General features: G+C 35.4%; 56 protein-coding genes and 1 pseudogene (1 of these 57 running past the window's edge). 36 read left to right on the top strand and 21 right to left on the bottom strand.

Annotated elements, in window-relative coordinates:
* From AZF04_RS17825 to AZF04_RS17770, 12 genes are all read left to right on the top strand, one after another.
* Nucleotides 1-413, top strand: the 3' portion of a protein-coding gene (locus AZF04_RS17825; RefSeq protein WP_082795250.1) for a carbohydrate ABC transporter permease. 394 nt of this gene lie to the left of the window's left edge; 413 of the gene's 807 nt are visible here — the last part of the coding sequence; the start codon falls outside the window, past its left edge; it ends in the stop codon at nucleotides 411-413.
* A 23-nt stretch (nucleotides 414-436) separates the two neighbouring features.
* The gene (locus tag AZF04_RS17820) at nucleotides 437-1,885 is read left to right on the top strand and encodes an NHL repeat-containing protein (RefSeq protein WP_235600022.1); all 1,449 of its coding nucleotides are present in this window, start codon (nucleotides 437-439) and stop codon (nucleotides 1,883-1,885) included.
* Nucleotides 1,878-2,504 (top strand): YIP1 family protein, encoded by a 627-nt coding sequence (locus AZF04_RS17815; RefSeq protein ID WP_045487927.1) that lies wholly within the window; start codon nucleotides 1,878-1,880, stop codon nucleotides 2,502-2,504. The genes AZF04_RS17820 and AZF04_RS17815 overlap by 8 nt, the downstream gene beginning before the upstream one ends.
* A 20-nt stretch (nucleotides 2,505-2,524) precedes the next feature.
* Nucleotides 2,525-5,077, top strand: coding sequence for a DUF5696 domain-containing protein (locus tag AZF04_RS17810; RefSeq protein ID WP_061949928.1), 2,553 nt, complete (start codon nucleotides 2,525-2,527; stop codon nucleotides 5,075-5,077).
* A complete protein-coding gene (locus tag AZF04_RS17805) occupies nucleotides 5,074-5,988 on the top strand; it encodes a carbohydrate ABC transporter permease (protein WP_045487923.1) in 915 nt (304 codons plus the stop codon). Before AZF04_RS17810 ends, AZF04_RS17805 begins: the two co-directional genes overlap by 4 nt.
* A 41-nt stretch (nucleotides 5,989-6,029) precedes the next feature.
* The gene (locus AZF04_RS17800) at nucleotides 6,030-6,977 is read left to right on the top strand and encodes a carbohydrate ABC transporter permease (protein WP_045487914.1); all 948 of its coding nucleotides are present in this window, start codon (nucleotides 6,030-6,032) and stop codon (nucleotides 6,975-6,977) included.
* Nucleotides 6,978-7,034: 57 nt separating this feature from the next.
* Complete coding sequence (locus AZF04_RS17795) at nucleotides 7,035-8,243, top strand: endo-1,4-beta-xylanase (RefSeq protein ID WP_061950022.1); 1,209 nt, start codon at nucleotides 7,035-7,037, stop codon at nucleotides 8,241-8,243.
* A 65-nt stretch (nucleotides 8,244-8,308) separates the two neighbouring features.
* On the top strand, nucleotides 8,309-9,307 hold the full coding sequence (locus tag AZF04_RS17790; protein WP_412459217.1) for an endo-1,4-beta-xylanase: 999 nt from the start codon (nucleotides 8,309-8,311) through the stop codon (nucleotides 9,305-9,307).
* Nucleotides 9,308-9,333: 26 nt separating this feature from the next.
* On the top strand, nucleotides 9,334-10,839 hold the full coding sequence (locus AZF04_RS17785; protein WP_061949926.1) for a glycoside hydrolase family 43 protein: 1,506 nt from the start codon (nucleotides 9,334-9,336) through the stop codon (nucleotides 10,837-10,839).
* A gap of 122 nt (nucleotides 10,840-10,961) precedes the next feature.
* Nucleotides 10,962-12,644: an extracellular solute-binding protein gene (locus tag AZF04_RS17780; RefSeq protein ID WP_235600032.1), complete on the top strand. Its 1,683-nt coding sequence runs from the start codon at nucleotides 10,962-10,964 to the stop codon at nucleotides 12,642-12,644.
* 27 nt (nucleotides 12,645-12,671) lie between these two features.
* On the top strand, nucleotides 12,672-14,426 hold the full coding sequence (locus AZF04_RS17775) for a sensor histidine kinase (protein ID WP_061950020.1): 1,755 nt from the start codon (nucleotides 12,672-12,674) through the stop codon (nucleotides 14,424-14,426).
* Nucleotides 14,419-16,044 (top strand): response regulator transcription factor, encoded by a 1,626-nt coding sequence (locus AZF04_RS17770; RefSeq protein WP_061949925.1) that lies wholly within the window; start codon nucleotides 14,419-14,421, stop codon nucleotides 16,042-16,044. The genes AZF04_RS17775 and AZF04_RS17770 overlap by 8 nt, the downstream gene beginning before the upstream one ends.
* A 2-nt stretch (nucleotides 16,045-16,046) precedes the next feature.
* Here AZF04_RS17770 and AZF04_RS17765 read toward each other — a convergent pair whose 3' ends face one another.
* Both AZF04_RS17765 and AZF04_RS17760 read right to left on the bottom strand, forming a co-directional pair.
* Nucleotides 16,047-17,264, bottom strand: coding sequence for an MFS transporter (locus tag AZF04_RS17765; RefSeq protein WP_061949924.1), 1,218 nt, complete (start codon nucleotides 17,262-17,264; stop codon nucleotides 16,047-16,049).
* 65 nt (nucleotides 17,265-17,329) lie between these two features.
* Complete coding sequence (locus tag AZF04_RS17760; RefSeq protein ID WP_045487905.1) at nucleotides 17,330-17,899, bottom strand: DUF2087 domain-containing protein; 570 nt, start codon at nucleotides 17,897-17,899, stop codon at nucleotides 17,330-17,332.
* Nucleotides 17,900-18,361: 462 nt separating this feature from the next.
* Here AZF04_RS17760 and AZF04_RS17755 point away from each other — a divergent pair, with 462 nt between their 5' ends.
* Nucleotides 18,362-18,868, top strand: a complete 507-nt coding sequence (locus AZF04_RS17755; protein ID WP_061949923.1) for an STM3941 family protein — start codon at nucleotides 18,362-18,364, stop codon at nucleotides 18,866-18,868.
* 414 nt (nucleotides 18,869-19,282) lie between these two features.
* On the opposite strand, the gene AZF04_RS17750 is transcribed toward AZF04_RS17755, so the two are convergent.
* The gene (locus AZF04_RS17750; protein ID WP_061949922.1) at nucleotides 19,283-20,200 is read right to left on the bottom strand and encodes a helix-turn-helix domain-containing protein; all 918 of its coding nucleotides are present in this window, start codon (nucleotides 20,198-20,200) and stop codon (nucleotides 19,283-19,285) included.
* 925 nt (nucleotides 20,201-21,125) lie between these two features.
* Between AZF04_RS17750 and AZF04_RS17745 the strand changes: the two genes are divergently transcribed.
* On the top strand, nucleotides 21,126-22,067 hold the full coding sequence (locus AZF04_RS17745) for an alpha/beta hydrolase (protein WP_061949921.1): 942 nt from the start codon (nucleotides 21,126-21,128) through the stop codon (nucleotides 22,065-22,067).
* Nucleotides 22,068-22,162: 95 nt separating this feature from the next.
* Here AZF04_RS17745 and AZF04_RS17740 read toward each other — a convergent pair whose 3' ends face one another.
* Nucleotides 22,163-22,918, bottom strand: a complete 756-nt coding sequence (locus AZF04_RS17740) for a (S)-benzoin forming benzil reductase (RefSeq protein WP_061949920.1) — start codon at nucleotides 22,916-22,918, stop codon at nucleotides 22,163-22,165.
* A 250-nt stretch (nucleotides 22,919-23,168) separates the two neighbouring features.
* Here AZF04_RS17740 and AZF04_RS17735 point away from each other — a divergent pair, with 250 nt between their 5' ends.
* Both AZF04_RS17735 and AZF04_RS17730 read left to right on the top strand, forming a co-directional pair.
* Nucleotides 23,169-23,465 carry a hypothetical protein gene (locus AZF04_RS17735; RefSeq protein WP_061949919.1) on the top strand — a complete coding sequence of 99 codons (297 nt, stop codon included), beginning with the start codon at nucleotides 23,169-23,171 and terminating at the stop codon, nucleotides 23,463-23,465.
* Nucleotides 23,466-23,603: 138 nt separating this feature from the next.
* A complete protein-coding gene (locus AZF04_RS17730; protein WP_061949918.1) occupies nucleotides 23,604-24,656 on the top strand; it encodes an LLM class flavin-dependent oxidoreductase in 1,053 nt (350 codons plus the stop codon).
* Nucleotides 24,657-24,858: 202 nt separating this feature from the next.
* On the opposite strand, the gene AZF04_RS17725 is transcribed toward AZF04_RS17730, so the two are convergent.
* From AZF04_RS17725 to AZF04_RS17705, 6 genes are all read right to left on the bottom strand, one after another.
* A complete protein-coding gene (locus AZF04_RS17725; RefSeq protein ID WP_045487887.1) occupies nucleotides 24,859-25,257 on the bottom strand; it encodes an ectoine synthase in 399 nt (132 codons plus the stop codon).
* Between the two features lie 144 nt (nucleotides 25,258-25,401).
* Nucleotides 25,402-26,685 (bottom strand): diaminobutyrate--2-oxoglutarate transaminase, encoded by a 1,284-nt coding sequence (gene ectB / locus AZF04_RS17720; RefSeq protein ID WP_061949917.1) that lies wholly within the window; start codon nucleotides 26,683-26,685, stop codon nucleotides 25,402-25,404.
* Nucleotides 26,686-26,794: 109 nt separating this feature from the next.
* Nucleotides 26,795-27,271 (bottom strand): diaminobutyrate acetyltransferase, encoded by a 477-nt coding sequence (gene ectA, locus AZF04_RS17715; protein ID WP_268753434.1) that lies wholly within the window; start codon nucleotides 27,269-27,271, stop codon nucleotides 26,795-26,797.
* A gap of 390 nt (nucleotides 27,272-27,661) precedes the next feature.
* The gene (locus AZF04_RS21055) at nucleotides 27,662-27,790 is read right to left on the bottom strand and encodes a YfhE family protein (RefSeq protein WP_161485280.1); all 129 of its coding nucleotides are present in this window, start codon (nucleotides 27,788-27,790) and stop codon (nucleotides 27,662-27,664) included.
* A 98-nt stretch (nucleotides 27,791-27,888) separates the two neighbouring features.
* Nucleotides 27,889-28,446 carry a GNAT family N-acetyltransferase gene (locus tag AZF04_RS17710; protein ID WP_061949915.1) on the bottom strand — a complete coding sequence of 186 codons (558 nt, stop codon included), beginning with the start codon at nucleotides 28,444-28,446 and terminating at the stop codon, nucleotides 27,889-27,891.
* Between the two features lie 313 nt (nucleotides 28,447-28,759).
* On the bottom strand, nucleotides 28,760-29,671 hold the full coding sequence (locus AZF04_RS17705) for a TIGR01777 family oxidoreductase (RefSeq protein ID WP_061949914.1): 912 nt from the start codon (nucleotides 29,669-29,671) through the stop codon (nucleotides 28,760-28,762).
* Nucleotides 29,672-29,779: 108 nt separating this feature from the next.
* Here AZF04_RS17705 and recX point away from each other — a divergent pair, with 108 nt between their 5' ends.
* Nucleotides 29,780-30,586: a recombination regulator RecX gene (gene recX, locus AZF04_RS17700; protein WP_061949913.1), complete on the top strand. Its 807-nt coding sequence runs from the start codon at nucleotides 29,780-29,782 to the stop codon at nucleotides 30,584-30,586.
* 17 nt (nucleotides 30,587-30,603) lie between these two features.
* A complete protein-coding gene (locus AZF04_RS17695; RefSeq protein WP_061949912.1) occupies nucleotides 30,604-30,918 on the top strand; it encodes a YfhH family protein in 315 nt (104 codons plus the stop codon).
* Nucleotides 30,919-30,989: 71 nt separating this feature from the next.
* On the opposite strand, the gene AZF04_RS20810 is transcribed toward AZF04_RS17695, so the two are convergent.
* Nucleotides 30,990-31,139, bottom strand: a complete 150-nt coding sequence (locus AZF04_RS20810) for a YpzG family protein (protein WP_081766739.1) — start codon at nucleotides 31,137-31,139, stop codon at nucleotides 30,990-30,992.
* Nucleotides 31,140-31,161: 22 nt separating this feature from the next.
* On the bottom strand, nucleotides 31,162-31,314 hold the full coding sequence (locus tag AZF04_RS17690) for a small, acid-soluble spore protein K (RefSeq protein ID WP_045487866.1): 153 nt from the start codon (nucleotides 31,312-31,314) through the stop codon (nucleotides 31,162-31,164).
* Between the two features lie 92 nt (nucleotides 31,315-31,406).
* Between AZF04_RS17690 and AZF04_RS17685 the strand changes: the two genes are divergently transcribed.
* Nucleotides 31,407-31,664: a YfhJ family protein gene (locus AZF04_RS17685; RefSeq protein WP_061949911.1), complete on the top strand. Its 258-nt coding sequence runs from the start codon at nucleotides 31,407-31,409 to the stop codon at nucleotides 31,662-31,664.
* Nucleotides 31,665-31,751: 87 nt separating this feature from the next.
* On the opposite strand, the gene AZF04_RS17680 is transcribed toward AZF04_RS17685, so the two are convergent.
* Nucleotides 31,752-32,732: a metal-dependent hydrolase gene (locus AZF04_RS17680; RefSeq protein WP_061949910.1), complete on the bottom strand. Its 981-nt coding sequence runs from the start codon at nucleotides 32,730-32,732 to the stop codon at nucleotides 31,752-31,754.
* A 241-nt stretch (nucleotides 32,733-32,973) separates the two neighbouring features.
* Between AZF04_RS17680 and AZF04_RS17675 the strand changes: the two genes are divergently transcribed.
* Genes AZF04_RS17675 through AZF04_RS17665 form a run of 3 tightly spaced genes read left to right on the top strand, consistent with a single transcriptional unit; the run spans nucleotide 32,974 to nucleotide 35,131 of the window.
* Nucleotides 32,974-33,282, top strand: a complete 309-nt coding sequence (locus AZF04_RS17675; protein ID WP_153017295.1) for an MFS transporter — start codon at nucleotides 32,974-32,976, stop codon at nucleotides 33,280-33,282.
* A gap of 4 nt (nucleotides 33,283-33,286) precedes the next feature.
* On the top strand, nucleotides 33,287-34,375 hold the full coding sequence (gene mutY, locus AZF04_RS17670; protein WP_061949908.1) for an A/G-specific adenine glycosylase: 1,089 nt from the start codon (nucleotides 33,287-33,289) through the stop codon (nucleotides 34,373-34,375).
* 6 nt (nucleotides 34,376-34,381) lie between these two features.
* Nucleotides 34,382-35,131: an SDR family NAD(P)-dependent oxidoreductase gene (locus tag AZF04_RS17665; RefSeq protein ID WP_061949907.1), complete on the top strand. Its 750-nt coding sequence runs from the start codon at nucleotides 34,382-34,384 to the stop codon at nucleotides 35,129-35,131.
* Nucleotides 35,132-35,442: 311 nt separating this feature from the next.
* Here the strand turns inward: AZF04_RS17665 and AZF04_RS17660 are convergent, their stop codons facing one another.
* The 3 genes from AZF04_RS17660 to AZF04_RS21450 form a co-directional block, all read right to left on the bottom strand.
* Nucleotides 35,443-35,778, bottom strand: coding sequence for a hypothetical protein (locus AZF04_RS17660; RefSeq protein ID WP_061949906.1), 336 nt, complete (start codon nucleotides 35,776-35,778; stop codon nucleotides 35,443-35,445).
* A gap of 75 nt (nucleotides 35,779-35,853) precedes the next feature.
* Entirely contained in the window at nucleotides 35,854-36,819 is a 966-nt protein-coding gene (locus AZF04_RS17655) for an NADPH:quinone reductase (protein WP_061949905.1), read from the bottom strand.
* A 95-nt stretch (nucleotides 36,820-36,914) separates the two neighbouring features.
* Entirely contained in the window at nucleotides 36,915-37,091 is a 177-nt protein-coding gene (locus tag AZF04_RS21450; protein ID WP_169802505.1) for a hypothetical protein, read from the bottom strand.
* A gap of 140 nt (nucleotides 37,092-37,231) precedes the next feature.
* On the opposite strand from AZF04_RS21450, the gene fabL reads away from it, so the two are divergent.
* Both fabL and AZF04_RS17645 read left to right on the top strand, forming a co-directional pair.
* Nucleotides 37,232-37,981 carry an enoyl-[acyl-carrier-protein] reductase FabL gene (fabL, locus tag AZF04_RS17650; protein ID WP_061949904.1) on the top strand — a complete coding sequence of 250 codons (750 nt, stop codon included), beginning with the start codon at nucleotides 37,232-37,234 and terminating at the stop codon, nucleotides 37,979-37,981.
* Nucleotides 37,982-38,068: 87 nt separating this feature from the next.
* Nucleotides 38,069-38,236, top strand: coding sequence for a gamma-type small acid-soluble spore protein (locus AZF04_RS17645; protein WP_045487843.1), 168 nt, complete (start codon nucleotides 38,069-38,071; stop codon nucleotides 38,234-38,236).
* Nucleotides 38,237-38,293: 57 nt separating this feature from the next.
* On the opposite strand, the gene AZF04_RS17640 is transcribed toward AZF04_RS17645, so the two are convergent.
* The gene (locus AZF04_RS17640; RefSeq protein ID WP_061949903.1) at nucleotides 38,294-39,352 is read right to left on the bottom strand and encodes an NAD(P)/FAD-dependent oxidoreductase; all 1,059 of its coding nucleotides are present in this window, start codon (nucleotides 39,350-39,352) and stop codon (nucleotides 38,294-38,296) included.
* A 172-nt stretch (nucleotides 39,353-39,524) separates the two neighbouring features.
* Here AZF04_RS17640 and AZF04_RS17635 point away from each other — a divergent pair, with 172 nt between their 5' ends.
* The 7 genes and pseudogenes from AZF04_RS17635 to AZF04_RS22160 form a co-directional block, all read left to right on the top strand.
* Entirely contained in the window at nucleotides 39,525-40,370 is an 846-nt protein-coding gene (locus AZF04_RS17635; RefSeq protein ID WP_061949902.1) for an ABC transporter ATP-binding protein, read from the top strand.
* On the top strand, nucleotides 40,321-41,241 hold the full coding sequence (locus tag AZF04_RS17630; RefSeq protein WP_061949901.1) for an iron-hydroxamate ABC transporter substrate-binding protein: 921 nt from the start codon (nucleotides 40,321-40,323) through the stop codon (nucleotides 41,239-41,241). The genes AZF04_RS17635 and AZF04_RS17630 overlap by 50 nt, the downstream gene beginning before the upstream one ends.
* Before the next feature lie 41 nt (nucleotides 41,242-41,282).
* Complete coding sequence (locus AZF04_RS17625; protein WP_061949900.1) at nucleotides 41,283-42,308, top strand: FecCD family ABC transporter permease; 1,026 nt, start codon at nucleotides 41,283-41,285, stop codon at nucleotides 42,306-42,308.
* On the top strand, nucleotides 42,298-43,305 hold the full coding sequence (locus AZF04_RS17620; protein ID WP_061949899.1) for a FecCD family ABC transporter permease: 1,008 nt from the start codon (nucleotides 42,298-42,300) through the stop codon (nucleotides 43,303-43,305). Before AZF04_RS17625 ends, AZF04_RS17620 begins: the two co-directional genes overlap by 11 nt.
* Nucleotides 43,306-43,637: 332 nt before the next feature.
* Complete coding sequence (gene ntdP, locus AZF04_RS17615) at nucleotides 43,638-44,165, top strand: nucleoside tri-diphosphate phosphatase (RefSeq protein ID WP_045487824.1); 528 nt, start codon at nucleotides 43,638-43,640, stop codon at nucleotides 44,163-44,165.
* Between the two features lie 179 nt (nucleotides 44,166-44,344).
* Nucleotides 44,345-46,093, top strand: coding sequence for an ABC transporter ATP-binding protein (locus AZF04_RS17610; RefSeq protein WP_061949898.1), 1,749 nt, complete (start codon nucleotides 44,345-44,347; stop codon nucleotides 46,091-46,093).
* A gap of 655 nt (nucleotides 46,094-46,748) precedes the next feature.
* A pseudogene (locus AZF04_RS22160) lies at nucleotides 46,749-49,887 on the top strand (beta strand repeat-containing protein); the annotation flags it as partial.
* A 76-nt stretch (nucleotides 49,888-49,963) separates the two neighbouring features.
* On the opposite strand, the gene AZF04_RS17585 reads toward AZF04_RS22160, so the two are convergent.
* The 3 genes from AZF04_RS17585 to AZF04_RS20795 all read right to left on the bottom strand — a co-directional run bounded on the left by AZF04_RS17585 (nucleotide 49,964) and on the right by AZF04_RS20795 (nucleotide 53,001).
* Nucleotides 49,964-51,040, bottom strand: coding sequence for an aromatic acid exporter family protein (locus AZF04_RS17585; RefSeq protein WP_061949894.1), 1,077 nt, complete (start codon nucleotides 51,038-51,040; stop codon nucleotides 49,964-49,966).
* Nucleotides 51,041-51,372: 332 nt separating this feature from the next.
* Nucleotides 51,373-52,671, bottom strand: coding sequence for a glutamate-1-semialdehyde 2,1-aminomutase (locus tag AZF04_RS17580; protein ID WP_061949893.1), 1,299 nt, complete (start codon nucleotides 52,669-52,671; stop codon nucleotides 51,373-51,375).
* Nucleotides 52,672-52,845: 174 nt separating this feature from the next.
* Complete coding sequence (locus AZF04_RS20795; RefSeq protein WP_081766789.1) at nucleotides 52,846-53,001, bottom strand: sporulation histidine kinase inhibitor Sda; 156 nt, start codon at nucleotides 52,999-53,001, stop codon at nucleotides 52,846-52,848.
* Between the two features lie 332 nt (nucleotides 53,002-53,333).
* On the opposite strand from AZF04_RS20795, the gene bcp reads away from it, so the two are divergent.
* From bcp to perR, 4 genes are all read left to right on the top strand, one after another.
* Nucleotides 53,334-53,798, top strand: a complete 465-nt coding sequence (gene bcp / locus AZF04_RS17575) for a thioredoxin-dependent thiol peroxidase (RefSeq protein WP_061949892.1) — start codon at nucleotides 53,334-53,336, stop codon at nucleotides 53,796-53,798.
* A 38-nt stretch (nucleotides 53,799-53,836) separates the two neighbouring features.
* Complete coding sequence (locus AZF04_RS17570) at nucleotides 53,837-54,793, top strand: D-2-hydroxyacid dehydrogenase (protein ID WP_061949891.1); 957 nt, start codon at nucleotides 53,837-53,839, stop codon at nucleotides 54,791-54,793.
* Between the two features lie 33 nt (nucleotides 54,794-54,826).
* The gene (locus tag AZF04_RS17565) at nucleotides 54,827-55,129 is read left to right on the top strand and encodes a cyclic-di-AMP receptor (protein WP_061949890.1); all 303 of its coding nucleotides are present in this window, start codon (nucleotides 54,827-54,829) and stop codon (nucleotides 55,127-55,129) included.
* 417 nt (nucleotides 55,130-55,546) lie between these two features.
* On the top strand, nucleotides 55,547-55,984 hold the full coding sequence (perR, locus tag AZF04_RS17560) for a peroxide-responsive transcriptional repressor PerR (RefSeq protein ID WP_061949889.1): 438 nt from the start codon (nucleotides 55,547-55,549) through the stop codon (nucleotides 55,982-55,984).
* 48 nt (nucleotides 55,985-56,032) lie between these two features.
* Here perR and AZF04_RS17555 read toward each other — a convergent pair whose 3' ends face one another.
* Entirely contained in the window at nucleotides 56,033-56,389 is a 357-nt protein-coding gene (locus tag AZF04_RS17555) for a YgzB family protein (RefSeq protein ID WP_061949888.1), read from the bottom strand.
* Nucleotides 56,390-56,552: 163 nt separating this feature from the next.
* On the opposite strand from AZF04_RS17555, the gene AZF04_RS17550 reads away from it, so the two are divergent.
* Nucleotides 56,553-57,428: a nucleotidyltransferase-like protein gene (locus AZF04_RS17550; RefSeq protein WP_045489701.1), complete on the top strand. Its 876-nt coding sequence runs from the start codon at nucleotides 56,553-56,555 to the stop codon at nucleotides 57,426-57,428.
* The last annotated feature ends 243 nt before the right edge of the window (nucleotides 57,429-57,671 follow it).

The raw sequence follows: 57,671 nt of genomic DNA, 5'->3' as shown, positions 1-57,671 counted from the left end.
ATACACATGCTTCCTTAATTATTCCTGCTTTGGCTTTTCCGTTAGGGTTGTTTATTATGAAGCAATTTATGGAACAGCTTCCAGACTCAATGCTTGAAGCGGCAAAAATAGATGGAGCAAGTGAATATCGAATATTCTGGACGATTGTCATGCCAAATGTTAGGCCAGCATGGCTTACCTTATTAATTTTGCAATTTCCTGTTCTATGGGGAACAAATGGTGGGGATTTTGTTTATAGTGAAGAATTAAAAACGTTAAATTATGCTTTAGAGCAAATTACTTTAGGCGGAATTGCAAGAGCAGGTGTTGGAGCCGCGGTTGCTTTAATTTTAATGATTGTACCTATTACATTGTTTATCGTTTCCCAAAGTAAAGTTATTCAGACTATGTCGACTTCTGGGATGAAAGATTAAGTAGAAGGGAGATGTATTTCATTTTGAATCGATTACAGAACGTTATAATTTCTCTTCTTACCGTCATGGTCTTATGGATAAGTATGGGAGAGACTACCCATGCACAAAATCCACCTTCCTATAACTATTCGTTTTGGGAGGAGTCAGTTCCCGCGCCAGCTGCATATGAAGCCATTAATTTGATAGACGGTGAGAGTTTGGGAGTTGGAGCTCTTAATGAGCCTAACGATTTGCATATAACTAGGGACGGTCAAGTATTTATTTTAGATTCTGGTAATAATCGAATCATTCATTTAGACGAACATTATAATCTTGTTGAAGTGATGGATGCCTTTCAATTAGATGGAGTTACTCAGAATTTCTCAAATCCACAAGGAATTTTTGTAAATGATGACGGTCACATTTTTGTAGCTGATACGGGGAATAATCGTGTGATCCATTTTGACGAAACGTATCATGTTGTAAAAATGATTGATGAGCCTGAATCTGAATTATTAAATGATTCCTTTACCTTTTTGCCGGTTAAGGTCGTAGTGGATTATGCAGAAAGAGTATTTGTAATGGCTGATGGAGTCTTTGATGGGTTTATGGAATTTAGTATTGAAGGAGATTTTACGACCTTTATTGGTGCAAATAGAGTAAGGGTGGATCCGATCGAATATCTTTGGAAAAGATTCGCCACACGGGAACAAAGAAGTCAGATGGTCATGTATGTACCAACAGAATTCACAAGTTTAGATATTGATGAGAAAGGCTTTATTTATGCAACGAGTGCCGATAATTCGGATGATATGATTAAAAAATTAAATGCAAGAGGAGATGATATTTTACGGAGGGAAGGATATTTTAGCCCTAGAGGAGATATTCGTTATACACAAAGTGCTGGTCCTTCTCGAATGATAGATATTAGTGTGGCTGACCACGAAATATACTCTGTTTTAGATGCAAGAAGAGGTAGAATTTTCACCTATAATGGTGATGGTCATCTCATGTATGTATTTGGTTCTATAGGAAATAAAGTAGGACAGTTTCATACACCTATAGCTATTGAAAGAAATGCTGATCAATTTTTAGTACTTGATAGAGCTTTAGGTGAGGTAACCATCTTTTCAACGACCGAATATGGTCAAATATTAAATGAAGCAGTCAAAAGCTATGAAACAGGTAATGAGGAAAGGGCTCATCAGTTATTTGCAGAGGCAGTTAATATGAATGTTAATTTAGAGTTTGCTTATACCGGTATTGGGAAAGCTTTGCTAAGGCAAGACGAGTTTGAGGGAGCGATTGACCATTTCATCCAAAGCATGGACAGAGCTAATTATTCTAAAGCTTACCAATTACACCGGAATCAAACGTTACGAGAGCATTTTTCTACTGTGATGACTGTAGCAATCGTCACTATTGGAGGGCTTACTATTTTCTCTATTTTCAGAAAAAGACGATTAAAAAAGAGGGGTGTTTCTATTGAATAATCAACATGTTAAATACCCTTTGCATTTAACCGTACATCCATTTGAAGGATTTTGGGATTTAAAATATGAAAGAAGCGTTCGAACTAACTTAATTATTTCATTTGTCATACTGTTTTTACTTATTATGACAAACGTTTTAAGCAGTCAGTATAGTGGATTCGTTGTTAATTTATACAATCCAGAAGAAATGAATAGTTTACTAGAAGTAATATATGTTTTAATTCCAATATTATTTTGGTGTGTCGCTAACTGGTCGTTAACAACCTTAATGGATGGAGAGGGCAAATTCGTAGAGATATTTATATCTACATGTTTTTCATTAACACCATTAATCATTATTAACTTTCCGTGGATTTGGTTAAGTAATTTTATTTCTTTACAAGAAGCTACATTTTTTTATTTCTCGCAAAGCATTGCTATCATTTGGTTCTTGTTTTTACTGTTTATTGGCAATATGACTGTGCATCAATTCACACCTTCTAAAACAGTACTAACGATATTTTTAACGGTAATCGCTATCTTTTTCATGGCATTTTTATGCTTGCTCTTCTTTAGTTTAATTCAGCAAATTGTAGCTTTTATAAGCGTTATCTACCAAGAAATTGTTTTTAGGTACTAATGGAAGGAGTGTTAATTGTAATGATTAGAAAAAATTCTGTACGACTACTTCCATTCATATTGATTTGTTTCGTACTTGCAGGGTGCTCAGACACTACTTTAATAGAATCGAATGGAAGTGACCTATCAGAGATAGAGGTTTCGCATAATCAACCATTACAAGCTTCCTTTATGGATAGTCGATTAGATGAAATGAAAGGCATGGTCGAAAATGAGCAGCTTCAATTGTTTGTAGATGAAGCAACAGGTAATATAGCTGTTCACAATAAGGATAGTGGTGAAATCTGGTATAGTAATCCACCAGATCGTGAACAAGATAGTATAGCATCTGGGGTTAATTCGGATTTATTATCCTCACAAATACAGCTTCATTTCTATAATAATTTTGGTCAAGGAAGCGTCATTAACTCATATTCAGACAGTATTGTACATGAGCAGTATCAAATAGAAGAAATACCTGATGGTGTGAGAGTATTATATCAATTCGGTAAAGCGGAAAGATCGGCTGCTGATTTACCTTTAATGCTTAGCCAAGAAAGATTTGAAGAGCTTTCGAGCCAATTAGATAATACAGGTCAAAGAGCTTTAATGATCGCATATACAGAGAATAGCAGCACCGGGATTTATGAACGAAATGATAGTGCTCTGAATGGTATGCAATTAGAAAGAGCTTTTACGGCTTTTGAAGAAGCAGGATATACAGACGAAGATTTACAGCAAGACATGGCTGAATTAAATTTCACACAAGAAAATGAATCAGGGAGAGTCTTTTTAGCAGCAATAGAATATACGTTGGACGAAGATAGTCTTCTAGTGAGAGTCCCGGTTTCTAGTATTCAATATTCACCTGATTATCCGGTAAGTAGAGTTTCTATGATGAGATTTTTTGGGGCACAAGGAACAGAAGAAACTGGATCGATCTTTGTACCAGATGGTTCAGGTGCATTAATTAATTTTAACAACGGAAAAACTAAATACTCTGCTTATCAACAATCTGTTTATGGAACCGATATGTCCACTTTAACTAGAGATGAAGATAGAGAGGAAGAAACGGTGCGATTGCCTGTTTTTGGTTTAATAAAAGACGATGGTGATGCGGTGTTAGGAATTATTGAAGAAGGAGCATCTGTAGCAACGATTAGTGCCGATGTCAGTGGAAGAGTAAATAATTATAATTATGTATTTCCTACCTTTACAGTGATTAGTAAAGGAGATGTCACACTACAAGCGAACCAACAAGAAAGAACACTTCCGAGATTTCAAGAAGACCCAATGAATACAGACTTTTCTGTTCGCTATGTTTTCTTAACTGGTGAGGAAGCTTCCTATCAAGGTATGGCTCGTTATTATCAGGATTATCTTGTAAATCAAAATCAGCTTACAGCTATAAATGAAGATAATCAGCATGATGATTTACCTTTTTATTTAGAATTAGTTGGAAATATATCTAAACGTCAACATATGGTTGGTATCCCTTATGAAGCATTAGAGCCTTTGACGACCTTTGAACAAGCAACCTCTATTATGAGTCAGATGAAAGAAAATGAGATAGAAAATATAAAATTAAGCTACAGTGGCTGGTTTAACAGTGGTGTTAATCATAAGCTACCTAATTCAATAAAAGTAGATAGAGGTATTGGAGGAAAGCAAGGGTTTGAGAAGCTACTTCAATATACTCAGGAGCATAACATTGCATTTTATCCGGAGATGGCATTACTAAATGTGCATTCAGATTCTGGTTTTAGTGAAAGGAAGCAAGCGGCTAGAACATTAACGGATATACCTGCAACGGTTTATCCTTTAAATTTAGCATTAAATGCTCGTGATCGGACACAGAAACCTTCGTATGTTTTATCACCTAGTTTAGTCGAATCTTATACAGAAGAAATGTTAGCTGATTTTCTTAAACTAGAAGCAACTGGTATTTCGCTACGAGACTTGGCGGATACATTAAATAGTGACTTCAGAAGAAATGAGCAAGTAGATCGTGTTGATTCAGAAAGAATTTCAATAAATGCACTCAATAGTATTTATGAAGAAGATTTAGATTTGTTGGCAGTAGGTGGAAATTCTTATGCGTTTCCTTATCTATCGGATATTGTGAATATGCCAATGGATAGCAGTGGATTTAAACTACAGGATGAAAGTATACCATTCTTTCAAATGGTCGTAAGAGGGTTTATCGAATATACAGGTACACCTTACAATCTTTCAACCAATTTAAGTGATAAAGCTTATGTACTTAAAGCTTTGGAATATGGGGCGAATGTTCATTTTAAATGGACCTTTGAAGATAATGAGAGCTTGAAAGATACAAGGTTTAATCATTTGTATGCGGTGAATTACGAACAGTGGTTGGAAAAGGGAACTGAGCTATATCATCAAGTTAATGATGTTTTAAAGCAAGTAGCTTATGAACCAATAACAGCTCACCAAAAGCTTGAAGAAAACGTTTATCAGACAGAGTATAGTAACGGATTATATGTAATGGTTAACTACAATGATTTTGCTGTAACTATTGATGGAAAAACAATAGAAGCTGAGAGCTATATAACAGGTGGTGGAGTACAATGAGTACCCTAAAAAGATTTGGCGCAACGTTTCGGACATATGAAGGACAAAAGGTGTTCTGGGGAATCCTTTTTGTTACTCCTTGGCTACTAGGCTTCGTATTCTTTTTTCTAGTACCATTATTAACCTCTCTTCAATACAGCTTTAGTAATATAGAGGCAAGTGCAGAAGGGATTAAGGTTACGTTTATAGGTTTTTCAAATTTTATAGAGGCGCTAACCGTTAATACGAATTTTAATAGACAATTAATCGAATCTATAATGAACATTGTCATAAATGTCCCTTTAATTATAATATTCAGCTTGTTTATTGCTGTGTTATTAAATCAAAAATTTTTTGGTCGAAGCTTAGCTCGTTCTATTTTTTTCTTACCCGTTATTCTAGCATCTGGCGTAATTTTGAGTCTAGAATCAACTAGTTTAGTACAAGAAATTAATCAGCAAAATGCAAACTCTGGAGGACTAGCTAATGCTTTAGGGGCCTTTGAATTGCAAAGGCTAATGCTAAGGGCTGGGATGAATGAATATATTGTGCTCTATTTGACAGGTGCAGTTGAGAGAATCTATGAAATCGTTAGTCAATCAGGAGTGCAAATTTTAATATTTCTAGCAGGCATTCAAACCATATCTCCACAATTGTATGAAGCTTCAAAAATTGAAGGAGCAACGGGGTATGAGGCATTTTGGAAAATCACTCTACCGATGGTAAGTCCATTGATACTCGTTAATTTAATTTATACGATTATTGATTCGTTTTCGCGAAGTCCTGTAACAGAACTCATTATGTCAACAGGATTTGATAGCTTTAACTTTGGTTTAAGCTCAGCGATGGCTTGGCTATATTTTGTATCGATTATGCTCATTTTAACCATAAGTACTTATTTAATCTCAAAGAAAGTGTTTTATCAAGAATAATAAAAGCTTCAAACTATACTCATTTAGAAGGAGTGAGTGCTTTGCCGCTAGCTCGTTTATTTACATTTGAAAATTTGAAGCGTTGGACGTGGAACTTTGTGCGTTTTGTATTGATAGCTGGATTATCGTTCGTAATCCTATATCCAATTCTTCAGAAGGTTTCAACAGCAATTAAGCATAAAAGTGACTTATATTCACCAATTGTTGTATGGATCCCGCAGAACTTAACACTAGATAATTTTCGTGATGCTATTGCTATAATGAATTATTGGGAAACGTTATTAAATACCTTTGCACTTTCAGGAATGACCACTATTTTGACAACAGCTTCATGTGCATTAGCAGGTTATGCTTTTGCTAGATTAAAATTTAAAGGGAGTAAAATTCTTTTTGCGGGAGTTATTCTTACTATTTTGGTGCCACCCACAACAATTCTTATACCGATGTTTATGAATTTAAGAGAATTTAGTATGTTAGGTATTATTCCTTTACTAACTGGAGATACCATTAATTTGCTAGATTCATATTGGCCCTTTATTCTGACTTCCATCACAGCGAACTCATTGAAATCGGGGTTGTATATTTTCATTTTTACGCAATTTTTTAGAGGCATACCAAAGGCAATAGAAGAAGCTGCCTATATTGATGGAGCAGGAGTCGGTACTACTTTCTTTAGAATAATGCTACCTAATGCATTCCCTGCGATAGTAACGGTTGTTTTATTTTCTTTTGTATGGCAATGGAATGATAGCTTTTATACGACAACCTATTTAACTTCAAGTAATGTTATGTCTACTCAATTATCTTCGCTACCATATAATTTGGCGATGTTTCTAGATAGTGGTGACGCTGCACAAGCGGATCCTTTCTATTTAAGCATGGTTCAAGATACAGGGATACTTTTAGCCATAATGCCTTTAATTATCATTTATCTTTTTGTTCAAAGATATTTTGTGCAAAGTGTAGAGCGTACGGGAATAGTAGGTTAAGAGTAGGGTGTCAAAAATCGATTAAATCCTTTAGAGGGGAGGATTTCTGTGAGAAAAATGGTTTCATTAAACATGTATCGTTATGTACTGCTAATCTTTATCCTTATGATTCTTGGGGGCTGTCAGACACCTTCTATAAACGAAGATGTGAAAAATGTTAAACAAACCTCTATTAATGAAGATGAAAGTGAAAAAGACGAGCAAGAATTGGAAGCCAATAGCGACCTTACTATTCCGTCATTATCAGAGACCTTTTATGACTATTTTCCGATAGGAGCAGCGATTGAACCTCATCAAATTTCTAATGAAACTTCAGAGCTTTTAATCAAGCATGTAAATATGTTAGTGGCTGAAAATGTCATGAAACCAGATGCTATACAGCCAACTGAAGGGAATTTTAATTGGGAACCAACAGATCGAATCATAGAATTTGCTAAGGAGCATAACATGGAGGTTCGGTTTCATACGTTAGTTTGGCATAGCCAGGTTGGGGATTGGTTTTTTAAGGATGAAGATGGGTATCCAATGATAGATGAAGAAAACGCTGAAAAAAGGGAGCAGAATAAACAATTATTACTAGAAAGGTTAAAAACACATGTAACAACCATCGTAGAAAGGTATAAAGATGATATCTCATCATGGGATGTAGTGAATGAGGTTGTAGAGCCACAGGACGAGGATGGCATGAGAGCGAGCGAGTGGTATCAGATAACAGGGACGGAATATATTGAGACCGCTTTCTATGCTGCAAGAGAAGCTGGTGGGCCGGACATTAAGCTATATTTAAATGACTATGGAACGGATCATCCTAAAAAAAGAAATATAATCTATGATTTAGTAAGTGAGTTATTAGAAAAAGGAGTACCTATTGATGGAATTGGACATCAAACACATATTGACATTCATGGACCAACAATCGCTTCTATTATGGAATCAATTAATAAGTTTAATGAACTAGGTTTAGACAATATTATCACAGAACTAGATATGAGTATTTACGCATGGGATGACCACCAAGATTTTGGAAACGAAATTCCCCTGGAAATATTAAATAAACAAGCAGAGCGATATGAAGCATTATTTCATGAGTTTGTTGAAAATCAAGATAAAATTAGTGAAGTTGTTTTTTGGGGAATGGCCGATGATCATACTTGGTTGCACAGCTTTCCAGTAGAGCGGACTAATGCTCCTCTACTATTTGATTTCAACCATCAACCAAAACCAGCATTTTGGTCAGTTGTAAATATAGTACGGGATGAAGAATGAACAGACGAAGAGAGAATTCTTAATAGTTCTATATAAAATCCAAAATAAATTTGAGGTGAATGAGGATGACTAGAAAATTAAAGGAGCTTAAATCATTATTTAAGGATGATTTTTTAATAGGGGCGGCAGTTACGCCTAAAACAATTGATTCACAAAAAGAGTTAATCGTTCAGCATTTTAATAGTATTACAGCAGAAAATGAAATGAAATTTGAACGAGTTCATCCATTAGAAAATCAATATAGCTTTGAAGAGGCTGATAAGCTAATTGAATTTGCCAATAATCATAAGCTCCAAATGAGAGGTCACACATTAGTATGGCATAATCAAACACCTCCATGGATGTTCGAGCAGTCTGATGGAAGTGAATTGGAGCGTGAAGCTCTATTATCGAGAATGAAGGCTCATATAGACACTGTGTTAAATCGCTATTATGGGAAAATTTATGCTTGGGATGTGGTAAATGAAGCCATTTCTGATAGCGATGGTCAATTCCTAAGGGATTCGAAATGGCGTGATATTATAGGAGATGACTTTATAGAAAAAGCTTTTACGTATGCAAGAGCAGCTGATCCGAATGCACTATTATTTTATAATGATTATAATGAATTTGTTCCTGAAAAAAGAGATAAAATTTATCAATTAATGAAATCGATGATAGATAAAGGAGTACCAATTGATGGTATTGGTCTACAGGGCCATTGGAATTTAGAATATCCTTCGATTGATTTAATGAAGGAGGGAATTGAAAAATATGCAAGCTTAGGGTTGCAACTTCATATTACAGAATTGGACGTATCGATGTTTTTACATGAAGATAAGCGGACCGATTTGCAAGCACCCACTAAAGAAATGCTAGAATTACAGGCTATAAGATATAAAGAGATTTTTTCGTTACTAAAAGAATATCGAAAACATATTACTTCTGTAACTTTTTGGGGAGTTGCCGATGATTATACCTGGCTCGACAACTTTCCAGTTAGAGGAAGGAAGAATTGGCCATTTCTATTTGATCAATTCCATAAACCTAAACAATCTTATCATGAGCTGTTAAAGTTAAACTAAAAGGAGATTAGCGGAGGTTACTCTTAATGAGTCAAATTTTAATTCAAAATCCTATCATTTGGGCAGATGTCCCTGATCCTTGTATAATTCGTGTTCATGATACTTACTATATGACGAGTACGAGTATGCATTCAATGCCGGGCTGTCCGATTATGAAATCTATTAATCTTCGGGACTGGGAGATTTGTAGCTATGTATTTAATACATTTGAGACCAATGAACATCACGAACTATTAAATGGCAAAGATATTTATGGGCGCGGAGCGTGGGCAACAAGCTTGCGTTATCATGAAGGAACCTATTATGTATGTTTTTCAAGCAATGATACCCAACAATTTTATATTTATCAAACAGAGGATATTGAAGGTGGCTCATGGGAAAGGCATGTATTGCAGGGGCTACACCATGATCCTTCTCTCCTTTTTGATGAAGATAGAACCTATGTCATTTATGGAAATGGAAAAATTATGATTGCTGAATTAACGAAGGATGCTTCTTCACATAAAGAAGATGGAATTAATGAAGTTTTGTTTGAAACTGAAACAGACGGAATCGGACTTCGGTGTGAGGGGTGTCATGCTTATAAGCTAAATGGCTTTTACTATTTATTTTTTATTGAATGGCCTCAATTTGGAAATAAAAGAAGAAGGCAAGTATGCTATCGATCCAAAAATTTATTTGGACCCTATGAATCTAAAATCATTCTAGATGATGACCTAGGTTATTTGAACCAAGGAGTTGCACAGGGAGGAATTGTTGATACTTTAGAAGGAGAATGGTTTTCCTTACTTTTCCAAGATCATGGTGCCGTTGGCAGAGTTCCGATTTTACTGCCTTTAACATGGTCAAATAATTGGCCGGTTCTTGACAGAAGTGGTAAAGCTCCTTTATCCTTTTTGGCGAGTTTTCCAGATAGTGAAAATAAACCAATAGTGGTAGCAGATGATTTTAACTATCTTGAAAATAAATTAGCTCTACAATGGCAATGGAATCATAATCCTGACCCACGGCTATGGTCACTTACTGAAAAACCGGGTTGTTTGCGATTAAGGACAGGCTATTTATCCCCAAGTGTTGAATTCGCAAAAAATACACTAACACAGCGTACAGAAGGACCAGCATGTAAAGTAACGACTTCTCTGCATTTTAAAAATATGAAGGTAGGAGATCGAGCTGGATTAGTAGCACTACAGCATTATTACGCCACAGTTGCTATTACTAAAGAGTCCGAAGGCTTTACGATTGTGATGGGTAAAAGAGGAGAAAATGGTTATGAGGACGAAGTGGAGTCTCTTCCCTTTGATAAAGAGCTCATTTATTTAAGAATGGACTTTCATTTTGTTAACAATCAAGATACAGTTAAATGTTATTATTCGGAGGATGAAATCAACTGGATTTCAATAGGAGAAACTCATCAATTGCGTTATACACTCGACCATTTTATGGGGTGTCGAATCGGTTTATTTAATTATGCCTCTAAGGATATAGGTGGTTTTGTTGATTTTAACTATTTTCGTTATGAAAAACTGTAAAGTATGTTTAAAAGGTGATTGAATGTTCATCACCTTTTTTATATAAAAAAATGAACATTATACATTATAATTAAAATAGTTAATTTTATAGTATTAATGATGAGGTGAATAGCTTGTATAAAATGAATCAATGTCCTATTTTCTTTTGGTTTGCATTGTTTGTTTGCTTTCCCTTTGTACAAGGGTGTCAAAATACTGAAATAGTTGATGACAAGGAGAATTCTCCAGTTATGATTGATGGAATAGACAGTGGTTATCAACATTCTGGACTTAGTAAATACGAATCAACTATTGACCTCAATTTAGTAAGAAATACAAGTAAGAATTTAACCAATTTATTAAAGGAATTTCCCGGTGATACGTTAAGTGATAATCGGTGGACGAGATTATATAAGGATACGTTAGGAATAAATATTCAATATAATTGGATTGCTGAAGATAATCTCTATCATCAAAAATTGGGAGTAGATATTGTCTCAAGAAATTTCCCGGATGTCATGAAGGTAAATACTCAGCAACTACGAGAATTAGCGAACGCAGGGTTAATTCAAGATTTAAATGATGTGTATGAGACTTATATGACCCCATTTACAAAAGAAGTGATGTATCAAGAGGGAATAGATCCTTTTGAAGTAGTGAGAATGGACCAAAAATTGATGGGAATCCCTGTCCTTGAATCGTCTGTTGAAGCCGTTCAATATATTTGGATTCGAACAGATTGGTTGGAACAGTTAGGGATGTCACCACCGGAAACAATGGATGATTTACTGGAAATATCGAAAGCGTTTACATTTGAAGATCCTGATCAAAATGGCGTAGATGATACGTACGGTCTAGCAGTAACTCAGTATATTTGGGATCCTGCTATGGGACTGAGCGGTTTTATGGCTGGGTTTAATTCTTATCCTAATCTATGGCTAGAAAATGAAGAGGGGAAATTGGTATATGGTGGGATCCAATCAGAGGTTAAGGATGCTCTTTTAGCTTTACAAACTATGTATCAATCTGGAGAAATTGATGAAGAATTTATGTTCAAAGATGGAAATCAAGTGAGTGAGCAAATAAAAGACGGTACAATCGGTCTTCTATATGGAGAACAATGGGCATCATTTCTTGTCGCAGACAGTGTAAAAAATAACAACAAAGCTGAATGGGGAGTCTTTCCCATTGTTACAAATGAGGAAGATAAGTTGGCAAGAGTCCCTATACAAAGAAAAATGAATGAGTATTGGGTAGTTAGAAAGGGATATGAACATCCAGAAGCAATTATGAAAATGATTAACTTACATTTGGAGATGAATTGGGGAGAAAGTGCTGAGTATGAAAATTATTACAGTACTCCTTATCCTGTTTGGCAATTATCACCTGTTACTCCATTTCCTCCACTAAAAAATCTCGACGCATATTTACAAATTGATAATGCTGTAGCGAATAACCAAATATCTAATTTGAAGGGTGAAGCTAAAGCAATTTATGAAAAAATGGATAGCTATCATTCTCAAAATGATTTTAATGGATGGGGCTGGGCGTTAACATATGGAAGTGACGGCGCTTTTTCGGTATTAAACGAATATATAGAAAATGAACAAATTCTACTAGATAAATATGTAGGTATATTATCAGATTCAATGGGAGAAAGGAAAACGATTTTAGAACATAAAAAACTTGATACTTATATTAATATTATATTGGGAAGTCCGATAGAAACTTTTGATGATTTCGTTCAAGATTGGGAAAAAATGGGCGGCGAAGAAATAACAAAAGAAATCAATGATTTTTATCAGCAGCTAAATAGTAGTTACTAAGGGAATCTAACATTGCAAGATGGGGGAATGACCTTGCGAAAAACAATCTATTCAACAAGAAAACAGTTATTTGTGCGCTTGTTAATTATGTATCATGTAATTATATTGCCTATTATATTATTAGGGTTATATCTTTACTTGTGGAGTTATGATAATGCAAGTAATGAAATGTCAAAACATACGTCTATACAGCTTCATTCTTATTTGAAAAATCTTGAGAGAGAAATAGAGTGGATGGAAGGTCAACAATATACTCTTTTACAAGAAGACGATTTAAAAAGATTAGCTTTGATATGGGATGATATGGATAGTGTAGATAAAAAGAAAAATGTTAATTATATGATTCACCGATTAATTACTATTAAGAATACAAGCTCTTATATTAATAATATCTCTATACACATTCAAACAATCGAAAAGTCAATATCAGCCTTACATGGAGTAAAAGAACTCGATAAAGAGCAATATAAAACACTCCATTCAAATATTACAAACCACCACCCTTTTATTATGTTGAATGAATCGGTCTATCTAATCGCATCCATTATGACAAAAAGTGAGACAGGAGAGCCATTATATTTAATTCAGATCGAGTTGGATAAAGAAAAATTAGATGAGTCGTTAGAATCTATTAATGTATATGATGAGAGTGGGATTTTCCTCGTATCTGAAGATAAAAAGGTAATCAGTTCTTCAAACGGTGCATCTGATAAAATAGTTGAATCCTATTTAAACTCGATGGAAAACGAAGATGATCAAAACCATAACTTTTTAAAGGTTGAAGACCAACCGTATTATTTTGATCATGCTTTTACAGCTAAAAGCGGTTTATTCGCAATAAGCTACCTTCCAGAGGAAATGGTAAAAAGACCGTTAAGTATATTTCGAAATTGGGTTTGGTTTTTTAGTATTTTTTCTATAGTAGCCATTATTATTTATACTTACTCCACTTATAACCTAGTTCATCGTCCTTTACTAGTATTGGTAGAGAGTTTTAAAAGAATGGAAAAAGGAAGTTTGAATGTTCCTATTAAGCATAAGAAAAAAGATGAATTTGGCTTTATATACAATCGATACAACCTAATGCAGGAACGGTTAAAAGCGTTAATAGATCGTAACTATAAGCAAACATTAATGGTTCAAAAAGCAGAGCTAAAACAGCTTCAATCTCAAATAAATCCTCATTTTCTATATAATAGCTTTTTCATTCTTAATTCTTTGGCTAAAACAGAGGATACGGAGAGGATTGAGTTATTTACAAATATGTTAGGTGAATACTTTAAATTTATTACTAGAAATGAGAAAAATCTCGTTACGCTAGATGAGGAAATTAAGCATGCTAGATTATATACAGAAATTCAAAATATGAGATTTTCAAGAAGAATTACAGTCCAATTCGATGATTTACCTCATAATCTGGAAAAAATAATGGTCCCTAAATTAATTGTTCAACCAATTATAGAAAATGCTTATAAATATTCCTTAGAGAAATTAACACAGCACGGATTTCTGAGAATCACTTTTAAAGAAATGAATTCTAATGAAATCGCCATTGTTGTGGAAGACAATGGGGATATACTTACAGGTGATGAAATTATTCGATTACAGCAGAGGTTAGAAAATAAAGAGGAGCAGGGAGAGCTTACAGGGTTAGCTAATATTCATCGAAGGCTAGTATTAACCTATGAAAATGGCAGCGGACTTTATTTATCTAAAAGCTCTTTGTTAGGTTTACAAGTTGAGCTGAGGATTAAACAGAAGGAGGGAAATCTGGATGTATAGGTTACTGATTGTAGATGATGAGGAAATTATTACTGACAGTTTATATGATGTTTTTAGTTCGTTATTACCTGATGAGCTTGATGTATGTAAAGCTTATTCCGGTATAGAAGCGATCGAGTGGATGATAAGAACTCGAATAGATATTGTGCTAACGGATATCGCTATGCCAGGATTAAATGGATTAGAGCTCATTAAAAAAATTCAAGATTATTGGCCACGGTGTAAAGTAATCTTTTTAACTGGACACAATAATTTTGATTACATTTATAAAGCCTTTCAAATGAATGATGTTCGATATTTATTAAAAACGGAGGGCTATGATAAAGTCACAGAAACGGTAAAGGAGGTACTTGATGAAATTAAGAAAAGTCATCGAGATAATTTATTAATTGAACAAACAAAAGAACAAAAATATGCTTATGAAATGATGGCACAGGGAGATTTTATGAGACACCTCATCCATAAAAGTCAAAGTGTGTGTGCAAATCGAACGTTGTTAAAAAGTGAGTTTGAGCAATTGAATATCTCATTAGAGCCAAATTACCCTATTTACTTTGTACTCGGGAGATTAGATTATCCAAAGGAAAAATCATATACACAAAGAAGTACAATTCTTTCTTCGGTTCGAAGTATTTGGGAGCGACAGCTCTCTATGCAAGTTAAACACATAGGAGTTGTCGATAGGTATGGTGATATTTTGTGGTTTATTCAGCCACAAAAAAAGCCAATAACTGGTCAACAAGATTTAATTAAATATTTAGAGGGAACACTTGAGTTAATTCAAGAGGAATGCTTAGATTCTATAGGCGTACATTTGCAATTTACTATAAGCAAAGTGATAGAGAATTGGAAATCTATTTCTTTCCATTATGATAAATTAAGACAGCTTCAACAATTAAAAATGGGTACAGGATTTCCTGGGATTATGAAGGAGATTGAAGATACGATTTCTTCTGCCAAAAAGTCAGTGAATGCAAAACAAAAAGTAGATATTCTGACTGCACATCTTGAGGCAAATCGAGTTGAGGAGTTTTTTGAGGAATTTCATGAAATTAGAACGGCTGCACTAAATGGAGATTATCATCAAATGGTTGAGTCCTATTATGCAGTAGCTTTAGTTTTATACTCCTACATTAGCCATTATGGTTGGTATGAAAAAATCCTTCATCAAGACAAATTATTTAGAATCGATGAGCATTTGTCCCTTAATAAAGGATTTCAGTATTTAGAACAAATCTCTTACGATTTGTTTCAGATTAAAAAGACGGAGGAGCGTAATAGAGCAACAAGAGTTATTGATAATATTTGTGAGTATATTGAGAAGCATCTAAATGAGGATTTGTCATTAGTAAGGTTAGCAGAGGTTCATTATTTTAATCCCTCTTATTTATCTTATTTTTTTAAGCAAGAAAGAGGGATTAATATATCTGAATATATTGATTCTTGTAGAATTACAAAAGCTAAAGAGCTATTAATGGAAGGAGATTTGAAGGTTCGTGAAGTTAGCATTCAAGTAGGCTATCAATCCGCTCATTCCTTTACTAGATTCTTTAAGAAGATGACAGGGTTTACACCTAAAGAATATCGAGAAAATTTACAACAAGCAAGCTCTAGCTAATGTTAGCTCATTTTTTTTCTTAAAACAAACATCGATTTTTTAATAGAAAGCCTTTTAAAGATTAAACCATAAAGTAGCGCAAAAAATAGATAAAGTAAACCAATATAAAAAGCACTCTGTAAAGGAGATATTACCTCTGTTATAAAACCAGCAATAATCATAGCAATACCCATAGAGCTATTTTGAAACATTGACAAAATTCCAAAGAGACTCCCTCTTTTGGATGCAGGAAGAATCTTCATTAAAACGGTGTCAAAGCAAATATTACTAATACCACCAACAAAGGTGATAAAGATAGCAAGAAATAAAGCATGGATAAATAATAAAGATTGACTAAGAAATAAATGACCTATTCCTTCAAGTGCAATCATGCCAATTCCTATTGTCAAGAATTGGCTTCGTATCCATTTGGTCATGAAAGAGCTTAAAACAAAACCAAGGCCAAGAGAAGCATAGATTAACCCAACTCCAAGGTCACCCTTTTCAAAAACCTCTAAAGCTATCAAGTTAAAAATAACGTTATCTATACCATTTGCAAGAGGCATTGTTAGCATCACGAATAAAAAAGCACGTAGAATAGATACGTTAAAGATAAGTTTTAAATGGTCAATTAAAGGTTCTTTGCTTTGTTTATTGATAGAAGGAAGCTTTATCGAAAGTAATGGTTTTATCAGTGATGCCGTTAGGATTAGTAATAAAGTGTGAGTGACAAATAAAATTTCTGTATTGAATAAAAAAGCTATCACACCGCCAAGAAGTGACCCAAATATAAGGGTTATTCCTACAATATTTTGTTCAAGGCCATTTATTTTGATAAGGTGTTTTCGTTGGACGATATCCGGAATTAAAGCATATCTAACAGGTGTTTTAATAGCATCTCCACTTGCTACAATAAATGTACTGATATAGAGAAACAAGCTTTGCTCCCAAAAAGCAGCAGCAATAGGGAGGCAAACAAAGGGGGCTTGTATTATATGCGTCCTGTAAAGAATGTTTGCTCGATGAAAACGATCGGCTAAATAACCACTTAACGGAGCAAATACAATAGTCGGCATTACTCGTAAAGCGAGTAGAATCCCTAAAGCAATCCCTGATTCAGTTAACTGATAAAGAAGGGCGAAAGAACCTACTTGAGAAAAACGACTTCCGATACCGTAAGAGAAATCACTCCAAAATAAGAGCTTGTAGTTTTTTTCTTTTTTTAACATTTCATACCCCATGTTTTCACCTCTTCTCAATTCTAATTAGATGATCATCTAATTAGTTGTGTTAAGAAAGGGCCTGGTTACACAGGCCACATTTCTCTAGGATTTAATTCATACTTTCCTTCTTTGCGATACATAAAATTAGACATAATGAACTCACGACGAATTGTTGCGTAATCTTCGTGATATTTTTGTATGTGCTCATTCATTTCTTTTTCCAAATAGACTTCTCCTTGCTTTAGACCTCTGAGCATATACTCTAGAAGAATAAGCTTTTTTTTCCGCTGAGCCGGTATACTTTTTAACTTGTCATTGTGGTCTATAAAGTTTTTAATCACTTTTATTTTTTCTTCTTCACTAATGTTAAAAGGTTTCATTTCTTCCTCTCCTTTTTGAATAATGCTAGTAGCTAAGAATTCAAGTTTACGTTCATTTAAATAAAAGTAAATCGTGTTTTTTTCACGCCTTTGATAAACGATATCAATTTCTTTTAGCTTTGATAAATGATGTGAGATCGTCGGAGCTGTTAATCCTAACTTTCCTGCAATTGCCTGACCATGGAGAGGACCAGTTTTTAACAAGAATATAATACGGAGCCTTGTTTTATCTCCGACGGTTTTATGGAAATTGACCAATCTGTTTAATTGCAAATGTATCACCTAATTTCATAATTATCTAATTAGACTATACACTAATTAGATGAGTGTGAAAATAGTTATTTGATTTTTTGTTAAAAAGCTCCCTTTACTAAATGCAATAGGTCACTTTACGAAAGAAAGAAAATTTAATAGTATATTGTAGGATATTTATCCATTTTATACTAATTGAATTTATTTCATCATTCATATCTTATAATGAAATCGAACGATTAGGTTTTGATTTTCACTTTCAGTAGATGCTTTCCCAAGGGCTTGTCTTCAGCTAACTCTGACTACGCGGAGCGTCGTCAGAGTGGATCTTCACACTGCGCTGATCCTTCGGGAGTCACTACCTACCGTTTCAATCAACGTGTGAATTTACAAGCATTCAAGGCTTTTTTATAATAAATGTTTAGTTTCGTTCACTTATAGAGAAATGATGAAATTCACTCAATTAAAGAAGGAGGAGAAATAATGAAAGAACGTCGTTTTTATTTTTCACAATCGAGAATGAGAATGTTTATGCTTTTAACATTAGGGTTAAGTATTTTTCTATTCGCTATTATTTATTATGAATATACAGAAACCGGTTCAATCGATTTTTTTATACTTGCTGTATCTGTTTTATTATTATTTTTATCTGTTGTTTTTCGAAAAAAGATGAATGCTGGTCCTGTAGTAGTAATGAATGGCAATGGAATTGATTTTCTAGGAACTGCTCCTAAATTTGGTTTTGTTTCATGGGATGAAATAAAAGGGGCTGTGTTATTTAAAACAGAAAAGCAAATATTTGTAGGTTTTTTATTGGAAAATGAAGATGAATTTATGGAAAAATATAATGGAATTAGTTTAGAGTTGATGAAATTAAACCAAAGAATGGGTAATCCTGTTGTGAATATTTCTTATAATAACTTGAAAGATAAAGAAGAATTTATCGTGGTCTTACAGGAGTTTAATGTGGACATATATGAAGCTAGTTAAATTTGAAATGATCGATTTATGAAGGGGGAGAAAGGTAGAGAGAAATGAAGTTATCAATTATTTCAATTTGTTTGCTTAGACAAAACCTGGTTTAAAATCATTACATTTGAGAAACTTGAAATGATGTGTGTAAAGGATGCAAACATCAATAACGAACAATGAACCCTCCTTCTTGAAAAAAGGAGGGTTTTTAAAAAGGGTAGATTCCCTATGAAAGACATAAGCAGGACTCCAGAGGGAGGAAATGGCCATGCCGAAATCCACTTTTTAAAAAAGTTAGTTCGGCAGCTCCCAACCAAACGTAAAGTGTCTTGGAGGAGCGAACAGCAGTTACCTAATAAGTGTGGAGTCATTCATTCGTGAGTATTGCCACAGTCTTTTTACATGTAATCATTTTTAAAATGAAGGTGTAATTTAATGGATTTCTTTCCATTTGGAGAATGTATTAATCTCTAACAGTGATTCACCTTTTAAGAATTGTTTATATTTATTTTCGGCATAATTTAACAAAGGGCTTTCCTTAAGTTTAAAAATATAGATGCTCTTCTCTAATGAATACAGAGCTTCTTGTGGTTCTTTCATTTCAATATAGGTTAAACCCGCTTGATAGTACATTTCCCCTAATAAATACATCGATTCGTGCTTGATAGAATAATTAATGCCTTTAAGTATATTATGAATGGACTTTTTATAATCTTTAGCTTTGTAAAAGTTGGCCGAACTATTGTAATAAAGCCTCGATAAAATCTTAAAGTCAATTCTCATTGGATGTTTATTAAAAAGCTCAATCGCTTTTTCATATAATTCTGTCGCTTCCATCCAGCGATCTAAATCAGTTAACATAACCGCTTTACTCGTTAAAATTTCAATGTTTAAGGAGGTGACTGAAGTTCTCGCAGTAATTTCTATCTGATAGGCAATATCAATGAGCTCAAGAGCTTCTTCAGTATTCTGTAAATAAAAATGACAAATACTCTGCTGCCATAAGAGAAATTTCTTTAATTCTACTTTTTTAAATAACGGATTTTTATATTCTTTTTTTATAATTTGAAGGGTTTCCTTAAATTTATACTCTCTAATTCCTTGCCTGATTAATTCACAAGTATCTTGTACATAGTTTGAACGAGGAGCTTCATAATCATCAAAGAAATAATTAATGGTAACACCTAACTTTTTCGCTAATTTGAAGAGAATTTCTGCGTTAGGTATGTTTCCCCCATTTTCTATGTGGGCGATATTACTTTGATTACATATTCCTTCAGCTAGGTCTTTTTGACTGACATTATAATAATGTCTTAATTCTTGAAGTTTTTTACCAATATGTCTGTCCATAACGATCCCTCACTAAACATATTAAAATTTTAATATAAGGAGAAGAAAATGCCCGAAATTGTCAAAAAAGTAAAGAAAAAGTAGGGGTTAATCGTAATTCTTCTCGTTTTGCTGAATTAAGACGAGTTATGTAAAATATAGACTAAGGAGGTGAAGGAATATGAAAAAGTATCACTTATTAAGGTTCGTTGCTTCAGTAGGAATTATTGTACCTTTCATGCTACCATTAGCTCATACGTGATTTTTTAGAAGATATTCCTTGCCAAACATACAACTAGCGTAGTTAATAATTTAATTTTACATGACTTAAATAAAGTTTAATAGAGCATTTTTTATGAATCTATCATTCGATAGACCCAAGGGAATTTAATAGCCTTTGGGTTTTTGTTTTTTTTTGTATTTATAGTAAGTCCAGTTTTATCTTTGTTTTTAAGTGGACGAAACCGATGACCGTAGTGACTCTCAAAGGGTGAGCGCCGTTTGAAGACCCACTCTTACGGCGCTCTAAGTAGTCGGAGTTAGCTGACAAGCCCTTGGGAAAGCATCTACCTAAAGTGAAAATCAAAAATCTCTATCATTCGTTTTTCAATAAAAGATAAGAATGGTGAAATGGGTTCATAGTGAGAAAAAATTAAACTAGCTATAATAGAGTATGTTCTTTCCTTTTTATAGTTTAAATATACCATATTATGTTTATTAAATAGGATATTTATTACAATTCTAATCGTACCAATGTATATTTTCGAAATATTAGGCCTTTAAGGAGGGAAATCCCTTTCTTAGAGGCTTTTTTGTCGTTAAATGTTCCATCGTGATTAGTAGTTTGTATATTTTCTTACTAAAAAAACAAAATAATTACGAAAAGAGCATTTAAATTCTCTCATAGAGGGAATATAAACAAGAATGAACAATAGGAGTGGGTTAAATGGATAAAGAAATACTTGATACACTTAATAAGATTAAGAAAGAACAAGTGCCTTTTTCCCTACAACAAACGAAACTGAATCGGACTTCTATAGACCAATATTTACGATTTTATCATTTTCAATTAAAAAATATATCTGTTCGACATAATTATGGTTATTTAAAAGTAAGACAGGAGCAAATATTCGTTCAATCCTTTTTACCAGACAACCCTAAAGGCACTGTTTTTTTATTACATGGGTATTTGGATCACCTTGGTAGTTTAAGTTCATTTATCATGTTTTTATTGAAAAAAAATTATCAGGTAATTGGCTTCGATATGCCAGGACATGGATTATCATCAGGAGAGAAAGTTAGTATTCAAGACTTTCATGATTATGTTACAGTACTTGATACGATTATAGAAAAAGTACAGAAGGAGATTTCTACCCCTTTATTTTTGGTCGCACATAGTACTGGGGCCGCTGTTAGCTTTAGTTTTCTTTCAGAAAAAAATCATCTCTTTAAAAAAATTGTTCTTGTTGCTCCATTAATACGTTCAGCCTCTTTTCATATCTCACATATTTTATATAACGTTACAAGACCATTCATACGAAGTATTCCTCGAGTGTATCGTTCTAATTCAAGTGAGAAGGCATTTATTCATTTTATAAAAAAAGACCCTTTACAAAGTAAACAGCTTTCAATGAACTGGTTTGGGGCAAAGTTAAAGTGGTTTAATCAATTAAAAAAGGGGGCGGTTATTTGCAAAGAGCGTGTACTTATCTTTCAAGGTAACAAAGATAAAACAGTGGATTGGCGGTATAACCTACACTTTTTAAAAAAGGCTTTACCAGAAAATCAAATCTATTTAATAAAAGGTGGTAAGCATCACCTTTTAAATGAGCAAATGAATATTAGACAGAAAGTATTTGAACAAATTTATCAATATTTTTCAAATTAGGAGATGTACGTGTTAGAGCATAGGTGGGGAATTACTTAATCAACATGAGAACATAAACATTCAATGGGGGGAGCCCCCACTGAACGTTTATAAAGTTACACATAATCATTGATGCTCACAATTTTTCCGTTAGGAAATTGTTCACTATATAGCAAATTAGAAATAACGGTTGCAACCGTATCGGCCGATAGAAGATTTCCTTCTGCTTTATATGCTTGAAATCTTGCTAGCTCTGTGAAATCTGATTTATCCGTAGAACGAATTTCGGCTTGCATATCAGTATCAAGTACCCCAGGAGCAAAAGCGCAAATTTTAGTAGGGTGTTTTAATTGTTTTTGTTCAATCGCAACAGTTTGGCTAAAGAGATTAATACCAGCCTTTGAACTTCCATAGCTACTCCATCCATACACAGGATTTTGAGCTGAACCAGAAGAGATATTAATGATACGCTTATCGATGGCATATTTTTCTGTATGATAAATAAAGCTTGAAGTAATAAGTAAAGGCGCTATTAAATTAATAGCAATATTATCGCTAATTTCCATTGGGTCTGCTAGGTGCAGTGCCTTTATGGGTGTAACTACTCCAGCATTATTGATAAGAAAGATTTTTTCGGCTCGTTTTAAACTGATCTTTTCAAATATTTCCTTCATAACAGAGGGTATTTCCTCCGTTAAACTTAAATCAAAAGGAATCGTTTCAAATGAACCTCCGTTTGCTTCGGCTAGCGTTTTTAGTTCTTCATTTTCATTACGAGAAATTGATATAATGTGAATGTTCTCTAATAAAAGCTCTTTACTTATAGCTGCTCCTAAGCCTCTAGAACCACCAGTAATTATTGCATAATTCATTACCTTGATGCACCCCTTTTTACAATAGTGGAAAGAACCAATAAAGTATTTCTACAAAATGAGATATGTACCATTATTTCTTCCGGACATTTAGACATGTTATAGTACACTAAATAGTCTATCATATTGCTTTTGATTACTACTAGATTTATTTTAAGAGGAAATAAATGGACCATTTTCTTGATTCATTATGAAAATCCCATATGATAAATAATAGAAAAATAAAGAAAGTTTAGGGAGTTGGAATTTAATGAATTTATTTAAAGCCCATACGGTCCATCCAGAGACCGATATTCCTCTAGTCATTTATTTTAATAAAAGAGATGGATATATGGTATTTGAGAGAGATGAGGAAGTCATTACTATTTTAAAAAGTGTTAGATTGGACCTCTGGGAAAATGATTCTTTTTTACAAAACTTAGAAAATATTACGAAGCTATGTAAAACACAATTTCCAGTGCAAAATTTTGACGATGTCTATGAAATCCTTTCATTAATGGGAATTTCGAAATCCGATGTACAATTTAAGCAGATGATTCTGCATTAACTAATTAAATTCATTTAAGCCTCTCGTTTAAAAGACATCTTATCGAACAAAGTTCTACTGTTTATTCAAAAAAGTTTATTTATGATAAAAATAGTGTTAATATAAAAAAGTAAGTAAAAATTAATAGGGGGATTTATAATGGAATTAGGGCTCAGTACCTTCGTTGAAACAACACCGACCATTGGTAATGGAGAAAAGGTTACTCATGCAGAAAGAATTAGAGAAGTGGTTGAGGAGATTATATTAGCTGATCGGGTAGGTCTTGATGTATTTGGAGTAGGGGAGCATCACAGAGAAGATTATGCGGCCTCATCTCCAGCACCTATATTGGCGGCGGCGGCTGCACAAACGAAGAATATTCGCCTAACAAGTGCTGTTACTGTCCTTTCTTCTGCTGATCCTGTTAGGGTTTTTCAGGATTTTGCTACTGTAGATGCAATTTCAAATGGTAGAGCTGAAATTATGGCTGGTAGAGGTTCATTTATAGAATCATTCCCTCTATTTGGATATGATTTACAGGATTATGATCAACTTTTTGAAGAAAAATTAGATTTGCTTTTAAAAATTACGGCTTCTGAGAAGGTAACTTGGCAAGGGAATTTTAGACCGGCCATTCATGATTTAGGAATTTATCCGAGACCTGTACAAGATCCTCTTCCTGTATGGATAGGGAGTGGTGGGAATTCAGAGTCCATTGCTAGAGCTGGGCTATTAGGACTTCCACTTGTATTAGCGATTATCGGTGGGAATCCAAAACAATTCGCACCATTAGTTCAACTATATAAGCGAGCAGCTGAGCATGCAGGTCATAACCCAAATGCTCTAACGGTTGCCTCCCACTCACATGGTTTTGTGGCTGATACTACAGAGGAAGCAGCTGAACAATTCTTTCCTTCTACTCAATATGCGATGAATAAAATTGGAAGAGAAAGAGGATGGGGACCATATACTAGAGCTGCTTTTGATTCGGCAAGGTCCTCAGAAGGAGCTTTATATGTAGGTGACCCACAAACGGTTGCAGATAAAATTATTGATTTAAGAAAAAATGTTGGGATCACACGGTTTATGCTACATGTTCCCGTTGGCTCTATGCCTCATAAACAAGTTATGAAAGCCATTCAATTGCTTGGTGAAGAAGTGGCTCCTATCGTTCGAGAAGAGGTAGCAAAGTGGGAAGAAGAGAATAAGTAATCATATTAAAGAGGTTGGATAAAAGTATATATTGGAAAAGCCCGATGACTATTTAAATGTTAAATGGTCATCATTTTTTCTATAAAGTTTTGAAAAAATGCTTTTTGATAGCGTTCATACCCCAATAATGAAAACAGCGGGTAAATCACCAGTTGATGATTTTACCCGCTGTTCTTATTTAATTGGAAATAAATGACCTATTTTATTCATCTGAATCGTCTACTGGATAAACTCCATTTTCATCGTGCACTTCTTTTCCAGAAACAGGGGGGTTAAAAACACAAACCATTCTCATATCCGTTTTAGCTCGTAAAAGATGCTCATCATGTTTATCTAAAACATAAATCTCATCCTTTTTTATAGGCCAAACTTTACCATCTGCTATTGTTTCGACCTCGCCTTCACCTTCAATGCAATAGACTGATTCAAGGTGATTTTGATACCAAATATGTGTTTCTGTTCCTGCGTAAATAATTGTATCGTGTACGGAATACCCCATTCCATCTTTTTTTAATACGAGACGTCGGCTATTCCATGTATTATCTTCATTTTTTACATCATGTTCTGTTCCAATTACATCAGCGAGTTTGACGACTTTCATTTTACATACCTCCATCGTTAGTTACATGTAGCATACAGGACTAATCATTCTTTTTTTGTCACTTACATAGAGAATGTTTGTCTCTGCTAACTGCTAAATTCTGAATCATTCAAAATTGTTTTGATGTTTATTCTGATAAATTAATTAGTTTGCAATCGCTTCTTTTTGTCCAACGACCGCTTTTACACTTTCCTCTATTATGGAAAATCCTTTTTCTAGTAACTCATCTTCAATTGTTAAAGCAGGGAAGAGCTTAAAGACTTCATCTTCTGGACCAGATGTTTCCATAATTAATCCACGCTCAAATGCTTCTGCTGCTACTTTTGAGGCGAATCCTTCAACCTCTGAGCACACACCTACCATTAATCCGCGTCCTCGGAAATGTCCTTTTATTTCAGGATAATCAGCTATTAATTTTTCTAAAAAAGCCTTTGTTTTCTCTGATTTTTTTGAAATACTTGCTTCGAACTTTGGATTCTCCCAATAAGATAGTGCAGCCGTAGCTGTGACAAATGCATGGTTATTCCCTCGGAATGTACCATTATGTTCACCAGGCGCCCAAATATCGAGCTCAGGTTGGATTAAAGTTAAAGCTAATGGTAATCCATAACCTCCGATTGATTTTGAAATACACACAATATCAGGTGTAATTCCTGCTTTTTCAAAACTAAAGAAAGTTCCTGTTCGTCCTACACCTGCCTGAACATCATCAATAATTAATAAGATACCCCATCGTTTACATATTCTTTCGATTCTTTGTAACCACTCGTAGCTTGCGGCATTTATACCACCTTCACCTTGGACTGTCTCGAGGATCATAGCAGCTGGGATCGCTACTCCACTTCCACGATCTTCTAAAAAGCGTTCGAGATACTCCAGAGTGTCGAGTTTATCATGTACAAAACTATCATAAGGCATCGTAACTACATTATGGAGAGGAATACCTGCTCCTTTTCGTTTAAATGAATTACCAGTAACAGATAAAGCGCCGATAGTCATACCATGAAATCCATTAGTAAAACTGATAATATCAGTACGACCTGTTGCTTTACGTGCTAATTTAAGTGCACTTTCTACCGTATTTGTTCCTGTTGGACCTGGGAACATGATTTTATAATTAAGATTTCTTGGCTTCAAAATGGTTTCGTTGAAGGTCTCTAAAAATTGTCCTTTTGCTGTCGAAGCCATGTCTAATGAGTGAGTAATTCCATCATCTAAAATATAGTCCACTAATTTTGATTTCATGATAGGGTCATTATGCCCATAATTTAATGCTCCTGCTCCGGCAAAGAAATCAATATATTCCTTCCCAGATTCATCCCACATTTTTGATCCTATTGCTTTTGAAAAGACAGTAGGAAAGCTTCTACAATAACTACGAACCTCTGATTCTAGTTTTTCAAAAACGTTCATATCGGTAGGTTTCATTATTTATAATCTCCTCCTATTTATAATCAATATACTAATACTGTGTATGAGTATATTAGTAGATGTACAAAAACATACATAATAATAAAACATTTGATTTTTACTTATTCTAACGGGCAACCGGTCCTATTCGAAACATCAACTCTTCTTCATGATGATCTCCTGGGAAAAGCCCTTCGTTAAAATACGGTTCTATTTTACATTCGGTTTTTTTATCTCGCGCTAAGCTTTTAAATAATGCTTGAGAGGCTTGGTTAGAAGGAGTTATAGTGGCTTCTATAAATCTAATTTCTGGTGAAAATTCAGTCTTTAATAAATTTTTCAATAATTTAGATGCGATACCTTGTCCTTGAGCACTTGGTTTTACTCCAATTTGCCAGATAAATAAAGTATTTTCTTGATTAGGCTGGCGAAAGGCTGTTACAAAACCAATCAGTTCGTCATTCTGCTTGGCAACTAAACAAGTGTCTGCAAAAAAATCGGCCATCATAATATATTTATAGGCTGAATTTTGGTCTAATGAAGTTTCATTAACAATTTGCCACATCGCGGCACCATCTTCTTTATTGGGATGAGAAAAATGTATAAGTTCTTTGTCTTTTACTGGCGTAATCGTTTGTTGACTACTAATGATGGACTCCTCCTTTAATCTGTTTTATTTCACTTCAACCTTTTAATACCCGTGTATAAGTTTTTCAAACCACATATTATATCTTAAGTGTAAGCGTTCAATGGTGCAAATGAGCTATAAGCGTATAACAGAGCTAATACATGGATTAGGATATCTTAATCACTCTAAGGAGTAGTATCGTATAATATCCTCCTATTTTGTTAGAGATTCTTACAAATTGAAAAAAGACTTATTAAAAATACATTCATTCGCTAATATCCGACGTTATCATTTGAATAAAACGTACCAATTATTTAAAAAAAGAATGAAATATAAAAAAAAGCCCTATATAGGACTTTTTAAAAATTAGTCATTTTGATTTTTATTCTTTGATTGAGCTGCTCGGTCGGCAGCACGAAATTCCGATTGATATTGGACGGACAGGGCTTTCCGTAGATTCCATTTTTCGTCATAGTTGCTTTTCTTTTTTGACATGTGATAATCTCCCTTCTCGCTTTTTTTAGTCATTACCAAAAGCAAGAGATTTCATACAAAAAATAAAGGAGACTTTAATTTAAAACTTAGCAACCAAACTATGCTTCAATCGCATCTTGCTCTAGCTCGTTTTCTGTACGGATTTTGTGGAAATAATAATGATCTTTTTCAATTTGAAACAAATCATAAATATCGCCAGCTGTGTTGAGCTGTCTGTATAAATCCGGTCTAATTTCATTCGCTAGTGTACTGTAAGGTAGTTTTTTAGCGGCTAAAATAGAACGAATATTTTCTTTGCGAATTCTCATATAGACTGTCTGAATATCACAACGATAAAATAGCTCATCAAAAAAGACATCCTTAGCTAGCTTATTATATCCTTTACCAAAGAAGGGCTTTCCAATCCATGTTCCTAAAAAACCTGCATGCTCTGATATATCAAACAGATTTATAGTTCCTATTGGGGAACCCCATTCATCACAAATGGTTCTAGATATTAATTCACCACGTTCTTCTTGTTCAATGGTCTGTTTAGTTAAAAAAATAAATTCATCGTATGAAAATGCTTTTTGTCGCACATACGGAAATACAGCCGGGTCGACTAAATAATGATAAAGATCGTGGCAATCTGTAACATCACGTTTTTTTAAGATCATAAAAAGCCCTCCTTGTAAGACGAGGGCAAAAAAAGGATCCACCCTCGAATTTAATAGTCTTTCATTATCAAATTCGGGGTGGGAATCGAACCCACTAGAACCAGCTTGACTGATGGCGCACCAATTGCCTTCCCAATTGCTATATGGTTGAAAATATTGAGATATTTAGCTAAATATAAGGTTTAAACTGAATTAACTACTACTATCTATATATATTTCGTTAAAATACTCTTGTTTCCTTCTATATATTAATGTTTTTTTGTTAAAAAAGATACATTTTTTTTAAAATTTTTTGTAAAAAAATTTACCATTGTTACTGTTTTGTTAACAAATCATTTAAGGCTTCGCTAACCGTTGTGTATTTATAAGAAAAATCGGAGGAAAATGCCTTATTAGCCATCACCTTTTGACCATCTAATACTAGGGTGCTCATTTCACCTAATGCTATTTTTAATGCAAATGATGGAGCGGGTAACCAAAAGGGGCGATTTAATATTTGGGCTATTTCCTTTCCGAAAGTCTTCATTTTTACAGGCTCGGGTGCTGTAAAATTAATAGGGCCACTAATGGTTAGATCTTTTAAAACAAATACAAATAATCGAATAACATCTTCTATATGAATCCATGACATCCATTGGGTCCCTTTTCCAAGTGGTCCTCCAATAAAAAAGCGAATAGGTAGAAGTATTTTCTTTAAAGCGCCTTCTTCTGGGTGTAGAACAATTCCTAAACGGCATGATACAACCCGAATCCCCAACTCTTCAGCTCTCTGAGTTGATTCTTCCCATTGTTTAACGACGGTTGTTAAAAAGTTTTCCTGACTCGGAGTAGATTCCTCTGTAAAAACTTCATGATCGGAATGACCATAATAGCCTATAGCGGAAGCACAAATAAGAGCAGATGGTTTTTTCTCTAACTCAGTGAGAATGCGGATGACCTCATTGGTTGTGGAAAGACGACTTTCAAGTATTTTTTCTTTTTGTTCCTCAGTCCATCGTTTTGCTCCGATAGATTCTCCAGCGAGGTGATAAAAGGCATCAATGCCCTCTAATTCTTTTTCAGGATATGAGTGGTTTTGTAACCATTGAATATAATGTAAATTTCCTTGACTATCATTAGAACGATCGGATCTTGTTAAGACATAAACAGAATGTCCCTCATCAAGTAAAGCTTGAACTAGTTTTTTTCCTATAAAGCCGGTCCCACCAGTTATGGCAATTTTCATCATAATCCCTCTTTTCATTAGTTGCTAAGCCTTTCGCCTATTCTATAATGATTGACGATTTCCTGCAATTAATGGAATACTTAAGGAGTAAGAAACTGAGGTGAAAGCATGGAAATTACTATAACAAAAATTACCAATCATAAAAGATACAAACAGCGTTATCATTTATTTATAGATAAAGGTAATGGTGAGGAGTACGGATTTAGTGTTGATGAAGATGTTCTCATTAAAAAGGGAATTAGAAAAGGTCTTAAAATAACTCATGCTGAATTAGAGAAAATTATAGATGAAGACGAAATGAAAAAAACTTATCACCTTGCCATTCATTATTTATCGTACAGAATACGTTCCATTGAAGAAATGAGAAAATATTTAAATGAAAAAGGAAGAATGGTCAAACATATAGAGTTAGTTATAAAAAAACTAATCGAAGAACATTTATTAGATGATCGAGATTTTGCTGAACGTTATATATCTACAAAGAAGAATACACAGTTAAAAGGGCCGAACAAAGTAAAGCAAGAGCTAGTACAAAAAGGAGTTAACTCTTCGATTATAGAGCAAGCATTGTTAAATTATTCATTTTCCGAACAAGTTGAAAAAGTTAAGAATTGGCTTGAAAAGCAAAAATATACACCAAGAGAATCACTTCAAGCAACAAAAACTAAATGGTTTCAACGATTATTAACTAAAGGTTTTTCCCAAGAGGTCATTAATGAGGCCTTTTCTTTGCATGTATTTGATGGTGAACATCATTTAGAAGAGAATGCTTTATATTATCAAGCAGAAAAGCTCAAAAAAAAGTACAGCTTGAAGTATAATAGCTTTGAATATGAACAAAAAATGAAACAAGCTCTTTATCGAAAAGGTTTTTCTCTAGAGCTTATACAGTCCTATCTTGAACAAGATAAATAAATGCGGTGGAGGAAAAGATGGAAGAGAAACGATTTAGTCAAATGAACGAGTATGAGCTTCATATCATGATACGAGAATGGAATGAAAAAGCTAAAAAAGCAGAACAGCTTGGTATGATGAATGAATTTGCAGTTTATGAACGAAAAGTGATTATGGCAAAAGCTTATTTACTAAAACCAAGTGATTTTGAACCTGGGCGTACCTATCAAATGACGGATGGAGAATCGACCTTTTTAATTTCATATTTAAATGGACATTTTGCTTGGGGCTATCGAAATAGTGAGTCTCACTTAGATGCAGTACCTATTTCAATGCTTGTTTTAGACAATTAACTTATATAAGAAAAGAAGACATATATCAATATGTCTTCTAAAAAAACAGAGCTTGTGCTAGGCCATAATGTTTATGAACGCTTTCTTGTTTCAATAGCAAGAACATAATTATGGTAACTTTGCTGAGTCTCGCCGTTGACTTGTTGGAATGCATGCTTAGGGTTTGCTCTTGGTGATTGAAATGGATCTTGATAGTGCTTTATATTTTTCTCCTTACCCATAGTAAAAGTCCTCCTATCCACGTTAACGGTTTTTCGATTGATTAGCAGAATGCATTCTTTCTCTAGGTTGAGTATTGATTGAACCATCAGCTCGTTTAGAGGAATGTAAATCCTTCTCCAATGTTGAACCGGAAAACTTAATGTGTTGAGGAAAGCCTTTTGCTTTATTGCGCATCGGTGAGACTCCTTTCTCGAAGCTCTGTTCATAGTATAAGAAAAATTTAGTCAATTTATTAGCGTAACATTTTGTAAATGGAGGTAATGATAATGGAAAATATGTTTGATGCATTAACTGAAAAACTAATGAACAAAAACGCAGAATTAAGCTATAATCAAGCTCGAACATGGGTAGAGAATCTTTGGGAGGATTTTGAATCGACTCGTGCAAAAGCGGGGAGAACATATAAGGGACAAGAATTGACCGAACAAATTGTGCTCAAATGGATAGAACAATATGGCCCCTTTCTTCATCGTTATCAACCGGAAAAAGAAAAATTTTCTCACTTAAACCAAACTGAACAATAAAAAGACTGTAGTCTTCGTCCTTAGCTTTGAACGAATGATTTAGCTCGTTCAATACTTAAAAGGATTAGACTGCAGTCTGATTGTTTTTTAATCGGGAAGAATATCTAGTTTCTTTTTTAGCTTATCCTCATTGAAAATCCATCCAGTATAAGAATTTTTAATCGATAACCTAGCATCTAATTGAACGATGGCTACGAAAGGATAATGACCTTTACTGCGGTAGCGTAAATCAATAAACCGAACTTCCGTATAATGATCAAGCTCTTCGATTTCCCAACGATAGGTTGGAGAAAAAGAAAGAAAGGCTGATAAATTATCATCTTTTCTCGCAGCATTCATAATTGTTGTATTTGGAATCGGTTCGAATGGATAGCTTTCAAAGTAATTGATTTCATTATGAATTGATTCAGCAACATATAACATTTCCTTTGTTCGAATAACCAGGTGCCATTGATACCATCGAAGTGATGGAGATACAAACACATGAGTAGCTTCAGGGTGAAGAGCTCGAGCATGAAGAACGACTTTTCTTTTTTCTAACACTCGCCAAATATAATAGAGGAGCATTACTGAATATAATCCTACAAAGGTTATGACCGGTGGACTACCTAATACCCACATGATTACAGCCCCTAAATGAGTAAAAAAGATATAAGGATCAAATGTATTTATGACACCTAATGCTACCCATTTTTTGGAAAAAGGGCGTAAAGCCTGTGTTCCATAAGCGTTAAAAATATCAACAAAGACGTGAAAAAATACGGCAATAAAGGACCAAAGTAATATAGTTTGCCATGCTACTGCTGGTACAAAGATGGAAATGGCTCCTGTTATAAGAATCGGCCAAAAAAGTATGGCAGGAATAGAATGGGTAATACCACGATGATTTCGGATATAAACGGCATTATTTCTTAATTTCAATATTGTATCAAAGTCAGGTGCTTGAGAACCAATTAATGTGGCAGCGAGCACGGTTGTTTGCATAAGAGGGTCAGTGGCGACAACTGGGTCAACCATTGCTAATCCACCAAGGGCAAATCCCATTACTACATGTGTTCCAGTATCCATTTGGATGCCTCCTTCTTGGTGAATACTTTGATTTTTTTATTCTTTATCATAAAGGATTTTCCAATCATACCAAAACTATTGAGTTATGGCTATAGTCGAAATTGATTAGGGAAAGCTCTTCAATTTCATATAAATGAAATGACACACATAACAGAAATAAGTAATTGCTTATGAAACATTGATTTAGGATTTATTTTATTTATACCCTGATTTAATGAATTTAAAAAGGAGTTTACTAAAAGTGAAAAATTTTTTACAAGTTTTTATGGAGTATAAAATTAAAGAAGAATGTAAGTTAGAATATGAAAAGTGGATGCCAGAAGTGAAAAGTAAGGTTATCCAATCTGGAGGAAATGATTACGAGTGGTTTCAATCAATCGAGCAAGGAAGCTTGTATGTAGAAATGTTTAAAGTGCCGTCTTATGAAAAGTATTTAGAAATAAAAAAGACTAGACAATCTGAATCAGAGCCTATTTTCAAAAGTATTATACCGTTTATAGAGGGTGGAAGTAAAAAAATTCATTGCTGGGCCTTTGAACGTAAGGAGTAAAAAAATGAAAGAAGCGATATTAAAAGAATTTAATACGAATGCTTTTCAAAAGGATTTAGTTACTTGGTTTATTGAAAATCAGAGAGAACTACCATGGAGAGAAAATAAAGATCCTTATCGAGTTTGGGTGTCTGAAATTATGCTACAGCAGACAAGAGTCGATACAGTTATTCCTTATTACACGAATTTTATGAGGGAATTTCCGAAGTTAGAAGATCTCGCTTATGCGAATGAAGAGCAAATTTTAAAAGCTTGGGAAGGGCTAGGCTATTATTCTAGAGTACGCAATTTACAAAGTGCGGTCAGAGAAGTAGTGGAGAACTATCAAGGACAAGTACCAGAGACAAGAGGGGAGATTTCACAATTAAAAGGTGTTGGACCTTATACAGCTGGAGCCATCCTTAGTATTGCCTTTGGTAAAGTGGAGCCTGCGGTTGATGGAAATGTAATGCGAGTGTTATCAAGAGCATTAGACATAGAGGAGGATATTGCTAAGCCGAAAACAAGAAAAATATTTGAGGATGCTCTTTATGAATTAATTCCTCAAGCAGATCCTTCATCTTTTAATCAAGGTCTAATGGAGCTTGGAGCCTTGGTTTGTACACCAACATCACCAGGATGCTTGCTATGTCCGGTAAGAGAGCATTGTCGTGCTTATGAAAGAGGAAAGCAAAGTCAGCTCCCTGTAAAAACAAAAAAGAAATCACAAAAGATTAAAAAAATGAATGTTCTTATGGTTTGGAATGATCAATCTGAATTAATCATTGAAAAACGCCCTGAAAAAGGCTTGCTTGCTGGTCTTTGGCAATTTCCGTATCTTGAGACAAGCACTCTAGAAAACGAAGTTGACCTAGTACGAAAAGAAGTAGAAAGTTTTTTAGAGACGGAGCTTTCCTCATTTGAGGGTCCTATTGATGTTATAGATCATGTTTTTTCTCACCTTAAATGGGAAATACATGTATATCAAGCTAAGATTTCTGACCAAATGAAATTAAGGCAAAATCAAATTTGGGTATCAGAAAAGGATATTGAGAGGTATGCATTTCCTGTTTCATTTCAAAAGATTATATCAAATCAATTAATGAAAGGATAGAATCCAATGAATTTACATTTGACCAATAAAAATGTAATTGTAACAGGAGGCTCAAAAGGTATAGGAGCTTCTATTAGTAAGGCTTTTGCTAATGAAGGAGCAAATGTCATTATTGTTGCTAGAGAAAATCCAAGCTGGCTAGATGAGTTTGAAACGATTACTTTTGTAAAGGGTGATCTATCTATTACTAAGGAACGTAATCGTGTCATGAAGGAAATACTAGATAAATACCGTGCTATTCATATTTTAGTTAATAATGTTGGTGGTAGTAATGGAGCTAGCATTGAAGAAACATCTCTTCAGTTGTTTGAGGACGCCTTTCAGCTTAATTATTTCTCAGCGGTGCATATGAGTCAATTAGTTCTTCCTGTCATGAAAAAGACCGGCCAAGGTAGTATTATTAACATTTCTTCTATTTTTGGAAGGGAATCGGGAGGGAAGCCCACCTATAACAATGCCAAAGCTGCCATGATTAGCTTTACAAAAGCATTGGCAGATGAAGTCATCCCATTTGGAATTCGGGTTAATGGAGTAGCACCTGGCTCCATTCTTCATCCTACTGGAAATTGGCAAAAGCGTATAGATGAAAATCCAGAGAAGATGAAAGATTTTGTTAAAAAGGAAATACCGGCTGGTAGGTTTGGTACACCTGAAGAAGTCAGTCAAGTGGTCTTATTTTTAAGTTCAGAGAAAGCAAGCTGGGTAGTTGGAGCGACTTTGAATGTTGATGGTGGACAATCCTACAGTCATTTTTAGATTAGTGAAAGATGGGATAATACCTGTTTTAAATGATCACATATAGCGAAACTTGAAATACTGGATGCAAACACAAATATTGAGTAAGAACCCTCCTTTTTAAGAAGGGTTCTTTTGAACGTTTCTCTATAAAAGACGGAAATTAGTGGACACAAGACACGGAGACTTCAGTGGGAGAAAGTTGCCATGCCGAAATCCAATTTCTAAAAAAAGTTTTTTCGGCGACACCCCAACGTGAAGTGTCTTGGTGGAGCGAACAGCCGGTCACCTAACATGTGTGTCATATATGATTAATGAGCATGGTCACAGCCTTATAAGTCATCATTGACTAAATGAATTTCTTCGAGCTTTCTTTTGGTTTCTGCAGTCCCCAGTCTGTATATAGCTTCATAAATATCGTCTAAACCATTTTGATATTCTGATTGATCGAGGTCGCTTTTAAACGTATCGAAATGTTTAAAACTAAATAAATTCCCTAGTTCTACATCATGAGATTGAACTTCATGTAAGAGATTTTCTAAGTCACTTTTTTCCGTTTCGGTAGCTTCAATTTCATATTCGATTAATTGACCATCATCAACTTTTGTCGGACTTATTGTATCCATACTTATAGGGTTTAAATTAATGTAATACTTTTGCTTTTCCAAAATTAACACTCCTTCCATGGACCTTTTTTTAGGTTATCCAGATAGAAGGAGTGTATGAGAGAAAATTAATGGATTTTAAGAATGAACCAGGATGGCTCGGCCAAGAATTTGATGTGCTTCTAAAGCTTGATGGGCTGTCGACGCTTCTGCAAGCTTAAATACTTCCATTTGATGTGCTTCGATAAGTCCTTCAGAGATGGATTCACTAATTTCTTTACCGGCTTTTATATATTCATCTTTTGGTACTGTAAATAATAACAATCCTAATAAAGCAGCGTTTTTTTGATTGAGCTGTCTCCATAATAAAGGGGGTGTGTTATTTTTAGGTGACCCTATCGTAATAATCTTTCCACCGTTTTTAATCATGTTTAAATCCGCTTCCATATTTTCACTTAGTGACATGTCTAAAATTAACGAAACACCACCTTGATTATTAGTTATTTTCTTGATCTCTTCTTCAACATTACTTTGAACATAATTAATCACATAATCTGCCCCAGCGGCTTTAGCTATTTTCTCTTTTTCCTTTGTACTTACAGTAGTTATAACGGTACTACCTTTTAACTTGGCTAATTGAATAGCCGCATGTCCGACTGCACCAGAGCCACCATATATGAGAACGATATCATGCTCTTTAAGTTCTCCTCGAAAAAATAATGCCAAATGAGCGGTAAGAAAAGGCATTGCAATCGCAGCACCATGAGTAAAAGGTAGCTCATTTAAAGGAAACGCTATTGAGGAGTCTAAGGCAACATATTCACCAGAAGCTCCTTTAGCATTGGATGCCCAAATTCGGTCACCAATTTGATGAGTAGTCACTTCAGACCCCAATTCTATCACAGTTCCGGCCATATCAAAGTGAGGAATATGAGGAAAGCTTTCTACTTTTCTAATCCCTTTTCTAAAATAAGTATCTACTGGGTTAATTCCACTTGCTTCCACTTTCACTAAAATCTCATTTTCCTTTATTTGTGGTTTAGGCATTTCTGCGATTGTTAGTACACTCGGTTCTCCATATTCTTTATAAACTAATGATTTCATTTCATAACCACCTCATTCAATAATTTCACACCTTCATCATACGAAAAAATCGATAGAAAAAAAAGGAATAACTTGAAGAGGTAATATTGGTAAGACTAGATTTTCTTTCTGTTTATCATTTCTTCTACGATCTCCCGATGAATGGCTCCACCTTCTTGGTTTAAATAGGGAGTAATTTGTTGAAAGCTATGATGAAAATATTGAAGCTCCTGATCGGTCCAATTTGTTTTAGGAAGCATAGTTAATTCAGTCATATCTCTAATATCTGACATACTGTCATCTCCTGTTTTTCTTTAGTGTTTCTTTTCCGACAAGGAACTATACGATATAATAATGAAGAGAGGAAGCTGAAGAGTTAGATACCTCTAAGATGGAACAGATTTAATTTATCGTGTATTAGGAGGCGGCCAAAATGGCTCGAAAAGTAGCACTTGTAACTGGAAGTAGTAGAGGAATTGGAAAACGTATAGCTATACGTTTAGCAGAACAAGGGTATGATATTGTGGTTAATTATGCTCGTAATCAAAAGGCAGCTCAAGAAACAGCTGAAGAAATTGAGAAGCTGGGTCAAAAAGCTATTATCATCAAAGCTAATGTAGGTAAACCTGAGAAAATTAAGGAAATGTTTGAAAAAATAGACCAAGAATTTGATCGCTTAGATGTGTTCATAAATAATGCGGCTTCTGGAGTGTTAAGACCATTAATGGAATTAGAAGAAAATCATTGGGACTGGACGATGAACATTAATAGTAAGGCATTGTTATTTTGTGCACAGGAAGCAGCAAAGCGTATGGAGAAAAATGGAGGAGGCAATATTGTTAGCTTAAGCTCATTAGGTTCTATTAGATATTTAGATAATTATACAACCGTAGGTGTCTCAAAAGCAGCTGTCGAAGCATTAACCCGTTATTTAGCTGTGGAACTAGCAGGCAAAGGCATTGTAGTTAATGCAGTTTCTGGTGGTGCAGTTGATACAGATGCCTTAACACACTTTCCAAATCGAGAAGAATTACTAAGTGCTGCAGCCGAGAAAACACCTGCCGGAAGAATTGTGGAACCTGAAGATCTTGCAAACGCAGTAATGTTTTTAGTATCTGATCAATCGAAAATGATTAGGGGACAAACGATCATAGTAGATGGTGGTATTTCTTTACTAACCTAAAATAAAATGGTTTGAAAAATTTTTCTGAGAAATAACGGATAAAAAATCACCTCTAGGGCATGTTAACTTTTGTGGAGGTGATTAATAATGGATAACCAACAATCAAAAACAAACGCTCAACAAGTAAAGAAGCAAAACCAAGCTTCTGAGCAAGGATCTAGCTACAACACTGAATTTGCTAGTGAAACAGATGCGCAAGAAGTAAGACAGCAAAATGCTAAATCTGCACAAAAAAAGAACAAAAACCAACAATAATAATAGTAAAAAAAGCAGCGCCAGAGCGCTGCTTTTTTATGTATGGGAAACTTTATATTATTTTAATTGTAGTGCTTCTTTAATCAGGTTTTTATTTCGCTCCTTGAATAGTTCATTGTGAGAAGAGACCATTCCGTAGGATGTAGCTTCTGGTTGGATAAATTGCTTGGCTTGATTGACAGCGTTAGCTGCATCTTGGAAAGCGCCTGCTATTAAATGAACCTTTCCTTCATGGTTAAGAATATCACCGGCAGCATATAAACCAGGAATCGAGGATTGACTTTTCGCATTTCCTTTTATATAAAAATCATCGACTAATTCGATATCTAAAGAGCTATTTTTTAATAATTGGCTATCTCTTTCGTATCCATGATTAATAATAACTTCATCAATGTCTAAATACTCCACTTCATTTGAATCAAGATTGGTTACTTCTACTTGCTTAATTCTTTCATGGTTGTTATCGGCTAAAAGCTTTGTAATGGAGCACTGTAACAAACATTCACAACAGTGACTATTCATCACTTGATTAACTTGTGCTTCATGACCTTTAAACTGGTCTTTTCGACAAACTAAGTAAATTTGCTTAGCTATGGGTTCAAGTTCATTTGCCCAATCGATCGCCGAATTTCCACCACCTGAAATAATAATGGTTTTATCCTTAAAGCGTTCAAGGGATTTAACGGTATAGTTTAAATTCGATATTTCAAAACGCTCAGCACCCTCAATGTTTAATTTTTGAGGTGTAAGGATTCCTCCTCCAACAGCTACAATAACTGTCTTAGAGTAATGTATAGTTCCTGAAGTAGTTAATAATTCGAATACTTCGTCTTGATTGCGAGAGATCGATTCGACTTTTTCATTTAATACGACCTCAGGATTGAAAGTTAATGCCTGTGCAGTTAGTTGATTAATTAACTGTTCACCAGAAAGTGGGGTAAGTCCACCAACATCCCAAATCATCTTTTCAGGATAAACATGTATTTTACCACCTAATCTAGGTTGGAACTCTATAATTTTTGTTTTCATTTCTCTTAGGCCACTATAAAAGGTTGAATATAGACCAGCAGGTCCAGCACCAATAATCGTTACATCAAAAAGCTCCTCTGTAGTCATAGGTGGTTCACTTCCTTCTTTTAATGATAATCATTATCAATATTAACTATACAATTTCTTTGACTTTTTAGCAATAGATATTGACAATCATTATCAATGACTTTATATTAATTGTAGCTTATGTGATGATAATGGTTATCAATTGAGTTAATCTTAGTTGGGAGGAAATAAGGTGACTAGGTTTTTTACTGAAAATGTACATATAGGCTATGGAGATTCTTTAATCGTTAAAGATGTCTCATTAAAAATTCCAGATCGGCAAATAACCACTATTATTGGAGCCAATGGATGTGGCAAGTCAACTTTATTAAAAGCTATGACAAGAATTATTCCACAACAGTCTGGTTCGATTATTTTAGATGGAGAGAGTATATCTCGTGAAGGGACAAAAAAGCTTGCGAAAAAGTTAGCTATTCTTCCACAAACTCCAGAGTCGATTAGTGGATTAACCGTTTCAGAATTAGTTTCATATGGTCGTTACCCTCATCAATCAGGATTAGGAAGATTAACGAAAAGGGATTGGGATGTTATTGACCAAGCGCTTGAAATGACTGGAACAAAGGACTTTAAATATCGTACGGTTGATTCTCTTTCGGGTGGACAAAGACAACGAGTTTGGATTGCGATGGCCTTGGCACAAGAAACAGAAATGATTTTTTTAGATGAACCAACCACTTATTTAGATTTGGCACACCAATTAGAAATTTTAGAGCTTTTACAAAGGTTAAATGCTGAAGAAGGTCGAACGATTGTCATGGTATTACATGACTTAAATCAAGCTGCAAGATTTGCTGATTACTTGATTGCCATGAAAGATGGTCAAATCGTCAAGACTGGAACGGGTGAACAAGTTATATCACCTAACGTTTTAAGGGAAGTATTTGAAATCGATGCCATTATAGGCAAAGATCCAATAACAGAAAAACCTATTTGTTTGACTTATAGTTTAATTAAAGGGGATAAAAATCATGAAAAAATATATGCTACTAATCGTACTGCTACTAGCTCTTATAGCTAGCGGATGTAATACTTCAGAAAATGATGCACAAGAGGGAGAAGCTCCAGAAGAAACGGGCTCAAGTGAAACCTTCACATATGAATCAGAAAATGGACCCATTGAGGTTCCGACAAATCCAGAAAGAGTCATCGTTCTTTCTAGTTTTGCAGGAAATGTAATGGCATTAGATGTACCACTAGTCGGAGTAGATTCTTGGTCGAAAATTAATCCTCGCTATGATGAATACTTACAAGGAGTCGAAGAAGTAACGGATGAAAGCTTGGAGAAAATCCTCGAGCTAGAACCAGATTTAATTATCGGCTTGTCAAATATTAAAAATGTAGACAAACTGAATCAAATTGCTCCAACGGTTACGTACACTTATGGAAATTTAGATTATTTAACTCAGCATATAGAAATAGGCAAACTTCTTAATAAAGAAGAAGAAGCACAATCATGGGTAGATGATTTCCAACAGAGAGCTCAGGAAGCTGGTAGAGAGATAAAAGAAAAAATTGGTGAGGATGCTACCGTTTCTGTGTTTGAAACGTTTGATAAACAAATGTATGTATTTGGAGATAATTTTGCAAGAGGAACCGAGATTTTATATCAGGAAATGGAATTGAATATGCCTGAAAAAGTTCAAGAAGTTGCATTAGCAGATGGATATTTTGCTCTATCTAATGAGGTTATTGGTGACTATGCAGGTGATTATATGGTGATCAGTACAGATGGAAGTGATAATTCATACCAGGAAACAGAATCTTATCAAAATATTCCTGCGGTTCAAAATGGTCAAGTGTTTGAGGCTGACGCTAAAGAATTCTACTTTAATGATCCATTAACGTTAGAACTGCAGTTAGAGTTTTTCAAAGAGAAATTTCTTGAGTAAAGCGTTTTTTAATATTAAGCGGTAAAAAAGGATTAAAACTTATGGATAATAAAGAAGTTAATCGAAAGACAAGAATTCCATTTATGTTAAAAATAATGATGCTACTTATTCTATTTGTGGCATCTTTTTTCGCAGCCTTTTATTTCGGTGCTGCTAATGTAACATGGACGAATGTATGGCAAGCGATATTTTCTACTAATAAGAATGAAGAAATTACGCTTTTACAAGAATTAAGATACCCTAGGGTCATTGCAGCTATCTTTATCGGCGCTGCTCTAGCGGTTTCAGGTAGTATCATGCAAGGATTAACGCGAAATCCTTTAGCCGATCCAGGATTAATTGGATTAAATGCGGGAGCAAATCTAGCCCTCGCTGTGGCGATTGTCTGGTTTCCTTCCTTAAATTATTTTGGGATTATGATAGCTTGTTTTATTGGAGCAGCTATCGGTGCCTTTTTAGTATTTGGGATAGGAGCCTCCAAAAGAGGTGGTTTTACTCCTTTTAGGCTTGTATTAGCGGGAGCGGCTATATCTGCTTTTTTACTTGCTATTTCAGAAGGGATCGGATTGTATTTTAAGGTGTCTAAAGATGTATCCATGTGGACTGCTGGTGGCCTTATTGGAACGACGTGGGGTCAATTAAAATGGCTCATACCTGTTATAGTAATCACCTTAATAGTAGCGATGATTTTATCGAGACAGCTTTCTATTTTAAGCTTAAGTGATGAGGTTGCTGTAGGGTTAGGTCAAAGTACGTTCTTAATGAAAGGGATTCTTTTTTTACTAACGGTTATTTTGGCGGGAGCAGCTGTTTCATTAGCAGGGAATATCGTATTTATTGGTCTCATGATTCCGCATATCGTTCGATCGATTGTAGGGCATGATTATCGATTGATTATCCCAGCATCCATTGTCGTTGGAGCAAGTTTTATGATGATAGCAGATACCGTAGGGAGAACGATTAATGCTCCTTATGAAACTCCTGTTTCAGCAATAGTGGCGATGTTAGGACTTCCCTTCTTTCTTTATATCGTTCGAAAAGGGGGAGGAATAGCTAATGATTCATAACTCTATTTTGAAAAAGCAGCGCATAATAGTAGTGGTTTTAATGTTATTCATTATTTTTACTTTATTAATAAGCTTAGGGTTAGGCTATTCTTCTTTATCCTTTAATCGTATTCTCCCGACATTATTTGGGTTTGGGGATTTTAAAGAAGAGTTCGTTTTATTTTCGATTAGAATACCTAGAATGATTATCACTTTATTAGCAGGTATGGCACTTGCAATGTCAGGGGCCATTTTACAAGCTGTAACCAAAAATGACTTGGCAGACCCTGGGATTATTGGGATTAATGCAGGTGCCGGAGTAGCCATTGCTATTTTCTATTTATTTTTTCCAATTGATACGGGTGTCTTTATATATGTTTTACCAGCAGTTGCTTTTGTAGGAGCTTTTTTAACGGCATGCCTTATCTATTTATTTTCATATGAGAAAGGAAGGGGTATTCACCAAACCAAACTAATCTTAATCGGAGTCGGCTTCTCGATGGCCTTATCGGGCATCATGGTGGTATTAATTTCGGCTGCTGAAAGAGAAAAAGTCGATTTTATTGCTAGATGGATATCAGGAAATATTTGGGGTACTGATTGGCCTTTTATTTGGGCTATCCTGCCTTGGTTGCTCTTGTTTATTCCGATTATTTTTATAAAAGCAAACCAATTAAACGTATTGAGATTAAATGATTCTGTAACGATTGGTCTTGGAGTTTCTCTTCAAAAGGAACGCATGGTTCTTTTAACGATTGCGGTCGCATTAGCAGCCCTAGCAGTTTCTGTAACAGGTGGAATAGCCTTTATAGGTTTAATGGCGCCACATATTGCAAAAGCACTTATAGGACCAAGAAGTCAGCTATACATACCAATTGCATTATTAGGAGGAGGCTGGCTACTAGTGGTAGCTGATACAATTGGACGAAATATTTTTGAACCTGAAGGTATTCCAGCGGGAATTATGGTTGCTCTAATTGGTGCTCCTTATTTCCTTTATCTCTTATTAAAAAAATGATGCTTATAAACCTTGCTCTTATAGAACAGGGTTTATTTTAGTGGAGTCTCGTTTAATGATTGAATAAATCGCATTGTAGAAAAACTTGAGGATTGATACGGATTTTTGCCGTTATGGACTAGTCATATTACCATTTTTCTTAATACTAGGGTAGTAACCATTTCAAAAGAAGATAGAAAACGGTATAATGTAAAAGAATAATTAGATTTTCTTGAAAAGCAGTGTAGGTATGTAAATTAGAAGAAACGTAAATAACTGAGAGGTAGAGTTGTTTAACATGGAGTTAATTCTATTTACAGGCGTCCAAAAAGTTACACAGAAAGGAGCTTAAAATGAATTTTCCCAGAGTTGGTAGTAGTATTCAGATCCATAGCTATAAGCATAATGGATCACTTCATCGAATTTGGGAAGACACGATCATATTAAAAGGGACGTCAAAGGTTGTGATTGCAGGTAATGATCGAATTCTTGTTAGGGAGTCAGATGGTCGTAATTGGCGTACGAGAGAGCCAGCTATATGTTATTTTGATGCAGAGCAATGGTTTAACACGATCGCTATGATTCGTTCAGACGGAATTCATTATTATTGTAATATCGGTACCCCGTTTACATGGGATGAAGAGGCTTTAAAATATATTGATTATGACCTTGACATAAAAGTTGCCCCTGATATGACGTTTAAACTATTAGATGAGGATGAGTATGAGCTTCACCAAAAACAAATGAATTATCCCCCGGAGCTAGATGCCATTTTACAGAGAAGTGTTGAGACACTAGTTTCTTGGATTCATCAAAGAAAAGGTCCATTTGCTCCTCAATTCATTGAAAATTGGTATGAGCGTTTTTTACAATACAGATAAACAAAAAGATGTAAATATTGTGCATTTTTGCAGATTGTTTTTGAAGAGGGCCTGAATTTTTCAGGCTTTTTTTGATGTTATTCAATTCGTTTTACGATAGAATCAAGAAATGGACATTTTTATAGAGTTTATTTCTTTTACAGGCTAATACTAAAAATAGTTAGGAGGCGTTTAGTAAGTTGGGGAGTATTAAGCGTTATATGAGGTTTGTTAAGCCTTATACAAAACAGATTATCATTACGATTTCCATTGGAATATTAAAGTTTGGTATTCCGTTACTTATACCGCTTGTCGTTCAATATGTGATTGATGATATTATATTGCAAGATGGGCTAACAAGTTCTGAGAAGCAGGCAATGCTGTTTCAATTAATGGGAATTATGTTGTTTATATTTATTGTGGTTCGTCCACCCGTAGAATATTATCGTCAATATTATGCTCAATGGATTGGGAGCAAAATTTTATATGATATAAGAGACCAATTATTTAGCCATATTCAAAAGTTAAGCTTGAGATTCTATTCGAATCGTAAAGTAGGAGAAATTATTTCGAGAGTGATTCATGATGTTGAGCAAACGAAGAATTTTGTCATAACAGGTTTAATGAACATTTGGTTAGATTTATTTACTATTTTTATTGCTATTATTATTATGCTTAATATGAATGTATGGCTAACTATTGTAGCTGTTTCGATGTTTCCTTTATATGGATTATCCGTTAAATATTTTTACGGACGGCTTAGGAAAATTACAAGAGTCCGTTCTCAAGCTTTGGCAGAAGTACAAGGGCATCTTCACGAGCGTGTTCAAGGCATGAGTGTGATAAGAAGTTTTGCATTAGAAAATCACGAACAGAAACAGTTTGCAAAACGGAATGGAAACTTTTTGCAAAAAGCATTAGAGCACACTAAATGGAATGCAAAGACATTTGCCGTTGTCAATACGATTACAGATATAGCTCCTTTATTTGTCATTGCTGTTGCTGGTTATTTTGCTATAAATGATGTAGTTGAAATAGGGGTAATGACAGCGTTTGTTCTATATATGGAAAGACTATATGGCCCATTAAGACGTTTAGTTAATTCATCAACCGTTTTAACACAATCTATTGCTTCTATGGATAGAGTATTTGAGTTTGTGGATGAAAAATATGACATTAAAGATGGTCCCGAGGCAAAGACTTTAAACAAAACAGTCGGTGAATTAGAATTTCAAAATGTAGGATTTTATTATGAAGATGAGAAAGTACCGGCTTTAAAGAATTTAAATCTTAAGGTCGAAAGTGGAGAAACGGTTGCTTTTGTTGGAATGAGTGGAGGCGGAAAGAGTACGTTAATCAGCTTAATTCCACGTTTTTATGATGTAACATCAGGGGCAATAAAATTAGATGGAATGGATATTAGAAAATTCAAGATCAGATCATTAAGAGATCAAATCGGAATGGTTTTGCAAGATAATATTTTATTCAGTGAATCGGTAAAACAAAATATTTTGATGGGGAACCCTAATGCAACCGATGAAGAAGTAGTTAGAGCCGCAAAAGCCGCAAATGCTCATGATTTTATCATCAATTTACCTGATGGGTATGAGACCGAAGTAGGCGAAAGAGGTGTGAAGCTTTCAGGTGGACAAAAGCAAAGAATAGCAATCGCACGAGTTTTCCTAAAAAATCCACCAATACTAATATTTGATGAAGCGACGTCAGCACTGGATTTAGAAAGTGAGCATTATATTCAAGAAGCATTAGAGGAGTTAGCCAAGGAGCGAACAACCTTTATTGTCGCACATCGTTTATCAACAATCACTCACGCAGATAAAATTGTCTTAATAGAAAATGGAGAAATAAAAGAAGTTGGAACACATGAAGAGTTAATGTCTCAACAGAGAAGTGGCTATAAACGATTATTTGATGTACAACAATTACAATAGAACACAAAAAACCTGCTTTTTTTAGCAGGTTTTTTTGATAGGAAAAAGATAGGTAATAAACCTTGTTCTTATAGATTTTTGCTGTGATAGGCAAAAGTTTAATAGACCGCTTAGAAGAAAACTGAAATAGGCGACTAAAAAGATTTCCTTTTTATTAACTCATATTTACAACTCATATTTACTAGTTATTAATCTATGATAACGCTCAATAGATACCTATTTTTGTAAAAATTTATTGAAACTAGTTAATAGCCGTGCTTCAAATGATAGATTCCTTCATATTTCTATATTATGAAAAGAAAGGAGTTTATATATGAATAGATTTTCAAGGAATTGTCATTGTAATAGAAAGCAATGTTCTTGTCATACAAATCTACCTATTACAAGAAATCCATTTTGGAATGGTGGAGCTACAGGACCAGCTGGACCAAGAGGATTAACGGGACCAACTGGACCGGCAGGACCTACGGGATTACCAGGGCTACCAGGGGTTACAGGTGCAACTGGAGCAACCGGGATTGGGTTAGATGGAGTGGTCATCTTTGACCCAGTAGTGGCACCAGGCTACCCAGTTGGTCAAGTCGTCACGTTTGAAGGAAGCACCTATGTGGTGAATAATGCGCCACCAACGGGAACACCGGGAACGTCGCCAGATTACACATTGTTAGCCGCCGCTGGAGCAACCGGAATTACCGGACCAGCAGGAGTTACTGGGGCAACCGGATCGACTGGTATTCCAGGTGTAACCGGAGCAACCGGGGTCGGGTTAGATGGAGTGATAACCTTTGATCCAGTAGCAGCACCAAGCTATCCAGTCGGTCAAGTCGTCACGTTTGAAGGAAGCACCTATGTGGTGAATAGTGCACCGCCAACGGGAACACCGGGAACGTCGCCAGATTACACATTGTTAGCCGCCGCCGGAGCAACCGGAATTACAGGCCCAGCAGGAGTCACTGGAGTAACAGGAGTGACCGGTATTCCAGGTGTAACCGGAGCAACCGGGGTCGGGTTAGATGGAGTGATAACCTTTGATCCAGTAGCAGCACCAGGCTACCCAGAACCGGGGTCGGGTTAGATGGAGTGATAACCTTTGATCCAGTAGCAGCACCAGGCTACCCAGTTGGTCAAGTCGTCACGTTTGAAGGAAGCACCTATGTGGTGAATAATGCGCCACCAACGGGAACACCCGGAACATCGCCAGATTATACATTGTTAGCAGCGGCCGGGGCAACCGGAATTACCGGACCAGCCGGAGTGACCGGTGTTACTGGAGCAACGGGAATAGGCATCACTGGCCCAGCGGGAGTCACAGGTGTAACAGGAGTGACCGGTATTCCAGGTGTAACCGGAGCAACCGGGGTCGGGTTAGATGGAGTGATAACCTTTGATCCAGTAGCAGCACCAGGCTACCCACGGAGCAACCGGGGTCGGGTTAGATGGAGTGATAACCTTTGATCCAGTAGCAGCACCAGGCTACCCAGTTGGTCAAGTCGTCACGTTTGAAGGAAGCACCTATGTAGTGAATAGTGCGCCACCAACGGGAACACCGGGAACGTCGCCAGATTACACATTGTTAGCCGCCGCTGGAGCAACCGGAATTACCGGTCCAGCAGGAGTTACTGGAGCAACAGGAGTGACAGGAATTCAAGGGGTGACGGGTGTAACGGGAATAGGCATCACTGGTCCGGCAGGAGTTACAGGTGTTACTGGAGCTACGGGTGTGACAGGAATCCAAGGGATAACGGGAGCAACGGGAATAGGCATCACTGGCCCAGCGGGAGTCACAGGAGCAACCGGAGCGACTGGAATTCAAGGAGTTACCGGAGCAACCGGGGTTGGATTAGATGGAGTGGTAGCGTTTGATCCAGTAGCGGCACCAGGCTACCCAGTCGGTCAAGTGGTGACGTTTGAAGGAAGCACCTATGTAGTGAATAGTGCGCCACCAACGGGAACACCCGGAACGTCGCCAGATTATACGCTGTTAGCCGCCGCCGGAACGACCGGAATTACCGGACCAGCAGGAGTGACCGGTGTTACTGGAGCTACGGGTGTGACAGGAATCCAAGGGATAACGGGAGCAACGGGAGTAGGCATCACAGGCCCAGCGGGAGTCACTGGGGCAACCGGAGCGACTGGTATTCCAGGTGTAACCGGAGCAACGGGAGTAGGATTAGATGGAGTGGTCATCTTTGATCCAGTAGCTGCCCCAGGCTACCCAGTTGGTCAAGTGGTGACGTTTGAAGGAAGCACCTATGTGGTGAATAGTGCGCCACCAACGGGAACACCGGGAACGTCGCCAGATTATACATTGTTAGCCGCCGCTGGAGCGACCGGAATTACCGGCCCAGCAGGAGTTACTGGAGCTACAGGAGTGACAGGGATTCAAGGAATAACCGGAGCGACAGGAGTAGGCATTACAGGCCCAGCGGGAGTCACAGGAGCAACCGGAGCGACTGGTATTCCAGGTGTAACAGGAGCAACCGGAGTAGGATTAGATGGAGTGGTCATCTTTGATCCAGTAGCGGCACCAGGCTACCCAGTTGGTCAAGTGGTTACGTTTGAAGGAAGCACCTATGTGGTGAATAGTGCGCCACCAACGGGAACACCCGGAACATCGCCGGATTACACATTGTTAGCCGCTGCTGGAGCAACCGGAATTACAGGACCAGCAGGAGTAACCGGAGCAACCGGAATTACAGGTCTAGCAGGAATTACCGGAGCAACCGGAGTGACTGGTCCAGCAGGAGTAACCGGAGCGACCGGAATTACAGGACCAGCANGGAGCAACCGGAATTACAGGTCTAGCAGGAATTACCGGAGCAACCGGAGTGACTGGTCCAGCAGGAGTAACCGGAGCGACCGGAATTACAGGACCAGCAGGAGTAACCGGAGCAACCGGAATTACAGGACCAGCAGGAGTAACCGGAGCAACCGGAATTACAGGTCTAGCAGGAATTACAGGAGCAACCGGAATTACAGGTCTAGCAGGAATTACCGGAGCAACCGGAGTGACTGGTCCAGCAGGAGTAACCGGAGCGACCGGAATTACAGGACCAGCAATTACAGGTCTAGCAGGAATTACCGGAGCAACCGGAGTGACTGGTCCAGCAGGAGTAACCGGAGCGACCGGAATTACAGGACCAGCAGGAGTAACCGGAGCGACCGGAATTACAGGACCAGCAGGAGTAACCGGAGCGACCGGAATTACAGGACCAGCAGGAATTACCGGAGCAACCGGAATTACAGGACCAGCAGGAGTGACTGGTGTAACCGGTCCACAGGGTGTTACAGGGGTTACGGGTCCTAATGTTGCATTAACAGGGTTTTCTGCACAAAGAGCTGTTACATCTACCACGGCATCAACACAATTAGGTGGTTGGACGGTAGCTAGTCCTTATTACACGGGTACAGGTTTTAACCCTACTACTGGTAGCTACACGATACCTGCAACTGGCCGTTATTCAATTAAGGCTATCATTAGCTATTCAACAACAGCTGCGATTTCGATTCAGTTAGGTGCAGGGGTAAATCCGTCATTTGTTATTCAAAGAACTTCACCAACTGTGACAAATTTAGCGACAGCCCTATTTCCAGTATTGAATGTAAATATAGCGTTGTTACTTACCTTAAGGACGATTTTAGGTAGTGGCTCTGTTTCATTAAATGCTGATGTCCAGCTTAACGCTGGTGATGTGATTGGTCTATTTTATGTTGCAAATGGATTGACTATAAGCTTAAATTTAGGTGAAACCGATCCTTCAGGAACAGTATGGTCCATTCATCGTATAACTTAAATATTAATGATATTCAAAAAAATAGCCACAATATCATCAAAAAACAACCAACTTGCTAGAAGCTGGTTGTTTTGTTTTATTCTTTTTCGATAGTAAGTGTATTCTCTTCTTGGTGATATTTAAAAAAGCTATTGACTAAATGGTTAAGGTGAACTAGTTCTTCTTGATATTCAATAATCTGCGAAACGGCTGGGAAAGTATACATCCATGTTTCTTCAGATAAACCTTTACTATCATAGCTTTTAATAAAAGCTTGGGTTAAGGCTTCCTTCCCTTTTTCTAAATCATGTAGTGTTTCTTCGGAGGGAGAAGATGTCACTTTACCAACATACCTAAGTAATATTCGGTTATGAAAATTAGTTAATAAATCAAGATGAAGTTCAAACTGAATTTGAATAGAATCTGGTAATTGGTTAATATGCTCAAAACGTCTTTCAATATTCTTTAATAAAAAGATCGATTTTTTTATAGTGATAATCATTTGTCTAAATAAAACTAGCTTACGAGCTTTGCTATAACGATTTTTTTGAAAGTAATTTCTTTCTTCTTTGTAAAGATTATATAGATTATCTATTTTTTGAACTTGATGATCAATATGTTTTAAATCTTTCTTTAATGAGCGTGGATCAGCATCTTGTCTTAATAAAAGCATAATCCACTGTATAACACTATCCGTTTCGCGCAGCATTAACTGATAGAACTTCGTTTCATACCTTGGCGGAATAAAAAATAAATTTACAATAAAGGCCGTAAGAACACCAAGCATAATAAGAAGAAAACGGTCTGAGGCAAACTCGACGAAATTAGCTGCTGGACTTTCCATAATAATAATAATGGTTACTATGGCTAGCGGTATGGTAGAAGGCTCTAGCTTCAATTTTGAAATAAGAGCAATCGCCAATATAACAACGACACCTACTACAAATGGATCATGACCAAAAGTAAGAACAAATAATACAGCAAGGATCGCTCCAATTAAATTGGCCTGAACCTGGTCTAAAATGGTTTGGAAAGTACGATATATAGACGGTTGAATAGCGAATGCAGCTGCAATTGCAGCGAAGGTTGCTGAATCAGAACCTAGCCATATTGCGGCATACATTGCAAGTGTTACAGCTAAACCCGTTTTAAAAATACGAGCTCCAAGTTTCATTTGTTTTGAAATTCCTTTCCTATTTTAATGATTGTTTATTGTTTTTAAATAATCTAAATGAAGAATATGAGAGAATAATAAAACCTTTCTTATACTCTATTTAGAACATGTCTCTTATATTCATTTTATAACAGTACCGAACGTACTATACCGTTATTATAGTTAATAAGCAAGTCATTTTCAGATAAAAGTTTTCTAGTTCTTAAGGAACTTTATGAAAAATAATGATAAACCCATAATAAGCTAGATGGTGATTATAAAATCAACACCTAGCTTAAAAGAGACAGCACTTTTTATTAAATAAGGGGTAACTATTATTTGTTCACAAAATATTAAACATGCAAAGAAAGAACCGCAAATGCTTCATCAACAGCTCTTAGGGTTTCCTTCACATCTTCTTCTGTATGCTCAGTCGTTAAAAACCAGGCTTCATACTTTGAAGGTGCTAAATGGATACCTTGCTTCAGAAGTTCCTTGAAAAATAGAGCAAATAGCTCTCCGTCAGATTGCTCTGCTTCTTCATAGTTAGTTACATTATGGTTAGTGAAATAGATCGTTAAAGCGCCTTTAAGACGATTTACTTTAATAGGGATATGATGTTTTCTAGATAAAGCTAATATCCCTTCCTCAAGCTGTTCACCTAGCGAATCCAGATGTTCATAAACGCCGTTTTGTTGCAGAAGCTCAAGGCAAGCAATTCCTGCTGTAATAGATGCTGGGTTTCCAGCCATCGTTCCGGCTTGATAGGCTGGTCCAAGCGGAGCTACCTTTTCCATAATTTCCACTCTTCCGCCATAAGCACCTATTGGTAGCCCTCCACCAATAATCTTCCCTAAAGCCGTCATGTCAGGTTCTACACCAAGGTAATTTTGTGCACCTCCATACATAAATCTAAATGCTGTGATTACTTCATCATAAATCACTAAGGCACCTGCCTCATGTGTTAAGTCATTAATCGCTTCTAGAAAGCCTTCTTTAGGCTCGACAATACCAAAATTACCCACAATTGGTTCTACAAGAACAGCAGCTACTTGATCTCCCCATTTTTCCAAGGCCTCTTTATAAGCATCCACATCATTAAAGGGGACTGTAATAACTTCTTCTGCTGTATTTTTGGTTACACCAGCAGAATCGGGTGTTCCTAAAGTGGAAGGCCCAGAGCCAGCTGCTACTAATACTAAATCGGAATGTCCGTGATAACATCCAGCAAATTTAATGATTTTATCGCGTCCAGTATAAGCACGGGCTACGCGAATAGTAGTCATTACTGCTTCTGTACCAGAATTAACGAAACGGACTTTTTCTAGTGAAGGAATAGCTTGTTTTAGCATTTTAGCAAATTTAATTTCATGTTTGGTTGAAGTACCGTAAAGAACACCTTTTTCAGCAGCAACTTTTATAGCTTCTGTAATATGAGAATGAGCATGTCCAGTAATAATAGGACCATAAGCAGCTAAATAGTCAATATATTTATTGCCGTCTACATCCCAAAAGTAGGCTCCTTTCCCATAATCCATAAAGATAGGCGAACCTCCACCAACTGCTTTGTATGAGCGCGAAGGACTGTTAACTCCTCCCACTATATGTTGTTTAGCTTCTGAAAAAAGCTTCTCTGAATTGATAGTTTGCATGATAACCTCCGATAACTGTTCTTAAACTCATTATGATAGTAATTCAAACATAATGTAGTTTATTGAGCAAGAAGAATGTTCGGTATCATGAACTATTGTTGAAGGTATTACAAATGGAAGAAAAAGAGAGTGAGGACTCCTCTTTATGTATCTAACAAGAATATAAAGGGAGTATTATATAGTGTTCGTTTCTGTATGTCTGATCATTGATGGTGATATGTTTCTACGTGTCATTTCTTCTATGAGAAGTTCAATAAAATCTGTGCTTAAGTTAAGTTCTTTTGCTTGAATATAGCTTTGGATTAGTAAATCATTTGATAATGAATGCACTTAGGAGGTCCTCCTTCATCAAAAATAGATTGATTTATTTTCTTTGCTGGAGATCGTACTCACATATAGCTACTAAAAAAAATATTAGCAGATTTATATAGTTAATACAATAATTAATCTTATATATTCAAAATATTATATTTTTTGCCATATTTGTTTTGAAAATCTCCAATTGATCTTTAAAAATAACTACGATTTATATTTCCATTCTCTTTAGAACGTAAACATAAAAAAATCGACAAATTTTTAAAGGGGCTTATGTAGAAAAGTTGTGCTCGCTCAGGATATTCGATACTCTATATAGAGACAACCAAGGAAAGGATGATTTCTAAATGAGTATAGAAATTGGAAAAGAAGCTCCTGCTTTCAAGTTACCTGCTAATAATGGAGAAGAAGTTTCACTAGCAGATTTTAATGGGAAAAAGGTGGTCCTCTATTTTTATCCAAAGGATATGACACCTGGCTGTACGACACAAGCTTGTGATTTCAGGGATTTTAGTCGTGAATTTGAACAGTTTAATACGGTAATATTAGGCGTTAGTCCAGATCCGATAAACCGACATGAAAAATTCATTGAAAAGCACCAATTACCCTTTTTACTATTATCGGATGAAAATCATAAAGTTGCAGAGGATTATGAAGTTTGGAAGTTGAAAAAGAATTTTGGAAAAGAGTATATGGGGATTGAACGTTCTACTTTTATTATAGATGAAAAAGGGACACTCCTTAAAGAGTGGAGAAAAGTAAGAGTAAAAGATCATGTTAACGAGGTCCTTAATTTTATTAAAGAAAACTAAAATACTTTAATGATAGTTAAGTAAAAGAGGTGAAAAAAATGAAAATTATATCTTCTGCTAAATTAAAAGATGAATTAAAAAAAGAATTAATGAAAGAATTCGAAGGTATTCAATTTTTATTTTTTGATTCTATAGAAGAAGCGTATACAGAATTAAAATCAGCGGAAGTACTTATCACGTATGGTGAAGATTTAGAGGAAAGCCATATTAAAAGTGCTAAATCATTGAAATGGATTATGGTTATATCCGCTGGGCTAGAGAAAATGCCATTTAAAGCAATCGAAGATCAGGGTATATTAGTAACAAACTGTCGTGGTATTCATGCTAAGCCTATGGCTGAATACACGATTCATAGTATCCTTCAAACAGCAAGGAAAACAAAAACATTAATAACTAATGAGAGCAATCATGTTTGGGATCGTTCGGTTCCAATGATGGAAATTTCGCAAAAAACTCTACTTATCCTAGGTGTAGGTGCAATCGGTCAAGAAATTGCTAGGCTAGCTAAAGCATTTGAAATGACGGTTTATGGATTTAATTCAACAGGCCAGTCAGTTCATAATGTCGATTTAACCGTTAAAGAAGATGGATTAGATGAGGTCTTATCTAAAGCGGACTTTGTCATAAATGTGTTACCAGCTACTTCTAAAACATTAAATTTTATGAATAAAGAACGTTTCATGCAAATGAAGGATAGTTCCGTTTTCATTAATATAGGAAGAGGTCAAACGGTTGACGAAGAGGCATTAATGAAGGCTCTGAATGAAAATTTAATTTCACATGCCGTATTGGATGTATTTAAAGAAGAGCCACTTCCGATGGAACATCCGCTTTGGGCGATGGAGAAGGTAACAATTACTCCTCATTTATCTGGAATTTCTTCATTCTATCAACCAAGAGCTATTCAAATTTTTAAACAAAATATGATAAAATATTTAAATAAAGAACCTCACGAAAACTACATTAATCGAATACAACTATCTAAAGGGTACTGATGTTCTTTGAACTGAATGAAAAGAGGGATGAGAATGAAGCTTCTTGTTTGTATCATTGATCACTTCTATGTGGAGGAAGTTGAAAAAGAATTAAGAGGAAAAGACTATCGAATGACTGAATTAGCAAGTACGGGTGGCTTTCTTCGTAAAGGCAACAAAACATTTTTAATTGGATTAGAAGAAAAAGATCATGAAGAGCTTAAAGAAGCTTTACAATCTGCTTGTTTAAATGTAGAAAAAAATAAACCTAGAAGAAAAACAGATATTCATCGATATACTTCATTTTTAATAGATGTAAAAGATGCCGCTCTATTTTTGCAAAGTACTTTAAAATAGAAAGAGACTAGGACAGTTAGCATGAATGAAGAGGCAACACAATCTACAAATTAGAAGAACCCTCCTTCTTAAATTAAAAGCAGGAGGGTTTTACTTTACACACCATTTCAAATTTCGCTACATGAGTTCATGTAAAAACAGTTTTGTATAAGTCTCGTTTTTTAACAACAATTTTAGATGGTTATATATTAATATTTGCTCGGGTTAAGTAAGGGAGGCAGACAATCCTTTATTAAAAAAATATAGCGTAATTGATAATGAAGAAGAAGAGAAGTTCAATAAATGTTGCTTATTGATAATGTTTTTAGTAGAGATATGGCTATAAGATGAGGTAAAGACTGATTGACAGCGCTCTTGCTTCTATACTATACTAATTATAAAGTAAGAATCGTTGCATTGAAAGAGAGGTGCATGACGATGTCAAACCATCGCTTGCAAGATGCCATAGAAGCACTTAAAAGCACACGTGTACGTATGACACCGCAACGTCATGCTATCTTGGAATATTTATATGATTCAATGAAACATCCAACGGCGGATGAAATTTATAAAGCACTTGAAGGACGATTTCCTAATATGAGTGTCGCTACAGTTTATAATAATTTACGTGTCTTTAAAGATGTCGGTATTGTTAAAGAGCTAACATACGGAGATTCTTCTAGCCGTTTTGATTGTGTCACAACTGACCATTATCATGTAATTTGCCAAGATTGCGGGAGAATTGTTGATTTTCATTATCCTGGTTTAGATGAAGTTGAAACGTTAGCTGAGCATGTTACCGGATTTCGTATCCACAGCCATCGGATGGAGATTTATGGTTCATGTCAAGAATGTACAAAAAAGGTACAGCACTAGATTGTTATTTATAAGCATAAAGAAAACGGCTGCTTAACTCGGCAGCCGTTATTTTTTTATTTTCTTTTTATTGTAATTCTCATCAAAATCTTTGCCTTCAAGTGATTTATCCATAGTTAAAGGTTGACTACAATGCATGCAAGCATCTACTCTACCGAGAATTTTTGTTTCCTTTTCACAGCTCGGACAAGTAATGCGAATCGTTTTGGATGAAAGCATACCAATCCAAAAGTAAACTAAGGTACTAGCAATAATAGCTAGAAAACCTAAAATCATTAATATGGACATGATGATAGGATTAGTTTTAAAAATCAATCCTAAATACATAATTAGAATTCCGATAAATACAAGAGATAAAGCAAAGGTTCGAATTTTATTGATTTTATTTGTATATTTTATTTCCATAATAGTCCCTCCTACGAAAGAGTATAGCATAGTGTAGAGAACACTTCTTGTGAAAGATATATGAAAAAAGGATTTTTAATCATTGAAGTAGAAGTAAATAATTTATACGATATATTTAAATATATAAAAGAAGATTGTGAAGGGGAAAGGGGAGTCATAGAAAATGGCAGATATATTATTACGTCAGCTTTATCAAGATAGAGCAAGTGAACCTGATACTTGTGCAATTTTGCTTTTAGAAAATGGTGGAGAAACATCATCCATCACCGATGGGTTTGATGCCGTTATTTTGGTTTTAAAAGAAAAGCCAGAAAAAAATTGGGAAATTAAGCACTATAATTTAGATAACATCAATGTAGCTCTTCATATTTTAGATGAAGAGGTTTTACATTATACATTAATTGTTGGAAATAATCGTCGATTAGTAGATTGGCTTGTTAGTGGCAAAATTGTGTTTGATCGCAATGAATTTTTGGCAAATGTCAAAGAAAGAATCGAAACCTTTCCTCCAGGTGATAGAACGAAAAAGATGACGATTCAATTTACAAAGATGCTGAGAAGGTTCGAGGAAGGAAAGGTACTATTTATTAAAGGTCATTATTTTGATGCGTATAGTAATATGATGCACGCTCTTCATCACTTAGCTCGATTGGCAGTCATTCGTCAGGGATACTACCCAGAAGTAACGGTTTGGGAGCAGGTGAGAAAAATTGAACCTGAAACGTATAAACTATATCAGGAACTTTTAAAAAGTGAAGAAACGTTAGAAAAAAGAATCGAGCTATTAATTTTAGCTACCGAATTTGCCATTCATTCTAAAACTATTGAAGGAAGTCAACATCTTATTGATTGTATGAAGAGAGAGGAAAAGGAATGGTCTGTAGCTGATATAATGAAGATACCAGAGGTTGAAGATTATAAAATTGATATAGAATTATTATTAAACTTTTTAGTGGAGAAGAATATACTTCGAATTCTTCATAAACCTAGTAAAGCAGCTAGAATTCATCATATTCGTTATAAGTTTAATTTTTTATAAAAAAACTATTGACCTTAAAAATACTAGTGTGATATATTATTACTTGTCGCCAAGACGACTTCAACTAAACAGTTTTTTTTTTAAAAAAACATATTGACTTTAAAAATAGCATTTGTTAAGATGAAAAAGTCGCCATTGAGCGTAACAAGTTCTTTGAAAACTGAACAAAAGCCAAGCGAATTAAAGAGATACAAGGTATCTCGTCAATGTTAGTCATTGAGAAATCAATGCAAAATGGAACAT

Source organism: Alkalihalobacillus trypoxylicola, from assembly GCF_001590785.1.
In the GTDB taxonomy this organism is placed as follows: domain Bacteria; phylum Bacillota; class Bacilli; order Bacillales; family Bacillaceae_D; genus Alkalihalobacillus; species Alkalihalobacillus trypoxylicola.
This window is presented reverse-complemented; position numbering and strand designations above follow the sequence as displayed.

Excerpts from the sequence above, each read along its gene's own strand:
- AZF04_RS17810 (WP_061949928.1), top strand. The coding sequence starts at position 2,525 with ATGATTAGAAAAAATTCTGTACGACTACTTCCATTCATATTGATTTGT.
- AZF04_RS17805 (WP_045487923.1), top strand. The coding sequence starts at position 5,074 with ATGAGTACCCTAAAAAGATTTGGCGCAACGTTTCGGACATATGAAGGA.
- AZF04_RS17795 (WP_061950022.1), top strand. The coding sequence starts at position 7,035 with ATGGTTTCATTAAACATGTATCGTTATGTACTGCTAATCTTTATCCTT.
- AZF04_RS17790 (WP_412459217.1), top strand. The coding sequence starts at position 8,309 with ATGACTAGAAAATTAAAGGAGCTTAAATCATTATTTAAGGATGATTTT.
- AZF04_RS17785 (WP_061949926.1), top strand. The coding sequence starts at position 9,334 with ATGAGTCAAATTTTAATTCAAAATCCTATCATTTGGGCAGATGTCCCT.
- AZF04_RS17780 (WP_235600032.1), top strand. The coding sequence starts at position 10,962 with ATGAATCAATGTCCTATTTTCTTTTGGTTTGCATTGTTTGTTTGCTTT.
- AZF04_RS17775 (WP_061950020.1), top strand. The coding sequence starts at position 12,672 with ATGACCTTGCGAAAAACAATCTATTCAACAAGAAAACAGTTATTTGTG.
- AZF04_RS17770 (WP_061949925.1), top strand. The coding sequence starts at position 14,419 with ATGTATAGGTTACTGATTGTAGATGATGAGGAAATTATTACTGACAGT.
- AZF04_RS17765 (WP_061949924.1), bottom strand. The coding sequence starts at position 17,264 with ATGGGGTATGAAATGTTAAAAAAAGAAAAAAACTACAAGCTCTTATTT.
- AZF04_RS17755 (WP_061949923.1), top strand. The coding sequence starts at position 18,362 with ATGAAAGAACGTCGTTTTTATTTTTCACAATCGAGAATGAGAATGTTT.
- AZF04_RS17750 (WP_061949922.1), bottom strand. The coding sequence starts at position 20,200 with ATGGACAGACATATTGGTAAAAAACTTCAAGAATTAAGACATTATTAT.
- AZF04_RS17745 (WP_061949921.1), top strand. The coding sequence starts at position 21,126 with ATGGATAAAGAAATACTTGATACACTTAATAAGATTAAGAAAGAACAA.
- AZF04_RS17740 (WP_061949920.1), bottom strand. The coding sequence starts at position 22,918 with ATGAATTATGCAATAATTACTGGTGGTTCTAGAGGCTTAGGAGCAGCT.
- AZF04_RS17735 (WP_061949919.1), top strand. The coding sequence starts at position 23,169 with ATGAATTTATTTAAAGCCCATACGGTCCATCCAGAGACCGATATTCCT.
- AZF04_RS17730 (WP_061949918.1), top strand. The coding sequence starts at position 23,604 with ATGGAATTAGGGCTCAGTACCTTCGTTGAAACAACACCGACCATTGGT.
- AZF04_RS17725 (WP_045487887.1), bottom strand. The coding sequence starts at position 25,257 with ATGAAAGTCGTCAAACTCGCTGATGTAATTGGAACAGAACATGATGTA.
- ectB (WP_061949917.1), bottom strand. The coding sequence starts at position 26,685 with ATGAAACCTACCGATATGAACGTTTTTGAAAAACTAGAATCAGAGGTT.
- AZF04_RS21055 (WP_161485280.1), bottom strand. The coding sequence starts at position 27,790 with ATGTCAAAAAAGAAAAGCAACTATGACGAAAAATGGAATCTACGGAAA.
- AZF04_RS17710 (WP_061949915.1), bottom strand. The coding sequence starts at position 28,446 with ATGATCTTAAAAAAACGTGATGTTACAGATTGCCACGATCTTTATCAT.
- AZF04_RS17705 (WP_061949914.1), bottom strand. The coding sequence starts at position 29,671 with ATGAAAATTGCCATAACTGGTGGGACCGGCTTTATAGGAAAAAAACTA.
- recX (WP_061949913.1), top strand. The coding sequence starts at position 29,780 with ATGGAAATTACTATAACAAAAATTACCAATCATAAAAGATACAAACAG.
- AZF04_RS17695 (WP_061949912.1), top strand. The coding sequence starts at position 30,604 with ATGGAAGAGAAACGATTTAGTCAAATGAACGAGTATGAGCTTCATATC.
- AZF04_RS20810 (WP_081766739.1), bottom strand. The coding sequence starts at position 31,139 with ATGGGTAAGGAGAAAAATATAAAGCACTATCAAGATCCATTTCAATCA.
- AZF04_RS17690 (WP_045487866.1), bottom strand. The coding sequence starts at position 31,314 with ATGCGCAATAAAGCAAAAGGCTTTCCTCAACACATTAAGTTTTCCGGT.
- AZF04_RS17685 (WP_061949911.1), top strand. The coding sequence starts at position 31,407 with ATGGAAAATATGTTTGATGCATTAACTGAAAAACTAATGAACAAAAAC.
- AZF04_RS17680 (WP_061949910.1), bottom strand. The coding sequence starts at position 32,732 with ATGGATACTGGAACACATGTAGTAATGGGATTTGCCCTTGGTGGATTA.
- mutY (WP_061949908.1), top strand. The coding sequence starts at position 33,287 with ATGAAAGAAGCGATATTAAAAGAATTTAATACGAATGCTTTTCAAAAG.
- AZF04_RS17665 (WP_061949907.1), top strand. The coding sequence starts at position 34,382 with ATGAATTTACATTTGACCAATAAAAATGTAATTGTAACAGGAGGCTCA.
- AZF04_RS17655 (WP_061949905.1), bottom strand. The coding sequence starts at position 36,819 with ATGAAATCATTAGTTTATAAAGAATATGGAGAACCGAGTGTACTAACA.
- AZF04_RS21450 (WP_169802505.1), bottom strand. The coding sequence starts at position 37,091 with ATGTCAGATATTAGAGATATGACTGAATTAACTATGCTTCCTAAAACA.
- fabL (WP_061949904.1), top strand. The coding sequence starts at position 37,232 with ATGGCTCGAAAAGTAGCACTTGTAACTGGAAGTAGTAGAGGAATTGGA.
- AZF04_RS17645 (WP_045487843.1), top strand. The coding sequence starts at position 38,069 with ATGGATAACCAACAATCAAAAACAAACGCTCAACAAGTAAAGAAGCAA.
- AZF04_RS17640 (WP_061949903.1), bottom strand. The coding sequence starts at position 39,352 with ATGACTACAGAGGAGCTTTTTGATGTAACGATTATTGGTGCTGGACCT.
- AZF04_RS17630 (WP_061949901.1), top strand. The coding sequence starts at position 40,321 with ATGAAAAAATATATGCTACTAATCGTACTGCTACTAGCTCTTATAGCT.
- AZF04_RS17625 (WP_061949900.1), top strand. The coding sequence starts at position 41,283 with ATGGATAATAAAGAAGTTAATCGAAAGACAAGAATTCCATTTATGTTA.
- AZF04_RS17620 (WP_061949899.1), top strand. The coding sequence starts at position 42,298 with ATGATTCATAACTCTATTTTGAAAAAGCAGCGCATAATAGTAGTGGTT.
- ntdP (WP_045487824.1), top strand. The coding sequence starts at position 43,638 with ATGAATTTTCCCAGAGTTGGTAGTAGTATTCAGATCCATAGCTATAAG.
- AZF04_RS17585 (WP_061949894.1), bottom strand. The coding sequence starts at position 51,040 with ATGAAACTTGGAGCTCGTATTTTTAAAACGGGTTTAGCTGTAACACTT.
- AZF04_RS17580 (WP_061949893.1), bottom strand. The coding sequence starts at position 52,671 with ATGCAAACTATCAATTCAGAGAAGCTTTTTTCAGAAGCTAAACAACAT.
- bcp (WP_061949892.1), top strand. The coding sequence starts at position 53,334 with ATGAGTATAGAAATTGGAAAAGAAGCTCCTGCTTTCAAGTTACCTGCT.
- AZF04_RS17570 (WP_061949891.1), top strand. The coding sequence starts at position 53,837 with ATGAAAATTATATCTTCTGCTAAATTAAAAGATGAATTAAAAAAAGAA.
- AZF04_RS17565 (WP_061949890.1), top strand. The coding sequence starts at position 54,827 with ATGAAGCTTCTTGTTTGTATCATTGATCACTTCTATGTGGAGGAAGTT.
- perR (WP_061949889.1), top strand. The coding sequence starts at position 55,547 with ATGTCAAACCATCGCTTGCAAGATGCCATAGAAGCACTTAAAAGCACA.
- AZF04_RS17555 (WP_061949888.1), bottom strand. The coding sequence starts at position 56,389 with ATGGAAATAAAATATACAAATAAAATCAATAAAATTCGAACCTTTGCT.
- AZF04_RS17550 (WP_045489701.1), top strand. The coding sequence starts at position 56,553 with ATGGCAGATATATTATTACGTCAGCTTTATCAAGATAGAGCAAGTGAA.